Source organism: Magnetococcus sp. PR-3 (genome assembly GCF_036689865.1).
GTDB lineage: Bacteria > Pseudomonadota > Magnetococcia > Magnetococcales > Magnetococcaceae > Magnetococcus.
This window is the reverse complement of sequence record NZ_JBAHUQ010000018.1, coordinates 57,672-112,759: the sequence shown is the minus strand read 5'-3', so window position 1 is coordinate 112,759 and position 55,088 is coordinate 57,672. Positions and strand designations below refer to the sequence as shown.

30 protein-coding genes are annotated in these 55,088 nt (G+C 49.0%); 11 read left to right on the top strand and 19 right to left on the bottom strand.

Going from position 1 to position 55,088, the window contains the following annotated elements; translation table 11 throughout:
- Nucleotides 1-1,142: 1,142 nt before the first annotated feature.
- Nucleotides 1,143-1,802, bottom strand: coding sequence for a histidinol-phosphatase (locus tag V5T57_RS11855; RefSeq protein WP_332891434.1), 660 nt, complete (start codon nt 1,800-1,802; stop codon nt 1,143-1,145).
- A 797-nt stretch (nt 1,803-2,599) separates the two neighbouring features.
- On the opposite strand from V5T57_RS11855, the gene V5T57_RS11850 reads away from it, so the two are divergent.
- Complete coding sequence (locus V5T57_RS11850) at nt 2,600-4,876, top strand: methyl-accepting chemotaxis protein (RefSeq protein WP_332891433.1); 2,277 nt, start codon at nt 2,600-2,602, stop codon at nt 4,874-4,876.
- A gap of 79 nt (nt 4,877-4,955) precedes the next feature.
- Here the strand turns inward: V5T57_RS11850 and V5T57_RS11845 are convergent, their stop codons facing one another.
- Genes V5T57_RS11845 through V5T57_RS11835 form a run of 3 tightly spaced genes read right to left on the bottom strand, consistent with a single transcriptional unit; the run spans nt 4,956 to nt 7,534 of the window.
- Nucleotides 4,956-5,273: an HNH endonuclease gene (locus V5T57_RS11845; RefSeq protein WP_332891432.1), complete on the bottom strand. Its 318-nt coding sequence runs from the start codon at nt 5,271-5,273 to the stop codon at nt 4,956-4,958.
- Nucleotides 5,274-5,279: 6 nt separating this feature from the next.
- Nucleotides 5,280-6,380 carry a glycine oxidase ThiO gene (gene thiO, locus V5T57_RS11840; protein WP_332891431.1) on the bottom strand — a complete coding sequence of 367 codons (1,101 nt, stop codon included), beginning with the start codon at nt 6,378-6,380 and terminating at the stop codon, nt 5,280-5,282.
- Between the two features lie 50 nt (nt 6,381-6,430).
- Nucleotides 6,431-7,534: a GNAT family N-acetyltransferase gene (locus V5T57_RS11835; RefSeq protein WP_332891430.1), complete on the bottom strand. Its 1,104-nt coding sequence runs from the start codon at nt 7,532-7,534 to the stop codon at nt 6,431-6,433.
- 98 nt (nt 7,535-7,632) lie between these two features.
- Between V5T57_RS11835 and V5T57_RS11830 the strand changes: the two genes are divergently transcribed.
- Nucleotides 7,633-9,339, top strand: coding sequence for a P-loop domain-containing protein (locus tag V5T57_RS11830; RefSeq protein ID WP_332891429.1), 1,707 nt, complete (start codon nt 7,633-7,635; stop codon nt 9,337-9,339).
- A 461-nt stretch (nt 9,340-9,800) separates the two neighbouring features.
- Here the strand turns inward: V5T57_RS11830 and V5T57_RS11825 are convergent, their stop codons facing one another.
- The 3 genes from V5T57_RS11825 to V5T57_RS11815 all read right to left on the bottom strand — a co-directional run bounded on the left by V5T57_RS11825 (nt 9,801) and on the right by V5T57_RS11815 (nt 17,059).
- A complete protein-coding gene (locus V5T57_RS11825; protein WP_332891428.1) occupies nt 9,801-12,626 on the bottom strand; it encodes a bacteriohemerythrin in 2,826 nt (941 codons plus the stop codon).
- 149 nt (nt 12,627-12,775) lie between these two features.
- Nucleotides 12,776-15,679: an insulinase family protein gene (locus tag V5T57_RS11820; protein WP_332891427.1), complete on the bottom strand. Its 2,904-nt coding sequence runs from the start codon at nt 15,677-15,679 to the stop codon at nt 12,776-12,778.
- Nucleotides 15,680-15,772: 93 nt separating this feature from the next.
- A complete protein-coding gene (locus V5T57_RS11815; protein ID WP_332891426.1) occupies nt 15,773-17,059 on the bottom strand; it encodes an AmpG family muropeptide MFS transporter in 1,287 nt (428 codons plus the stop codon).
- Between the two features lie 125 nt (nt 17,060-17,184).
- Here V5T57_RS11815 and hisB point away from each other — a divergent pair, with 125 nt between their 5' ends.
- The 8 genes from hisB (at nt 17,185) to V5T57_RS11775 (ending at nt 27,216) form a co-directional block, all read left to right on the top strand.
- Nucleotides 17,185-17,781 carry an imidazoleglycerol-phosphate dehydratase HisB gene (hisB, locus tag V5T57_RS11810; RefSeq protein WP_332891425.1) on the top strand — a complete coding sequence of 199 codons (597 nt, stop codon included), beginning with the start codon at nt 17,185-17,187 and terminating at the stop codon, nt 17,779-17,781.
- A 19-nt stretch (nt 17,782-17,800) separates the two neighbouring features.
- Nucleotides 17,801-18,436, top strand: coding sequence for an imidazole glycerol phosphate synthase subunit HisH (gene hisH, locus V5T57_RS11805; protein ID WP_332891424.1), 636 nt, complete (start codon nt 17,801-17,803; stop codon nt 18,434-18,436).
- A gap of 56 nt (nt 18,437-18,492) precedes the next feature.
- The gene (locus tag V5T57_RS11800; protein WP_332891423.1) at nt 18,493-19,731 is read left to right on the top strand and encodes an AAA family ATPase; all 1,239 of its coding nucleotides are present in this window, start codon (nt 18,493-18,495) and stop codon (nt 19,729-19,731) included.
- The gene (locus V5T57_RS11795; RefSeq protein WP_332891422.1) at nt 19,728-20,510 is read left to right on the top strand and encodes a retron system putative HNH endonuclease; all 783 of its coding nucleotides are present in this window, start codon (nt 19,728-19,730) and stop codon (nt 20,508-20,510) included. The genes V5T57_RS11800 and V5T57_RS11795 overlap by 4 nt, the downstream gene beginning before the upstream one ends.
- Before the next feature lie 97 nt (nt 20,511-20,607).
- The gene (locus V5T57_RS11790; protein WP_332891421.1) at nt 20,608-22,080 is read left to right on the top strand and encodes an extracellular solute-binding protein; all 1,473 of its coding nucleotides are present in this window, start codon (nt 20,608-20,610) and stop codon (nt 22,078-22,080) included.
- Nucleotides 22,077-23,039, top strand: coding sequence for a substrate-binding domain-containing protein (locus tag V5T57_RS11785; RefSeq protein WP_332891420.1), 963 nt, complete (start codon nt 22,077-22,079; stop codon nt 23,037-23,039). Before V5T57_RS11790 ends, V5T57_RS11785 begins: the two co-directional genes overlap by 4 nt.
- Before the next feature lie 67 nt (nt 23,040-23,106).
- Nucleotides 23,107-25,899, top strand: a complete 2,793-nt coding sequence (locus V5T57_RS11780) for an ATP-binding protein (RefSeq protein ID WP_332891419.1) — start codon at nt 23,107-23,109, stop codon at nt 25,897-25,899.
- A 15-nt stretch (nt 25,900-25,914) separates the two neighbouring features.
- Nucleotides 25,915-27,216 carry a GGDEF domain-containing response regulator gene (locus V5T57_RS11775; protein ID WP_332891418.1) on the top strand — a complete coding sequence of 434 codons (1,302 nt, stop codon included), beginning with the start codon at nt 25,915-25,917 and terminating at the stop codon, nt 27,214-27,216.
- A gap of 17 nt (nt 27,217-27,233) precedes the next feature.
- Here the strand turns inward: V5T57_RS11775 and V5T57_RS11770 are convergent, their stop codons facing one another.
- The 5 genes from V5T57_RS11770 to V5T57_RS11750 form a co-directional block, all read right to left on the bottom strand.
- A complete protein-coding gene (locus tag V5T57_RS11770) occupies nt 27,234-27,809 on the bottom strand; it encodes a hypothetical protein (protein WP_332891417.1) in 576 nt (191 codons plus the stop codon).
- Nucleotides 27,810-27,954: 145 nt separating this feature from the next.
- A complete protein-coding gene (locus V5T57_RS11765; RefSeq protein WP_332891416.1) occupies nt 27,955-30,435 on the bottom strand; it encodes a PAS domain-containing protein in 2,481 nt (826 codons plus the stop codon).
- Between the two features lie 188 nt (nt 30,436-30,623).
- Nucleotides 30,624-31,706 carry an HD domain-containing phosphohydrolase gene (locus V5T57_RS11760; protein ID WP_332891415.1) on the bottom strand — a complete coding sequence of 361 codons (1,083 nt, stop codon included), beginning with the start codon at nt 31,704-31,706 and terminating at the stop codon, nt 30,624-30,626.
- Nucleotides 31,703-35,620, bottom strand: a complete 3,918-nt coding sequence (locus V5T57_RS11755; RefSeq protein ID WP_332891414.1) for a DAHL domain-containing protein — start codon at nt 35,618-35,620, stop codon at nt 31,703-31,705. The genes V5T57_RS11760 and V5T57_RS11755 overlap by 4 nt, the downstream gene beginning before the upstream one ends.
- A 3-nt stretch (nt 35,621-35,623) precedes the next feature.
- Nucleotides 35,624-36,583, bottom strand: a complete 960-nt coding sequence (locus V5T57_RS11750) for a cytochrome-c peroxidase (protein ID WP_332891413.1) — start codon at nt 36,581-36,583, stop codon at nt 35,624-35,626.
- Between the two features lie 818 nt (nt 36,584-37,401).
- On the opposite strand from V5T57_RS11750, the gene V5T57_RS11745 reads away from it, so the two are divergent.
- A complete protein-coding gene (locus tag V5T57_RS11745; RefSeq protein WP_332891412.1) occupies nt 37,402-39,165 on the top strand; it encodes a PhnD/SsuA/transferrin family substrate-binding protein in 1,764 nt (587 codons plus the stop codon).
- Between the two features lie 171 nt (nt 39,166-39,336).
- On the opposite strand, the gene V5T57_RS11740 is transcribed toward V5T57_RS11745, so the two are convergent.
- The 7 genes from V5T57_RS11740 to V5T57_RS11710 all read right to left on the bottom strand — a co-directional run bounded on the left by V5T57_RS11740 (nt 39,337) and on the right by V5T57_RS11710 (nt 54,413).
- Nucleotides 39,337-39,546, bottom strand: a complete 210-nt coding sequence (locus V5T57_RS11740; protein WP_332891411.1) for a cold-shock protein — start codon at nt 39,544-39,546, stop codon at nt 39,337-39,339.
- 438 nt (nt 39,547-39,984) lie between these two features.
- Nucleotides 39,985-40,377 (bottom strand): class II SORL domain-containing protein, encoded by a 393-nt coding sequence (locus V5T57_RS11735; RefSeq protein ID WP_332891410.1) that lies wholly within the window; start codon nt 40,375-40,377, stop codon nt 39,985-39,987.
- 247 nt (nt 40,378-40,624) lie between these two features.
- Complete coding sequence (locus V5T57_RS11730; protein WP_332891408.1) at nt 40,625-43,972, bottom strand: PAS domain S-box protein; 3,348 nt, start codon at nt 43,970-43,972, stop codon at nt 40,625-40,627.
- Between the two features lie 79 nt (nt 43,973-44,051).
- Complete coding sequence (locus V5T57_RS11725) at nt 44,052-46,895, bottom strand: MASE1 domain-containing protein (RefSeq protein ID WP_332891407.1); 2,844 nt, start codon at nt 46,893-46,895, stop codon at nt 44,052-44,054.
- Nucleotides 46,896-47,045: 150 nt separating this feature from the next.
- Nucleotides 47,046-49,376 (bottom strand): methyl-accepting chemotaxis protein, encoded by a 2,331-nt coding sequence (locus tag V5T57_RS11720; protein WP_332891406.1) that lies wholly within the window; start codon nt 49,374-49,376, stop codon nt 47,046-47,048.
- A 222-nt stretch (nt 49,377-49,598) separates the two neighbouring features.
- The gene (locus V5T57_RS11715; protein WP_332891405.1) at nt 49,599-53,231 is read right to left on the bottom strand and encodes a PAS domain S-box protein; all 3,633 of its coding nucleotides are present in this window, start codon (nt 53,229-53,231) and stop codon (nt 49,599-49,601) included.
- A gap of 36 nt (nt 53,232-53,267) precedes the next feature.
- Nucleotides 53,268-54,413, bottom strand: coding sequence for an FIST signal transduction protein (locus tag V5T57_RS11710; RefSeq protein WP_332891404.1), 1,146 nt, complete (start codon nt 54,411-54,413; stop codon nt 53,268-53,270).
- Nucleotides 54,414-55,088 lie beyond the last annotated feature (675 nt).

Here is a 55,088-nt window from a genome sequence, read left to right as displayed (position 1 = left end):
ATTTTTAACTTTTCTGCTATACCATTATATATCAATGCCTTACGAATGCAAATCTCATTGTCTCACTTCGTGATGCTCACATTTACATCACCGGTGATTAAAAATAGTCAGGTAACGAACCTTGAAGAGCCCCCCCTTACTATAAATCCTGAACCAACCTAAGAAGGTGTTCTCCTTAGCGGGTACCTCCTAACAGACTCAGAAGGCCTCTCTATATATGAGCACTCTCTAAATTTGAGCAACATACTAAGAAGCGCTTTTTGGGCGACATGCCATAATGAAGAACCAACATAACTATAATGGCCCCTCTAGGGATTCACCCTCTAGACAAGGGCGGGCACACGAACAGGCCAACCCTTAGAGCCCCCTTAATCATAAAATCAAACACTCTCAAGAAGCAGACTCTCTTGGTGCCCCCCCTATTATAAGACTGAACATACTAAGAAGAACTTTCCATGGAGGGGCTCTCTTCTGGTAAGCACACCCTAAAGAAGGCCTCTCCTTATGAAGGACACGCTCTATGGAAGACGGCAACACGAAGGAAGCCTTCCCTCTGGATTCACACCTTACATAAGATCGCAATAACGCCCCCCCTTAGACTCCCCCCCCTTATAATAGATTGAACAGACTCAAGAGGGCTTCTCTCTTGGCATGTACCCGAATATAGAAAGCGAAAAGTACGACTAAAAGGCCTTCCCTTGAGAGGTACCCCTCTAATAAATCGTGGGATACATTCACAACATAAGACCGAAGACACCATGCGGCTGCCCCCCCCCCCCTTGCTATCCCCTCCCCTCTTACGGATAGAGCCCAAAAAGTTTGAGGGACTGCTCCAAGAGGCCACCTTTAGATTAAGAATGAACGAACTCAGATACACAGCTCTAGGGGAGAACAGCGACATGGCGGTCAACGACAGAAAGAACGGCGACAAGTAGGACCCTTTAGATTATGAACGAAGAAAATCCACAAGGCCGCCCCAAGGGATGCGCCCTGATATAAGAGCGACGATATAAAGAGGATTCTCCCTGAGGGGTGCCTCACTTATATAGACCGGATCAAAACTAAAGGGGCAGCCCCGAGGGGCGCCCCTTTATATAAAACTGAACAGACTGAAGTAGGTTTGGCGCAACCGCGGGTCAGAGTTACTCTCTTAAAGAGATAACCGACCACTGTCGTTGCTGAGCCTCTTTATACAGTGTTGGGTCAGGATCTACGGCAACGGGATGATCCACCATCTCCAGTAGAGGGATATCATTAAGGGAATCGCTATAGAACCAGCTTCCTTTAAGATCCGCACCATTCTCTTCCAACCAACGCTGCAACCGAGTCACCTTGCCACTTTGAAAACAGGGGACATCAAAACTATGCCCTGTAAAGTTCCCTTGCTCATTCTGCTCAACTTCCGTTGCCAACAGATGAGGCACACCAAGTAGTGCGGCGATGGGGGTGGTAAGAAAACGGTTGGTTGCGGTGATAATCATTAAGGTATGACCCTGATCACGATGCTTATCAACCAGGGCTTGTGCCTTAGGCTGCATGATCGGTTTAATCTTCTGCTCGAGATACTCTTGATGCCATGCATCCAACTGGGCTTTGGGATATTGGCCAAGGAACTCCAACGCAAAATCCAGATAGGCCTGCATATCCAAGGTGCCTTGCTTGTACTGTTCATAGAAGTAGTCGTTCTTACGATCATACGCCTCTTGGCTGACCAGCCCCTTTTCAGCCAGAAAGGTACCCCAGAGATGATCGCTGTCTCCCCCAAGCAATGTATTATCTAGATCAAAAATGGCCAGTGTCATAACAAACTCCCACGTCACCGCTGTTCGATCAACGGCAATACGCCGCTGCATAGATGGCTGTTGTTACCATGACTGATATCAACGAGACAATGTCCTTTTGACCATTTATACCCCTTGCTACACGCTTTTTACCCTGTCGTCATTTTTATACTGTTCCCTCTTAAACAGAAAGCGCCTTGCAGGAAACCTCATGTTAGGGGATTCTTTTTAACAGATGGAACAAAGCATGCTAGCGGTACGGTCTAAGACAATAAGAACCCCTATTAACCTTTAGAGCTTGAAAAATCACATGGCTAATCCACATACACCGAAAGCGGTCAATTGCATGAAATGCCGTTTCTTCCGTATTACTTGGGATCCAACACACCCAAGGGCATGTTCGGCCATGGGGTTTAAAGGCAAGGAGATGCCTAGCGTCGAAGTACAACGCGCTTCGGGGCATCCGTGCCTACAATTCACCCCAAAAGAGCCAACCACAGCAGAGACTAACAGCCGCACCCAAGGCGGTTGGTACGTATAAATACGGATAAAACACCGACTCTTAAGTGTTACCTTCCTTTACAAGTTTTCTGGGAAAAGCTATCCATCCCATTCAAATTTGGTACTTTTTTCTTCACTATGACCTTATTGATATGCCATATTACTCGCTGATGGCATTCTACCGGTGTTGCCACAGCGCCACAGTTGGTTACTTTTAATTAACGGTTACCTGCATGCTTAAGCTCAACATATCCCAGAAGATTTTTCTCTTCCTTGGAATCATGGCTCTTGCCATTCTCCTAGGAACCACGCTCTCCATGACACGTATTCATAGCTTTACTGATATGTGGCAGACCTATCAGGACCAGGTCGCAGAAAGAGAATCTCTGCTTATGCGCCTAAAAAGCCATTTTGGCTATGGCAATGGCATCCACCACTTTAAAAACTACGTGCTTCGGGGCAAAGCCAAACATCATGATGGTGCGAAAAAGCATCTGGGCATTGTGTTGGATCTGGTTAAGCAGTATCGAACACTGGACAGCATGACCCCTCAAGAGAAAAAAGCTCTGAATGATATTCAATCGGTTGCACAACTGTACCTGCACGCGGTAGATACCGTCGCAGAGATGGTCAAAAAGGGTGCCAGCCCTAAACAGATCGACAGTACCGTCAAGATTAGTGACCGCCCTGCTGTTGATGGCTTTAAGATACTGGAACAAGCCTACATTAGCATGACCCGCTCAACGACAGAGCAGCTGAACAGTACGGTCGGTAGCGCCAGTTCCATTGTGGGCTTTACATTCCTGTTTATTGCCATTATAGCGCTGAGTTTTGGCTTGATTACACGTCACTTTGTGATCAACAAAATCAGCCATATGCATGATGCTCTGTCCAACATGGTCAATGGTAACATTACCCGTGACTTAGACATCCCTGACTATAAGGATGAGTTGGATGAGGTCTCTGTTTTAATCAATCAGCTTACAGACCAGCTAAGGGTCACGATCCGTGAAGTCAAGCTGCAGTCGGATACCCTACAGGCTGTTATTAAAGAGTCGATTGAAGTTAAGAATACACTGGAACGAGATGCCCAAGAATCCTACGACATGACGCAGGATGCGGTATGCCGTAACGCCAATGTAGATGATGACTTTGTAGCCTTGAAACTTCACATTGACCGGGTCAGTGAGAACTTTGTGCGTGTAACCGAAGCCTCAGATACCCTATCCCATAATATTGAGACCATCGCATCTTCTGCAGAAACCGCGAGCATGAACGTCTCTGCGGCCGCCCAAGCGACCAGCGAAATGAACATGAACCTAGGGGGCATTAACCAAGGGATGGAGCAGGTCAACGGCACCATTATGCGGGTAGCAACCTCTGTTGACGAGATGACCAACTCGATCAAACAGGTGGTTGGCCGTTGCGGTGATGCCCAGAAGGATTCTGAACAAGCCAATCAGGATGCGAAGGACACCATTCAGCTGATGGATCAATTGGACAAATCGGCCAATGCCATCGGCAAAGTGGTCGAGATGATCAACGATATTGCTGAGCAGACGAATATGCTGGCATTGAACGCCTCGATTGAAGCAGCTGGGGCTGGGGAAGCTGGTAAGGGCTTTGCCGTTGTGGCCAATGAGGTTAAGGATTTGGCCAGCCAGACAGCCGATGCAACCGATTTGATTTACCAGAGCATTCAAGAGATCCAAGACAACACCCGCCAAGCGATTGATGCAAACCGTCGGGTATCCGCCAGTATTGACCGCATTCACTCCGGCAACCGTGATATTACCGAGCTGGTTGGTGAGCAGGATCATACGGTGCAGGATATTGCCCACTCCATGGAGGAAGTGACGCGGGTTACCCACGATGTTTCGGCCAATACTCAAGAGCTTTCCAATGCGGCTTATAGCGTGGCAGAATCCAGCCAGGAAGCTGCCAGCAGCGCCCAGCAGATTGCAGACCTTGCCAGCGGTGCAACCGCAGAAGCTGGACAGTTGGTGAATTTGGGTAATGAGTCCAAAACATTGGCTGAAGAGGCTCAAGAGATGGGAACCAACATCTTCTCGGCCTCGACCCAAGTACAGAAAAACGGTATTAAGACCATGAATCTGGTTAACCTGATGAATGGCTCTATCCACCAGACTGGTATGTTGGTGGATGTTATTTTAGAAACCAGCCATGGCTTGGACCACTCCACCAAAGGATTGGATGTTGGTCCAACACCGTTTGATGTGGAGGCGATTAAACTTGCGCACTTGGGCTGGTTAGGGAAACTTGAAAATGTCATCCGCGGCCGTACAGCCATGAGCCCTGAACAGGTTGCCTCAGGTCGCGAATGTGCCTTTGGTAAGTGGTACTACTCAGAAGGTATTGAAAAGTTTGGTGCGCTACCCCTCTATCAAGAGTTGGGGGAAGTCCACTTAAAAGTACATGATCTTGCCCGTGAGGTGGTCGCCTTAATCCATGAAGTTCACGATCATGATGCGGCACTTCGTAAAATGGATGACTTCAACCTGGTGCGTCGCAAGCTCTTTGAACTGCTAGACCGTGTCTATCAGGACAAACAGGCCATTGCGCTGAGTCATTAAGGGATCATTCTTGATCACACGAAAAAGGCCGGATGCTGTTGTACAGCATCCGGCTTTTTTTTAACCTAAAATCATCCCATCAAGCTTTGGCTTGCATCTCCTCAACCCACGCTCGGAATGTTTCTGCAGGCCAGTTTTTCTTATTGTCATTACACTCACTGCAACACGGCACACAGTTACCTTTGGTACTACGCCCGCCCCGACTAATGGGCTGCATATGATCCATGGTTAACTCTTTTGGGTGAAAACGCCGGTGACAGTAGAGACAAAGACCTTTACCCAGCTGGTTTTTCCACCATTGACTACGCTTTAGCTCTTTGGCTTTACGCCGCTCCTGATCGACCTGGTCAGGATCTGCGGGAATAAACAAAGCATCATGTTCAGAGTTGTCCATCATTTTCTTTCATGAAACCAATGGTGGAGAAAAAGGGGCTAAATCCCATGGTGGTTTCTCTCCCATAATTAACTGAGTGGTCACTTCTGCAGTAATAGGTGTCATTAAAATACCGTTTCTGTAGTGACCTGTTGCAAAATAGAGTCCCTGCCAGGGTCCCTGCCCCAACAGTGGCTGACCATCACCTGTTGCCGGTCTTAAGCCTGCCCAGGCATCGGTCATGCGTGCTTGAGATAACCCGGGGACCATCTCCAGTGCCATATTGGTAATACGCTGCAGCCCTTCTGTGGTCACCGCCTTATCAAACCCACGGTCCTCTAGTGTTGACCCCATCACCACACGACCATCTGCCCGCGGTACAATATAGCCTTTGTAGCCATAGACCACATGACGGAAAGAGGGGGGGCGCATTTCCACCTGTAAGATCTGACCAGACATGGGTTTAACATGGGTTCGTAAGGGGGGTAGCCCCTTGATCAAGCTACTCCATGCGCCCCCAGCGATGATGACATGATCACCATGGATCACTTCATCAGCCGCACAGACACCAACCACCCGCTCCCCTTGTAACTGCAACCCCGTCACCTGAACGCCAGATCGGAATGTACCACCCAGACGGGAAACCGCGGCAGCCAAAGAGCGTGAGAGCGCGACGGGTTCAACCTGGTGATCATCTGGATAGTAGTTTGCACCGATGATCTGGTCACTCAGTGCGGGTTCCAGCTTGCGGGCATCATCCCGGTCTAGGATTTCAACCCTTAAATCCCGATCCATCATCCATTCGGCACGGCCTGCAGCCAACCGCCCTTCTGCAGGATCCATAGCGACTTCCAAGACCCCACTATCTTCATAGCCACAGTGAACACCCGAGACCTCTTCTAAACGCTGAACAAACTCGCGGAACATGCCACGGCTTGCAACACACAGCTCTAGAAAAGCCCCTGTACCTGAAACCTCCGATTGTGCACCAAGAATACCAGCTGCCGCTGCCGAAGATTCAGCACCGGGTAGTGCTTTTTCCAACAGAGTCACCTGATAACCCTGTTCCAACAAACGAAAGGCACACGCGGTGCCCATAACACCGGCACCCACAATGACCACTTTTTCCATGGTTGAAGCTCCTTAGTACTGCGCCGAACAGCCACGCAGCCCTACCGTGATTAGGTAGGATTAAGATCCAATCGCAAACCATAGGCAGAGGCCTTTCGGGAAGGGTCATAGCCCTCCCATTTAGCCATAGGAATTTCATCCAGCTCTACCATTCGGAAGCCGTTGCGTCGAAAAAAAGCAGCCACCCGCTCACTTTGGGTTGCCGCAAACAGATAGTTTAATGATCGCGCAATCGCATGTTCCGCTACAGTTTGCAGCAAACGTGCCCCAACACCATTACCTTTATAACGTGTTAGGGTATAAATAGAAATGACTTCCCCTGCAAAACTCTCCTGATAGGGTTCCGTCAGCAACCCCACCACCCCAGCCAAACGACTACTCCCCCCAACAAACGCCCCCCACCCTTCTGCCATTAAAGTAAAAAGGTGCTCCTCAGGGCGGTTCATGAGAAAGCCCTCCCCTTCCCCTCGGCGGATTAGAGACTCCACTTCAGAAAAATGATCCAACCTTAGCCGTTCAACCCCACAGTAGTGGTCGGTAGAGAAGTAGGTTCCCGCACCTTCATAGGTAAGCAGCTCGCGTTCAAGGTTTTCCGGTTTACAAAGGCTAACGGAGTGCACACCATTTTCTAGCAACAAACCAATGGCAGATAATACCGGATATTCATGGGCTGGGCGTTGGCTGCGGATTTCACTTAACTGCGCCAAGGACACAAAGTTAATCCACCCCCCTTGATGATCTTTCACGCCCCCTTCACGGCGAAGCAGTAAGACACGGTTGGGACGGAGAGGACAGAGAAAATCTGTCAATTGGTTCATGCCAAGCTGATCGGCATCCCCCAACATCACCGTAACCCGGCTTTTTTGTCCCTGCCAAAGCTGATGGAGTAGAGGCCAGGCACGATGTTGAGGAGCGTAGAGTGCTTGCTCACCCAGTTCAAGCTTTGCCCCTTTTTTTTCCAGCTCATGCGGAATCATCTGCTGAGCAGCAAGTACAAGCAGGCGCACCCCCCCTGACTGTAAATGCTGCATACTGGCATCCAGTTGCTGCCACGCGCTATCATCAAGGGGCTCCAGCAGCACCAAAACCACCACTTGCTGGTGCAGGCTTTTTAAAAAAAAGCCCTGTTCGGAGAAAGAGGAAAGCTGCGACATGGATGCCATGAACTCCATACGAAGAAAAATCTGACCAAATTAGGTTGGTCAAACAGGTTAGCACAGGCTCACCTTAGGGTTGAGGATAAAGAAACACCATGAAAAAACTGATCGCACACCTGCAACGCCTGGATGGACAGGGCTATGGTGCCTATAAAGCCATTAAGGGAAGCTACGAGCTGCCACAGATGAGGTTGGTTGTGGATCATGTACAAGGTGATCCTTTTGCGGAACCATCACACCTTCGTATTTTTTATTCTGCGCACTCAGCAGGGTGGCCATCCTTACAACAGGCGGATCAGGTTCGTGCCTTGGAAGATTATATTGGCCGCCGTCTGGCTGAGCACCAATCACACGCAGCGTTGGCCCATGCAGGGTCTGGTAAAAGTGGTCACATTCATTTTATGCACCATGGCCAACAGGTTCTTAAACGCACAGCGGTTAAAAGAGATGTCGATGGTGTCATTGAAATTAGACTTCAAGCAGGCTTGCCTGCAAATGGACGGCGTATTTTAGGTCAACAAGCTCAACAACTGTTACTCGAGCATATTCCCCATTGGGTCCGCACTTACGCCACGTATAAACCGACGTTACACAGCACCCTAACTCAACACCTTAATGCGGTGACCGATCAGGTCTACCTACGAAACTGGCTTGAACAGAATCAGCATGTCGCCTTTATTGCGCAGGGCTCACGCCTCCCCCGTGCCAGCGGTATTGATGATCACCCTTTACCCCATGGCACACCATTTAATGCCCCTGACCATTTAACCCTTTCAATTGATCTACCCCACAGGGGGGCAACGCAAGGTGTCTGCATTGAACAAGGGATTACACTTTTAGTGGGGGGAGGATTTCACGGTAAAAGCACACTGCTTTCTGCACTGGCCCAAGGTGTCTATGACCATATTCCTGGAGATGGTCGAGAGCTGGTCGTCACCCGTAGCGATGCCGCCAGCATCTGTGCTGAAGAGGGGCGAGCGGTCTCGGGTATTGATATACGCCCTTTTATTAACCATCTACCAACCAAGCGTTCCACACAAAATTTTGTCACCAGCAACGCCAGCGGTAGCACATCTCAGGCAGCCAATATCATGGAGGCTCTTCAAGGAGGAAGCCGTCTCCTACTGATGGATGAAGATCGCGCGGCAACCAACTTGATGATGCGTGATACCTGTATGCAGCAGCTGATTGCCCCACACCAAGAACCCATCACCCCCTTATGTGAACAGATCAGCACCCTACATGAACAACATGCCATCTCCATGGTGGTTGTCATGGGGGGGAGTAGTGCTTTTTTTCCAGCGGCACATCGGGTTTGGCAGTTTGATACTTTTCAGTTGGTGGACCGCACGGCTGATGCTCATCAATTGGTAGCTCCACAAACAACACGCCCAACTGAGGTCGCTAACCTGCAAGCCGCCCTTAAGCAACAGAGAGGGGCAAACCCACAGATACTCAGCCCCAAAAAGGGCAAAAGAGCCATTGCAGTTAAAGTACCTGAGCCTGATTTATTAAACTATGGAGAGGTGCGCATAGACTTACGCCACTTGGAACAGCGGGTTGATCGCGGACAAACCTTGGCCATGGGCTATATGCTGGCCCATTTTTCCCAACACCTGACCATGGATGATGAGCTGCTTACAGCGCTCAGGGCGTGTTATCAACAGATGGTGGAACAAGGGATGGACAAGCTGACACCATTTCCTTTGGGTAACTTGGCTTTACCTCGCTTCTTGGATCTACTGGCAGCACTCAATCGACATCGAGGTTTAATCAATCACCGTATGCCATCCAAACCTTAATACAGGGTCAACACGCGACCGTTTAGCTCTTTTTTGCATTAAACAAAGAATATGTGAAAAAACAGGCACGCCCAACGATGCACAATTTAACCCCGACCCGGTTATCGGCTCTGTTCTTAATGAAAATAAGATCGGCCCCCCATTCAGGCCTTACAATCATCGTTGGATATCGGCTATCTCCACCCTACATGTGACCGGTGATCCGACGGTTCAGCATAAGAGGTCTCTTCAAGCAACATGCATTAACAGCTAGCACCGTAACGGTTAGAAGAGGCCTATTGCCGTAGAACCGATCCATCACGGACAAAAGCATGCCCACCGACCAACCTGCTCCAAGCACGCCATGGAATGATCAGGTAGATCCTGCACGGTTAAACATCGCTTAAAACCTATAAAAAAAGCCCTCAAAACGAGGGCTTTAATTATTAATCATACGATCCATTAATCTTTTCTACAGGCAACTAGGAGACCTTTTTACCACCAAAGTGCTCCACATACTTCTGATCTGTTCCCATAATGTGATTAACCAGCCAGTCTCGCAGCAAACTGGTAAGATCCATATCAATATGAGCTTCGCCTTGGTCAACCTGCTCCACCAGCTCAACAACAGAATCGGTAAATTTCACATGTTCCGGGATATGCTCGGCTAAACCCGGATAGTTATTGCGACGCATGAACGCTTCTTCATCTTTAAAGTGGTTCACGGTGTACTTGACCAGCTCGTCGACCATACTACGCAGTTGCTGACGACCACCATGACCATTGGTAATCTCCTCATGCAGGACATTAACCAGTCGGACCAGCTCTTTGTGTTGAAGGTCAATCGCATCGATGTTGGTTAAAAGAATATCGTTCCAGGGGAAGAACTCTTCTCCACTCTCACATCCCTCTTTACCACAGCTTAAGTAGAGTTGATCCAACAATTTAAACAGATGTCGGCGAACCTTATCAAACCTCGGCATACTGGCTAATGCTTCATCCCGGTGGCCTGCCTCAACCAGGGCAATGACTTCACGGGCCATTTCATGTACCCGGTTATGTAGCTCACCAAGCTCAATAAAACGGGCCATTTCGCCAAAGGAGTCGATACCTTCACTGTAATACCACTTGCCCAGTTCACAATCACGAGAACTGCCGACCTCTGTAGATCGCAGCTGGCTACGCCCATGAATGACATCTTCCAATTTACCGATCCAAGCCAGATGTGCAGCTTTAATACGCTCAATACTAAAGAGAGGCTCACCCACATTAAAGCCACGCTCAGCCGCATCCAGCGATTTACTGGTATCCGCCACCACCTCTGTCAGGAACCCTGAGTACTCGATATCCCCATTCAAGTAGCTAAGCAGCTGCATGGTCTCCATCATTTTTTTCTGAACTTGTACCGATGAGGTCAGAATTTCTGCCGCACCAAAGCGGACGGCATCCGAACTCTCTGCCGCGGTACCAATTTGCTCATTCACAGTATCAGCATGCTGACTAAGGACAACGGCTGTCTCTGCAATTTGCGTCGTATCGTTTGCGGCTTCCAGAGCACTGCGCGCAACCTCCTGGGAAGCATCTGCCAACTCCTGTGCGTTCCGGGTCACTTCACCAGACGCATGGGTAACGGCATCCATAGAGTCCGCAATGTTGGCCACCGAACTGGCCTGATTATCCACCGCATCGGTAATTTGCCGGTTGGTTTCACCCAAGGAGCCAATAATATCGCTTACCCCCTGGGTTGCTTCACTGGCCATCTCTGTACGGTTTTGGATTTCACTCACCTGATCAGAGATCATCTTGGTCGCATCTGCCGTTTGACTGGCCAGCTCTTTGACCTCATTGGCAACAACAGCAAAACCTTTACCCGCTTCACCAGCACCAGCAGCCTCAATAGCCGCATTCAAGGCCAGCATATTGGTCTGCTCGGCAATGCTGTTGATCATTTTGATCACTTTGCCAATTTCACGAGCTGCGCCACCCAAGCTGTGCATCACCTCCAGGGTTTCTGAAATATGCTGCCCAGCCGCGGCTGACATCTGGTCGGCAGAGTCACAACTTTTTGAGACATCTTCCAGCGAACTGTTCAACTCCTCCACCGCACTGGCAACGGTACTGACGGAATCATTAACCCGATCCAAAGAGGCATTAACCTCTGAGATATTACTGTTCATCTCTTCCGCGGCAGAGGCCATGGTGTTGACATTACCACTGGCTTGCTCGGCTGAACCTGCAATCGCTCGTACATCCGTAGCCAACTGTTCCGCAGAGTCCGCAACCGAGGTAATCGACTCTTTAGCTTTATAGATATAATCGTTGAGTTTGTGAATCTCAGCATCCAGGCGGTCATTTTCCAGCACCACATCATTGGCCAGCTCACTGTTGGTATGTGCATCCTTCAACAAAGAGTCTTTAACCGGCACCATCTGGTTGACCACCCCTTTGATGGTTTGCGACTGAACCCCCACCGTACGCAACACCCAAAGGAGCTGGTTACTCATGGAGTTCAACCGATCCACAAAGGTTTGGAACTCTGCACAGAAGTTTCGACCCAAGCGACGGTTAAGATCCCCCACCGCCATCAGGTCTAAATGGCGACTGATCCGAAGAACCTGTTTATTCAGGGTTAGCTGACGCCACAGGGTAAATAACAAGACAAAACCACCAATCAACAGTGTGATAATGGTGGTCATGGTTAAACTGGAGATCACTTCATCGGTCTTAGTATTGGACTCACCGGCAACAATGACCACCGCTTTGTTCATGTTTTTAAGCAGTTCAATGCTCTCATCATGAAACACAGCCGCAATCTTATCCTGCTCACGCCCCGAGGGCGTGGCCAATACTTTTTTGACCGTAACTTGATATCGCTTCCAGATATTTTGAACTTTTTGTAGTTGAGCGAGATTTGCCTCGGACGGGCGCACCATCTGTACCAGTTTGGCAGGATCTTTGACATCCGGATTAAGCACTTTAACGGTTGTACCACCGTTAATTAAGGCATCCAGTGTTCGGTCAAACAGACGCAGGGTTTTATCTAAACCAGCCTCATACTTAGCACGTTGCGGTGCGCCTTTCTGCAGTGCTGCGATCAACATAACCTCTTTGGCTGCTTTCTGAGAAAGCATGCGCTGGCGCCCTGCCATATTGATGGTATTCGCGTATTCGGATCCTAGCTGTGTGGTTTTGTCATAGTTCAAGCCTGCCAAAACAACCAGTACCAGAATAAGAATGGAGAGTATCCGAAAGGAGGCTTTCAGGCTCAAATTGGTCCCAACTCCACCCAACATTTTATCAGCATTCATATCAGCGAATCCCCAAGAACATCGCAGACAACCGTTATTATCAAGCCCCCCCCACATACAACGGCGATATTTTAGCACATGTCTAAAAAAAATGGCCCGGACAATTAAGATCCAGGCCATTTTCCTGCAGAAGCAATCCTTGATAAAGATCAAAGAGATCGGCGTTCAAGCCCCAGATCTGGTTCTGCATCCAAATTTGCAGCATTGGTCACAACAGCCGTTTGTGCCATGGCAGGTTGCAAATAGGTTTCTGTCACATGCTTAAGATCTTTCCATGTCACACCCAGCACCTGCTGACGGAATGCCTTACGGACATCCCCTCCCCGTCCCCGTCGCTGATCGTGGTAGGCACGCTTGGCTTCACCGGAAGGAGAGCCCGGCTTATCCATACTACCAATCACATTGAGGATCGACTCTTCCAACAAACTGTCCGCATGATCATCTTTTAACAGCCAGTCAATGGCACGATCAAAATCGTCCAAGGTTCCACCTAAACGGGGATCCCGGAAAGATTGAAAGCGGAAAGCGGCAGCATCGGCATCAAAGCCAGCACCAGAACCATAGGCCCCACCTTTTTCACGAATGGCGGTATGTAAAAAGCCATTTCGCATTAGCGGCCCCAATACCGTTAGAGCGGGCGCATCTGCATGGGTATAGGGTACGGCGGCGTAACCACGGGCACAGTAGTTCACCTGAGTGGGGGTTACCCAAGCCATATTCACAGGGGCCTGATCAACCTCAATACCCACGGGATCCGATGAATGGCCGCTGGTACGCTGCCAAATACGCCCAAGGTCCTCTTGTAAGGCCTGCTGTTGGGCTGCCTCACCAACACCCAAAAAGGTCACGCCCCCCCCAGCAATACGGTCACGAATGGCGATGAGTTTTTCAGAGAGCCCCTTCAACGCGGCATCATCTTCCAAGGAACGATCCAACGCCTTTAACAGGCCAATAGAGGCCATGCCCCCCCAGCGCTCACTCATCGCTGCCGAAGGACTCATCCCCTTTAATGCAGAGGCAATAGCAAGTGCTGTACCTGCATTACTAATTTTCATCTCTGCACTGGCACGCATCTGCCCCACCAACTCTTTGAGGCGGGTCAGTTCATCAAACCGTGCAGAGGTCAGGGTATCTTGCAGCAGGGCAACCATTTTATCCCGGTTGCGCACCAACGCTTTGGAGGAGACGGTAAAGCGGCTGCCATACTGATTCACATCATCTGCCATGGCTGTAATGGAGCCTCTGGCCCCAACTCCACCCGTAAACTGGGAGATCAGAGCCTGGGTTTGAAGATAATCACGGCCACCACTACCAACCTCCACCGCACACGCCCCATAAAGCGGCATAAGATCCAACAGCTCAGGCTCAAGCTCAGGCATATCGGTAAACGCTTGGAGATAGATCAAGCCATTTGTGGGCTGGCTAAACCACTCCATCTGTTGCTCAACCTTTTGCCCTTCAGGAATCAGCAGATCTTTGGGCACATCCGCCAATGTAACCTTAGGCAGAACCTCAGGATCATCCTTAAACTCCTGACGCTCCTTCAGGGCAACCGCCTGGGCACGCAACTGCTCTTTTTCGGCATCACTGAGTCTGTTCTGCATCCCCTGCAGCCGCTCTTTTTCGGCCGACTCCATCCGTTTGTTTTGCGTGCCATCAGGTGTCAGGGTAAAACGCACACGGTGGGGGTTATCCAGCAACCATGTGCGAACCAGCGAGGGAATAAACTGAGGATCTGCAGCTGCTTCCCGCAAACGCGTTAAGGCGGCATCCATATTCAAAGCCGCAACGCCATCACCACCATGCAAGGTCGCAGGCAGTGCCGTTAGCATCAACTTCAAGCCATAGGGCAGGCCATCACCCGTAACTTCACGGCGTGAGAGCTCCAACTGGTGCAACACGGCCTCAACCTGCTCAGGGTCAACCCCCTTTTCAGCCACATCATTCAACACATCCAAAATGAGTTGTTCAACCGCCTCGGCCCGATCCGACTCCGACCCTTCAACACCACAGGAGAAGGTCATCTCTCGGCCAGAGTCATCCACCCCACAAACGGGGGAAGGGGCATTGCCCAAATCGGTGGTTTCCAGCGCTTTAAGTAGAGGAGAAGCACTGTTATCCAACAACACCCCAGAGAGCAGGTGTGCTTTGAGCAAATCATCCAGGTTGACACTCTTTGGCCATAACCACGCCAGCACTTGGTGGGTTTTGGCGGTGAGATCCTCTTCCCCATCGGCGGCATAGCTGTCCTGTGCCACCTTGGGTTCTGAAAAACGCTGCTCATCCGGCACTTGCAGATGGCTGACATCCAGATGTTCAAAACGGCTAAGCACCCGTGACTGAAAATGGGCTTGATGCTCAGCGGCAGGAATATCCCCATAGGTCATAAAGACGGCATTGGAAGGGTGGTAATGGGTGGCGTGAAAGGCCTTCAGCTCATCCCAGGTCAGATCAGGAATATGAACCGGATCTCCACCACTGTTATGATGGTAGGTAATGGTTGGGAACAGGTGGTGAGAGAGCTGGTCCCATAAGGTACGAATGGGGCTAGCCATCGCCCCTTTCATCTCATTAAAGACCACCCCTTTATAGACCAGATCACTCTGGGCATTATCCAGATCCTCAGGCTCAATCCGGTAACCTTCCTGGGCAAAGTCCAGTTCATGAAGGTTCGGGAAAAAAGCGGCATCCAAATAGACTTCCAACAAATTGTTGAAATCTTTTTTGGAGAGGGAGGCAAAGGGATAGGCGGTCCAATCACTGGCAGTAAAGGCGTTCATAAACGTTGCCAAAGAGCGCCGGATCATGGTGAAAAAAGGGTCTCGAACCGGAAAACGTTCCGAACCACTTAGAGCCGTATGCTCCAAAATATGGGCGACACCGGTGGAATCCTTAGGGACGGTTAAAAAAGCCACCAGGAAAGCATTTTGATTATCCTTGGTCGCCATATGTAGATGACGAGCCCCGGTCACCTGATGTTGGTAGGACTCCACGGTGATATTCAGGGCCGCAACTTCCTGGCGGTCCACCAATTTGAACAGCGAATCAGACATAGATACCTACAATGGTTGATCGATTTAAAAGCGCCGAAGTGCGCTATAAACTATAGGCCAAACAGGAACCACTAAAGTTCCCATTAACCAATGCTAACCGGTTTCTCCCCCTTTAGGCAGGGGAAAACGTCGCATCATCCAGGGGATCATCAAGAGACCTGGCAGTGCGGCGAGTGTTGTAATGCCATAAAAAAGACTCCAGCTGCTCAGTTCGGCCATCCAGCCAGCATTGGATGCCAGCATGGTACGCCCTACGGCTGCCAAAGAGGAGAGTAGTGCATACTGTGTTGCCGTATAGGCCCGGTTACAAAGGCCTGATAAGTAGGCGACAAATGCAGCTGTTCCCATTCCTCCCGCCAGATTTTCCACCCCAATGGTGACCGCTAACATCGAAACATTATGGCCAACCTCAGCCTGTATCACGAACATAAGGTTAGAGAGCATCTGCAGCACACCACACAACAGCAGTGCCCGCATCATACCCATGCGTGAAACCACCACCCCACCAATAAGCCCACCGATAATAGAGGCTGCTAGGCCAAATAATTTACTGATGTTGGCGATCTCAATTTTGGTAAAGGCCAACTCCAGGTAAAAAGGGTTACTCATGACCCCAGCCAGGGCATCACCCAATTTGTACAAAAGAATAAAGACCAATACCCATAACCAGCCGGGACGCGTCATAAAATTTTGAAAAGGAGCAAGGACAGCATCTTTAAACCAGGGCACGAACCCACCATGCCCCTGCATGAGCTCCTTGGGAGCGCCCTTGGGTTCTACATTCAACAGCACCGTCACCATGCCTACAGACATACAGAGGGCCATGATCCCATAGGTGGCCGCCCATGAGACACTACTGGCCAAGTAAAGCGCCCCTGCCCCGGACACCAACATACCCATACGGTACCCCAAAACAATCATCGCAGCACCGGCACCCTGCTGGTGATCCTCCAGCAGTTCAACCCGATAAGCATCAATCACAATATCCTGGCTGGCACTCATAAAAGAGACCGTCAATGCCAGGATGGCAGTCACAAATGGCGCCTCAAGCGGGTTACTTAACCCAAGAAGAAAGATGGTGACCGCTAAACCTACTTGAGTAAACAACGCCCAACTGCGGCGACGGCCAAATCGCCGAGTAAGCCAAGGAATGGCCAGAGAGTCCATCAATGGAGCCCAGGCAAACTTAAAGGTGTAGGGCACACCCACCAAAGCAAACAAACCAATGGTGGTTTTACTAATACCCTCCTCCGCCAACCAGAGGGTCAACGTGCCAAACGTCAGGGCCAGTGGTAGCCCACTTGAGAAGCCAAGAAACAGCACAGCCATAACACGACGTTGGCCGTATAGATTCCAAACATCTTGTAAGCTCTTGAACATACGAGGTCTGACCGCCATTTATGCGACAAAGGATGGTTTACACAGGAACGCGGTTCTATACATGCAATTTCTCATCCAAGGGACTATAATGGCGCTTTTTCCCATGTAAGCAGGAGTAGAACACCATGGCACGCATCGCCACGGAATCTCGAGAGACCGGCGAAACTTTTATCAACGTCACCATGAACCTGGATGGCACTGGCCAATCCAAAATCGAGACGGGTGTTGGCTTTTTGGACCATATGCTGGACCAAATTGCCCGTCACGGGCGCATGGATCTGGAGATCAAAGCCAATGGTGATCATCATATCGATGACCACCACACCGTTGAGGATGTGGGCATCACCATGGGTTACGCCTTTCGTAAAGCCATTGGTGACCGCCGCGGTATTGTTCGCTACGGCCACGCCTACGTTCCTCTGGATGAAGCTCTTTCCAGAGTGGTTATCGATCTATCTAACCGTCCGGCATTGACTTGGCGGGTTCAATTTCCCACAGAAAAAGTGGGCAACTTTGATACGGAACTGTTCAAAGAGTGGTTTGTTGCCTTTGCGCAAAACGGCGGGATCACCATGCATGTGGAAAATCTCTATGGAGAGAACACCCACCACATTGCCGAGAGCTGTTTTAAAGCCCTGGCCCGCGCACTGCGCATGGCTTGTGCGGAAGACCCCGGCCTGGCTGGTGGCGTTGCCAGCACCAAAGGCACCCTCTCGGATTAAGTTTTGAAGGAATATAGAGATGATTACCGTTGTTGATTATGGCTCAGGCAACCTGCGTTCTGTCTCCAAAGCGCTCGAGCAAGTGGGGGGATCCGTGGTGGTCAGTAGCAACCCCGCAGATATTGTCAAAGCTGATCGGGTGGTTCTTCCGGGTGTTGGCGCTTTCGCGGACTGCCGCCGCAATTTGGATGAAGCAGAACTAACGGACCCTGTGTTAGCACATATCCAGGGGGGCAAGCCTTTTTTGGGTATCTGTGTTGGCATGCAAATGCTGTTTGATGAAAGCCATGAGTTTGGTAACCACCCAGGCTTTGGCTTGGTACCGGGCAAGGTAGAAGCTTTTTCTAAGAAAATGCAGGATCCTGCAGATCTAAAACGCTACCTTAAGGTTCCTCACATGGGCTGGACCCCTGTACACCAGACGGTCAAGCATCCCATGTGGGAAGGTATTGAGGAGATGGCACATTTCTATTTTGTGCACTCCTTCCATGGTGTGGTTGACCACCAAGCCCACCAGCTCGGGCAAACCACCTATGGTATTCCTTTTACCTCTGCGGTGGGGCACGATAATATTTTTGCCACTCAGTTCCACCCAGAAAAAAGTCAAAACAACGGCCTAAAGCTGCTGGAAAACTTTGTTAATTGGCAGCTTTAAATGGTTAGAAGGGGGCCCTAAACGGCCCCCACGCCCATCCTCATTGGAGCCCAGATGTGCGTGTTAAACAAATTGAATTCAAACAGTTCCGTCAATTCCGCCATTTCACCCTAGCACTTGATCCACAGCTTACCTTGCTAACCGCAGCCAATGGTGGTGGCAAGAGCACCATTTTAGATGGCATAGCCTATCTACTCACCCCCTATATCCAGCAGATCACAGGCCGTGGCACGCTTAACCTTAAGCCACATGATCTTAGGGTCATACCTGGTGGGCACACCCCGCCCTACTTACAGTTGAGTATCGACACCAACAGCGGGCTTACATGGGACCATACCCTGCGTCGCGTCTCTAAAGCTGGGAAGACTAAAACCAAGCTAAAAAGCCATGGGCTCAAATCCCTTAGAACCTACTTGGAAAACCGGTTAGTCGATACCAGTCGCTCCCTCTCCATCTGTGCCTATTTTGGCCAAACCGCCGCGACATCGAAGAGAGTCAAAACTAAGCTTCGTCAACACGACCTCAGGCTACTTGCCCTGCAGGGTAGCATGGATGTCTCCATGGATGCCCCCTGGCCACTTAAACAGTATGTACAACAGATGTCACCCACCCAAAAAGCTTGGCTGGATGCGGCCATTCATAGGGTTCTTCCTCATCTGAGCCATCTCCGTTTTGATAAGCATGGCGCATGGATCTTGGATTGCCATCAGTCTCCAGAGTCCACCACCCCTTTAAGGTTTAAACAACTTTGTGAAAGTGATCGTTTTCTACTAACCCTGGTAAGCCACCTATCTACACGATTGATGTTGGCGAACCCTAACCGCCCACAGCCCTTAACAGGGGGGAAGGGGGTTATATTAATCGATGGGATCGAGCGCTATTTACACCCTAGACAACAGCAACTCATCCTGCCTCTATTGATGAATCTTTTCCCTAAGTTACAGTGGATTATCACCACCCACAGCCCACAAGTGATCACCTCAATCCCCCCTCATCACCTGCGCATGATCCATGGAGAAGGCGCCCACCCTTCCGTCGAACAGGCCAGCTTTACTGAAGGGGCCGAAGCGCAGCAGGTGTTAAAAGAGGTGCTGGAGACCAACCCACGGCCAGAACACCTCCCTATTGTGCAAAAATTACGTCGCTATCAAGCCATGGTTGCACAGGGCAGTTGGGATCGACCCGAAGCACTAGGGCTACGCCAGAGCCTCGATCAATGGGGCGCCGAGCATGAGCCTGAGCTAAAGCGCCTGGATATGGATATACGCTTGAAAGAACTGGATCGCCCCCAGTGAAACCTATTGTTAAACAAGCAGAACCTGCTGCGTTAACTCAGTTCAGACAGATCTACCCTGAAGCCAACTGGGAAGGGCTCCGCCAAGCCAACCCCCCTGTATACCCCCATTTAAAAGCACAACTGCGCCAAGACCAGGGGGGGCTATGTGCCTATTGTGAAATTGATTTAAAACCAAAAAAGTCACCGCAGGAGGTCGATGACTTCCGCATTGAACATTTTCACCCCAAATCCGATATACATGGTCACTGGACCCTCAATTGGTCCAATATGCTTGGGGTCTGCCATGGAGGATCCCAACGTCGCGTGACAGAGTCAGGCCAACGTTTTACCGAAAATAAGCGGGATCATAGTTGTGATGTTCCCAAAGGGGCCAAAGCGCTGGATGATATCATCCTAAATCCGTTGAATATTCCAAAAACACCCGCCCTTTTTCACTTTGACCGTGCCATGGGCAGCATGCGCGTTGATCAAAAAGCCTGTGCACAAACGGGTATTTCAGCCGAAAAAGCTCAGGCGACGATCGATCATCTTCACCTCAACAGCTCTCGCCTACTACGTATGCGTCAACAGGTGTTAGACCACCTTAACGAACAGCTAATGACACTGATGGATGATGGTTTGACCCTGCAACAGGCGCGGGATCGCCTCGCCTTAGCCTATCTGAGTAAAAACCATGAAGGACTCTGGCCTGTGGCGTTTTTTTCCGCCATTCGCCACTATCTGGGGCAAAGTGCAGAGTCCCAGTTAACAAAAGAAAACAGCGCCCCTTCTTCGTAACAAAACTTAACTATAGTTGGAACTTGTGGCAGCCTAACCTTACTAAAGTTAAGTACCGTTTTTTTTGCATCGGCACCACTGTAGGGGGAGGATTGCCATGCCATTCATCAAACGGGCCCTTTTGGGTGCGCTGATTTTTTTTACTTCATTGAACAGCCTTCTGGCTGAGCCCACCCCCAATTTTCAGGGGCAAACCATCCGTGTCGGGGTGATGGATGCCTCGGCCATTGGGGCACCCGCTACGGTTCATGCTCGCAGCTGGGAGCAACGAACAGGAGGGCGTGTAAACGTTGACAAATTTGCCTTCCAAGATCTCTTTAAGACCTTTAATCAGGCCATTCAGGATAAAACCCCAGCATTTGATGTCATTTTCTATGCACCAGCATGGGCAGGTGACTTTGCGGACCATCTACAACCCGTTCCTCTAGCGCTAAGAGACGCCGAACATTTTATTGATATCCACCCCACCTACCGTGATCGTTTGATGCACTGGGGGGACGAGATGATTGCCGTGACGGTAGATGGTGATCTCTTTTTGGGCTACTACCGCACCGATCTCTTTGCCAACCGAAAAAACCGCATTGATTTTAAAAGCCGTTACGGCTACCCCCTCGCCCCACCTGCCACTTGGCGCCATTACCGCGATATTGCAGAGTTTTTCACAGGTCGACAGAGACCAAATGGCCATCAACTCTATGGGGTCGCAGAAGCTTTTAAACGGGGCGGCCAACAGTTTTGGGATCTATTTAGTCGGGCGGCCGCCTATACCAACGCCCCCGAGCAACCGGGTGGTCAGTTTTTTGATCCTGAGACCATGCAAGCCCAGATCAATAATCCAGGTTGGGTACAAGCCACCACCGATTATAAGGAGGCCCTAAGCTTTGCACCGCCTCATGCCATTGACTTCGGCATTGTGGAGGCTAGAAAAGCATTTCTTAGTGGTCAAACAGCCATGATCCTGGACTGGGCAGATACCGCCACGTTGGCGCCAGATGAAAAAAACAGTCAGGTTGCTGGGCGTGTTGGGTATTTCACACTACCCGGTGCCGATCGTGTTTGGAATGGTCGCTGGAAAACCTACACCCCTCCTCATCAAACAACATTTTTGGCATTTGGGGGGTGGGTCGCCAGTGTCCCTAAAAACAGTCAAGCCAAGCAGGCTGCCTGGGACTACATCATGTGGTATGCCAGCCCTGAAAACAGCCTTGCAGATGTGGTCACCAGTGGAACAGGTATCAACCCTTATAGGGAATCTCACTTTATCGCCATTGATCGATGGCTTGGCACACTCTCTCTGCCCTCGGCCTCCAATTTTTTAGGGGTTATTCAACAGAGCCTGGATGCACCACATGTGGCTTTGGATCTGCGTTTACCGGGTTTTCACCAATATACGGAAGCACTGGAAACGGAGCTGGATACCATTCTTCGGGGTAAGCAACCAATCCAAGCAGGTTTGGATCGGGTGGCTCAGCAGTGGGAGATCATTACAGATAAACTGGGGCGAGACAAACAACGCCAACACTATCGCTCATCCATGGGGTTATCCAATTCAGAGGGAGAGGAACCATGAAAACCCGCTATACCTTAAACCTTTTCATCTTTCTACTGCTTCTTGGACTTTGGGTAACACCAACAGCCTCTGCTCAGTCACAACAATTTTTAGTCGGCTTTTCTCAGGCGACCACAACAGAGCCTTGGCGGTTGCTGTTTAATAAACTTCTTAGGGAAGAGGCTGAACGGCATCCCCAACTAAGACTACTGGTACGAAATGCCCAGGATGACATTCAAAAGCAGATTAAAGATGTGCAAGAGTTCATCAAACGAGATGTGGACATTATTTTAATCTCGCCAAAGGTTTCAACAGCTTTAACCCCTGTGGTTAACCAAGCGCACAAGCTGGGCATTCCCACCATTGTTCTAGACCGAGATCTTGATAACGACCACTACACCCAGTTTATCGGAGGGGATAATCTTGAAATTGGACGTGCCGCAGGACGTTTTGTAGTGAAACAATTGGGCGGCCCAGGAGAGGCACAAGGCCATATTGTAGAGATATGGGGTGGTATCAAATCAACCCCAGCTCATGACCGTCACAACGGCTTTTTTGAGATTATTTCCCAAGAGCCCGGCATTCGCATCCTCAACCCGATGCAAGATGGAGATTGGAAACAGGACCAAGGCTATGAAATTATGGTCGAAGCATTAGAAAAACATGCTAAGATCGATATTGTCTATGCCCATAATGACCCGATGGCCTTTGGCGCTTATCTCGCCGCAAAAGATATTGGACGAGAACGACAAATTGCTTTTATAGGTATTGACGGTATTCCGCAAGAAGGGGTGCGCTGGGTACACCAAGGCATTATGAAGGCCACCTTCCTTTATCAAACACCTGGCGAGGAAGCCATTCGGCAGGCGATCAAGCTACTCAATGGAAACGCCATACCCAAACGGGTCACCCTGCCAACCTATGCGATTACTAAACACAATGCAGAGGATATTTTAAAGAAGCATGGACTGTTAAAATAAGCCGATGATGGGGTTGAGCAACCCAACAGAAAATCCATCTTAAAGAATTGCTAGGAGTCTATAGGGTATGCCCCCATCCTTAACACAAAAGATGGTGCATCATTTCCCCAAATTATTGGGGCAACATACACCATGGCATATCCGACTTAATGTAGCTTTCGGCCTCATCGCATCCCTGGTCATCATCTCTGCGGTTCTTTCCAGTTATCAACTTATCCGTTATGGTCAACTGGTTGAGCGAACCATTGAACAGGCACTCCCCGCACTAGAAGCCGCTAAAGAGCTTTCAGAACACAGTGCCCTACTCTCTGCAGGCCTGCCGGCACTCAATCATGCCCGAACACTCGATGAGCTGGAGGGGGTCGATACAACCTTAAACACCCACCGACAGCAGATAAGTAGTCGCCTAGAACAGCTCAAACACTGGCTTCCATCGCAACAGTTGCTGCAAATTCAAGATCAAGTTGAGCAGATGGGGGACTCCTTTACCCAACTGATCAAACTCCATGCGTATCGATTAAAGCTTGAACATAAGCAAGATCAAAACCGTAAACATCTTCGGGATGTCCGAACCGCGATTTTGGATGCCACGGCCCCTTTGATTTATGGCACGGCCTCACTTAATCAGCTTTTTAGTCGCCGGGTCGCTCGACGCTTAAAGAGTGAACAGCTTAATCTTACCTTTAGCACGGCCAAGCTTCATGAAAGCCTGAATCATCTCGCAAGAGATCTTGCAGAACTGTGTTTTACCCCCCAAGCTGACTCGACACATGCCCTCAAAAGTGATCTCAGCCAAACACCCCGAAAAAAAATTGCACAACATATTCAGCAACTGCGTTTTTTTTCTGAGCAACTCCCTGAGCTTGTTGATCTTTTGAACATGGACCTGCAAGGGAGCTTACAAGATCCCAAATGGCCTTGCCATAATCAGGAACAGATGCCCGTTCTGGATGTTCTTAACCGTTTGCATCACGCCCAACAGAGCAGTGCCAAATTACTGATTGGACATAATAGAGCCATTGCACAGCAGCTCCCTAAAAAAATTCAAGCCTTGATGCAAACCACAACCAAACAATTGAAATTGGCTATGAATATCAAGGCTGACAGCAACCAACTCAATAACATGCTGGCGGCTGCTCTCTTTACACAAAACATGAATGAACTGTTGCCACTAAACACCACAACCCACCAGACTTATGCACACTTTCGTAATGCCGTCACACAGTTTAAAAAAGTGCCATTGGCGGAACGTAATCCAATTTTAAAAGCCAAGATCATTGAAATTCTGGATTATTTCCAGTTGATCATTGAGGGGGAAACCGCCATTTTTCCCATACAGCGTAAACAGTTGGCCAATCAGCAGGGTATTAAACAAAATATTGAGGTCAACCATCGGGTAGCCCGCCTACTGTCTACCCGTGTCGCCAAACTGGTCACAGATGTTAAACAAGGGGTTGAAGAGCGCCGTCATACCATTGGGCAGAGCCTACCGACACAATTATGGTTATTGGCACTAACGACAGCAGGGTCACTGGTAGTTGTGACGCTTATTGCCCTGGTGACAAGCCGCCTTCTGCGCCGCCATCAGCAACAACTGACAGAGAGTGAAAAACGCCTACGCATTGTGGTTGAAAACATGCCCGTTTTACTGCTGGCTTTAGATAAGCAGGGGCATATTGTTGTTTGGAATAGTGAATGTGAGCGGGTTACGGGTTTCTCTGAGTCTGAAGTCATTGGGCAACCTGATATCCTTTCTAAACTTTACCCAGACCCCCAACAACAGGAGTGGGTTGCCACAACCTTTACACAAAATTCCAATAATTTCAGAAATGTTGAAATCACCTTAACCAGTAAAGATGGACAGCAACACACCATTGCCTGGTCGAGTATTCACCGATCCTATCCTATACCTGGATGGGAAGCCTGGGCGGTTGGGGTCGATGTGACAGAGCGCAACACCCTGGAGCATGAACTTTTATTACACCGGGATCATCTGGATAGTCTGGTACACAGCAGAACACAAGCCCTTGAACAGGCCATGCGGGATTTGGCACAAAAAAGCTCTGAGAATGAACGCCTTAATGAGGATTTAGCTGAACGTGTTGAGGTTGAGGTTGAGAAAAACCGCACAAAGGATGCTCTTTTAATTCATCAATCGCGTCTTGCGGCGATGGGGGAAATGATTGGGAATATCGCCCACCAATGGCGTCAACCTTTAAGCGCGGTTAACCTTATGCTATTCAACATAAAAGACCTACATAGTTTTGGTGAACTATCACCCGAACGGCTCTATGAAAAGGTTGAACGTGCCAGCCATTTACTCCAAAGCATGTCCCACACCATTGATGATTTCCGCAACTTCTTTAAGCCTGACAAAGTTAAAGAGCGTTTTGACCTGAAACAGACGGTTGAGCATGCCCTCTCCTTGGTGCATTCTGCGATGGAAAACCACCAAATTGAGATGCGCTTTACACCACCAACGCAGCCAGTAGAGATTCTGGGTTACCCCAGGGAACTTTCACAGGTAATTTTATTGATTCTCAATAACGCTAAGGATGCTATTGTAGAAGCTGGACAAGAAAAAGGGGTTATATCTCTTAATCTTACACAATCTGACAGCGAGGCCATTCTTGAAGTTCAAGATAATGGCACAGGTATTCCTGATGAAATTTTGGATCGTATTTTTGATCCCTATTTCACCACCAAGGATGATAACAAGGGGACCGGCATTGGCTTATACATGGGCCGGATGATTGTCATGGAGCATATGCAAGGCCTGATTGAGGCTAAAAACCAAGCAGCGGGGGCTAGCTTTAGCATACGCATTCCATTGGCAGAGCCAAATAATGGGAACGAATAGACTAGGATGGGGAATATGGGGCACTATCAAAGCAATTTAGCCACCAGCAAACTACACATTCTTTATGTCGAAGATGAGGATATTATACGTGATGAGCTGGGGAGCTTTTTACGTAGACGTGTCGAAACCTTGGATACTGCGTGCAATGGTGAAGAGGGGCTGGAAAAATTCAAAGCCAATAAACCTGATATTATTGTTACCGATATCCGCATGCCTAAGATGGACGGTTTACAGTTAGCTGAAGCCATTAGAGCCATTGACCCTGAAGTCCCCATCGTTGTCACAACCGCCTATAATGACGAGACTTTTTTTCTTAAAGCCATCTCTATTGGTATTGATGAGTTTATTCTCAAGCCAACCAACCCTGATCAGCTGATTACGGCCATTAATAAACTGGCTAAACATATTGAAGCCAAAAAAGAGAGTGTCCGCCGCCAGCAGTTTATTGAGATGCTCTTAGAGAGCCTGCCAGCCTTTATTTTGGTGGTTAATGGAGACCAGATTGAGCACGCCAATGCGCCCCTACTCCATTTTTTGGGGTTAAGCCATATGGAGCAGCTTGATTCCAACGGAGACCTAATCACCCGCGCCATCTGTACAGAAGCTAACGATGGTTTGGCCCACCTGTTGGAAAGAGGGGATTGGCTGAGTTACCTGACCCAGCGCTGTAACACACTGCCCTCGGTCAAGCTACAAGAGCCAGGAGAGCCGGATAAAACCCCGATAACTTGTGCCATTTCCTGGAGTTTCGATGCGACAGCCGGGCGGCAGGTTTTTACCTTTACCGATCTTTATTTAATCCAGAAAAAGATCAATGATCTGGAAAAGCAGGTCTACCATGATCCTTTAACAGGTGCGGCCAACCGCTCACGGCTTTATGAGAAGTTTCATGAAGAGATGAAACGCAGTGAGCGCTATGGTTCCCCCGTTTCAATTCTGCTACTGGATATTGACCATTTTAAACAGGTTAACGACACCTATGGCCACAATGCGGGGGACCAAGTTTTGTTGGATGTGGTCAACCGTATACAAGCCCATATACGGGTTACCGACCTTCTGGGCCGCTGGGGGGGTGAAGAGTTTTTGATGATTGCCCCTGAAACCATTATGGGGTCTGCCCTGGAAGTTGCAGAGATCATTCGGGGTTTAATAGCCCAGGTACCCTTTGGTGATGTTGGACAGGTAACCTGTAGTATCGGCGTTGGCCAATTAGGCAAAGGGGAGTCTATGCACCAATGCCTGGAGCGTATTGATGCGGCCCTCTACCGTGCGAAGAAACAAGGGCGCAACCGGGTTGAAATGGCAGATGACAATTAATTTTTAAACCATTTTGCTCAGTCAACAAGGCGGCCTACCGACTGCCAACGGGAAGGGACAGGCTGCGTACGCCATGTTAAATCCATCCCCCCCTTCAACCTATGCCAACGCGGTTGCAGGTAATTGAGGGTGATGCCAGCATACCCTAAAGTAACCGCTATTGTACTCCAAATGGCTGCACCGGCCTGAAGGGTCATAAGAGCCATAAGGGCAACCCCCACAAGCTCTAGCCACCAGCCGATACGTTGCCGGTTCAAAATCCACACCCCCACCAAGCCACTTAGGAGCAAATAGAGCCCTGTGGCCAAAAAGGTGCTGTTCTCTAGCCAGTAAGGTAACCCCTGCACCCCAGTGACCTGAATGGTAACCCCCAGCCAGAGCACATAAAAAAGTAGGATAGAGCTACTCAGCACACGCAAAAGGCCTAAAAAATACCCCCAACGATAGCCAGACCGATCCATAGGCCCGTCTTGATCAAGGTTTCCACACACTTTGGTATACAAAAAATGGGTTAGCGCAAACAGGGAAACCGGCATGAGGGTAATAAGAAGAAAAAAGATGGGTTGGTAACTGCTTAAGTTGAAGGTGAGCATGATACGCTCCAATACGATGTTAAAAAAATCTATAAAATTCGATCTCTTTTTTAACATCTACTTACGAGCAAACCAAGGAAATCACCATTTATTGATGTAAATTTTTCATGACTTTTCTATTTTTCTCTCCTTATGCAAGAAAACTTTAGCCAACCGTATAGCTTTGCAGTGCTGCTAAAAGACTTTTTTTACGGATGGGTTTGGTAAGGTAATCATCAAACCCATTAGCCAGAGCCCGATCTCGGTCCTGACGCATGGCATTGGCGGTTAATGCAATAATGGGAATAGGCTTGCGGTTGGGTTGCCGGGCTTCCCAAGCGCGAATTTTTTCAACAGATCCATAGCCATCCAAACGGGGCATCTGAATATCCATAAGGATCAGATCATAATGATGACTGATCATCATTTCATACCCTTTCAAGCCATCTTCAGCACACTGCAACACATGCCCAGAATGTTTCAAAAAAGCCTCAATAAGCAAACGGTTATCTAGTGAGTCATCGACTAAAAGAATCCGTAGATGTTTGTTGGATGCTATCTTGGGTTGTACGTAGGCTTGGTTGTTCGTTGGCGCCAAGGAAGAGGGCTTATCTAAGTCAGCTTGAGGTAAGGCCAGCGAGAAGAAGAAGCGACTGCCCTGCCCCACTTTACTCTCTAATTGCATGGTACCCCCCATGGCTTCCACCAGGTTGGTACAGATGGTCAAACCCAGCCCAGAACCACTACGTGCGGCCCCTGCCCCCTCTAACACCTGAGCAAAGGGGGCAAAAATACGTTGCTGATCTGCGGGGGAAATACCCACACCACAATCACATACCTCAAACAAAACACATCCATCACTGGGCTGCGAGACCCCTAAACTTACAGAGCCTTTATCCGTAAATTTAACCGCATTACCCAGCAAGTTATGCAGGACCTGACTTAAACGCTGACCATCTACCAGTACATGTTTAGGAAGATGTTGATCCCAATTTAGTGAAATAGATACCCCCTTCGTACGAGCCTGCACCTCCACCATGGCCAAGGCTTCACGTGCTAATTGTTGAATATCAACCCGGGCTGGTTCCAACACCAGCTCACCAGCTTCGATCTTGGAAATATCTAAAATATCATTGACCAAATTAAGCAGCACTTCACCAGAACGAGAAAGCACCTGTAAGTAGGAGAGTTCATCTGTTGTCAGGTTGGCCAACTGTAACATCTCTGCCATGCCCAAAATGGCATTAATCGGGGTACGCAGATCGTGGCTCATATGGGCAAGAAACTCAGATTTAGCCAAATTGGCCTTTTCCGCTTGATGCATGGCATCCAAAATTTGCTGCTCTTGCTCTTTTTGTTCAGTAATATCCCAGTTCACACCCACCATACGTTCTGGTTGATTATGCTCATCGTAGACCACAACCGCAGAAGCTTTGATGGTACGGATAGAACCATCGGGCCAGCGCACACGAAACTGCGTATCAAAAGCTGCTCCGCCATCCACAGCCGCCTGCAACTCAGCTTCTGCACGCTCACGATCTTCTGGTAACACCGCTTGCTGCCACGCTTCATAAATACCTGAAAATTTTTCTTTGGGTATCTGATACATGGCAAACAATCGATCATCCCAGCTTAAGTCCTGGTTTTTTAAATTAAGCAACCAGACCCCAAGCCCACCAGCCCGAGCAGCAAGCTCCAAACGACGGGTATACTCTTGAAGGGTATCTTCATTCTGTTTTTGCTCGCTGATATCCCAGTTAACGCCAACCATTTGTAAGGGGTTATTCTCTTCATCTCTAACCACAACAGCCGCTGCCTGAATATAGCGGATATCACCATTTGGCCAACGTATTCTAAAGACCGTATTAAAGTCAACGCCACCGTTTATCGCCTGCTGCAACTCTGCCTCGACACGGGACAGATCTTCAATGAGAACACTTTTTTGCCATACCGTATATTCAGCCCCAAAAGATTCTTGAGCCACACGGTACAAGGAGAACATGCGTTCATCCCAGCTAAGAGTATTGGTTACAACATCCCACTGCCAAACACCAATACCACCCGCTTTGGCTGCTAACTTTAGGCGTCTAGAGTAGTCTGCCAATGCCCGTTCGGAGGCTCTACGTTTAGTTAAATCAATATGGGTTCCAACCATGCGCAGGGGTTGCCCTTCCTCATCCCTAAGCAGATGCCCGCACGAGAGGATATCCACATAGTGCCCCTGTTTATGACGCATTCGAAACTCACAGGTATAATCACTGCCCTCACCGGTCAATGTTTGACGAATAACCCTCTCGGCTTGGTACAGATCATCCGGGTGAACCCGTTCACTCCATGTCTCATAGGTATTTTCCAGCTCTTGGGTGTTATAGCCCAGCATGCCTTTCCATCTTCTGGAAAAAAAGAGCTTTTCATGAGCCACATCCCAGTCCCATAAGCCAAAGTCAGCACCCTTCATAGCCAGTGCTAAGCGCTCTTCGCTTACTTTGAGCTCTTCTTGTGCGGCGCGCACCTGAGCCAGCAACTGTTCATCCTGCTGCATTGACTTTAAAGATTGCTCACAACTACGGCAGGCTTCGGATATGGGGCGTAGGAAAAGCAGGTAAGTGATACCTGAAATAATACCACCACCAAGCAGTGCGGACACAATTGGCCATGCATGCACCCAAGGCCATAGCGCTTGAAAAACCAGCAGCAACAAAGCACTACAGAGAAATAAGGTACCCAGCCCTCTACCCAGAGACACCCTTGGTCGCATTAAAAAACTCCTCCCCCCAAATGGATCCACCATCCATCATTCCAACCCATACACGCTTTATGAAACAAAGAAGATGACTAAAAACCTTTGGGGGGGGCTTCCTCCCAATGGGCCATAATCTGCTCGACCTCTGCACGCACCCCTTGAAAGGCCGTAACCAGCTCTGGATCAAACTGACTCCCTGCTCGGGCATGCAGCGCATCAAACGCAACATCCAAAGAGAATCCTTCACGATAAGTTCGGCACAGGGTCATCACATCAAAACTATCTGCAATGGCCACAATGCGTCCTTCCAGCGGAATCTCTTTCCCCTGCAAACCTCGCGGATAACCGGTACCATCCCAATGCTCATGGTGGGTCAAAGCCAACGTACGCGCCAGTTGTAAGACCGGGGCACCATGATCACCCAGGATGGCCGCCCCCATTTCACAATGACTACGCATAATTTGCCATTCTGCCGGGGTTAAAGAGGTCGGTTTAAGCAAAATATGATCGGGGATACCGATTTTACCCACATCATGCATATGGGCCGCTTGAACCAACAACTCAACCCGGTGTTCGTCTAAACCCAGAGCGCGCCCCAAAAGACCACAGTAGTAGCTCATACGCACCACATGCAGCCCGGTTTCATTATCACGATATTCGGCTGCGCGGCCTAAGCGCCTAATTATTTCCAGCTGAGTTTTTTCCAGATTTTCTTTGGCCAACTGCAGATCTGCTGTTCGAGCCTCAACCACAGATTCCAAATCCTGATTACGCGCTTGCAACGCCCTTTGAGCCAAGTTCAACATCAGTTGGTTTTTAACGCGGGCTTGAACCACAATGGGATCAAACGGTTTGGCTATATAGTCCACAGCACCACATAAAAAACCTTCCCGTTCATCTTCAGCATCCAGACGGGCGGTAATAAAAATGACAGGAATATGGGCGGTATTATCCTGCTCTTTCAGTGCTCGACAGACGCTATAGCCATCCATCTCAGGCATCTGTACATCTAAAAGAATCAGATCAGGCTGGGTCGTTGGAATATCCTCCAGAGCACTGGCACCATCCAAGGCTACGGAGACATCGTAGAGTTCGCTTAATGTTTCCAGCAATAAATCAATGTTGGTTTCATGATCATCCACCACAAAAATTTTTGAACCTTGGTACTCTATCATGATGATTGGCCCTCTTTTAATCGTCCCATCAGACTGCGCAATATTTGATGGGCCTCTTTCAGTCGGTACCGCTTAATTTGGGCCAGCAACTGTGAGAGTTCTTTTTGATAGATTTGTGGCAACAACTCAACCGTCATCTGTTCGACTAAAGGTTTACAGGCTTTGGGTTGACGCATTTCTAGTGGAGATTCCAGTGCCTGCAACCATTGCTGGAGTTGCTCAAGTGTCTCAATTTTTGCATCCACACTTGTCTGCTGGTTATCTTCTTTGACAGCCTCTGTGGGTAAAGAGTCCAACCCAACCATCACTTCCTCAAGCGCTTGTGCCAGTGGGGCCAGACCCTGCGCTATAGCCAAGGCATCTTGACTCTTACACGACTCTTCTAACGCCCCTGCTCTTGCAGCCAAAACCATGGCCCCCAAGCTTCCAGCCAACCCTTTTAGGGTGTGCGCTTTTAGCATGCCTTGTTGGAAATCTTTTTTTGCGACGACATCTGTAATTTGCCCAATCACCTCTCGCTGATCATCACGGAAGCGCTGAAGCAAGCTCAAATAGAGCGCCTCATTACCCACCACACGCTGCACACCCAACTTAATATCTATTCCTGGCAACTGTTTTGGCATGTGTAAGGGTTGAGATATGTCGGTATGTTCAAGCGATGTTGTAGCCCGAATAACCTTTTCCTGTTTGGGCAACCAGCGAACCAACGTTTCATAAAGCACCATAGGCTCAACCGGTTTGGCCACATGATCGTTCATCCCAACAGCGAGCACCTGGGCACGATCTTCACTCATGGCATTGGCCGTCATTGCGAGAATAGGCAGACTTAACTTGAGACGCTGCCGGATCTCTTTGGTGGCTGTATATCCATCCATAACCGGCATTTGCACATCCATGAGAACAAGGTCGAAACTGGCTTCTTCAAGAAAACCCAAAGCCTGGGCACCATCATCAGCAATTGTGACCTCCAGCCCCACCATTTTCAGTAACTCCAACGCCACTTCCTGATTAACGGCATTATCTTCGACCAACAGAATGCGCCGACCAGCCAATAATGGGTAGAAGTGCGCAACAGGATCACTCTCCCCCTGACGTTTAACCAATGATGAACCTGTTCCATCTCGGCCAAAGAGGTCCATCACCCCATCGAGCAAGCGTGATGGGGTCAACGGTTTTTGGATATGGCCGAGCTGAGCATCATCCGCAAGTAGATCGGTCACCTGTATACGATCGACATTAGTATGCATAATAAGGAGCGGTTGATTATCCCCCCCTGGTAAAGCTCGTATGGCGCGATAGGCCGCAAAGCTCTCCTGCCCTGGCATGGTAGAATCTAACAATATCAGGCTAGGGGCTTGAATTTGAGCATCCTGCAAACGTACCAAGGCATCGCTGACGATGGTCGCCTCCTGGACTTTAAAACCCATGGTATCCAGCATCTCAGCGGCCACTTCACGAGCCTGGGGACAGTCCTCAATTAATAAGACATCACTATCCCAAATCTCTTTATCCAACGCCTCGACATGGGGTTCATCCACAATGGTAAAGGGTAAGGTAAAATAAAAGGTCGAACCTTGCTCAGGTTGACTTTCCACCCCAATGGTCCCACCCATAAGGTCAATTAAACGCTTACAAATGGCCAGCCCCAACCCTGTCCCCCCATACCGCCGAGTAATGGAGCTGTCGGCTTGACTGAAGGCTTGGAACAGACCCACTCTTTGACTCTCATCCATGCCAAGACCGGTATCCTGTACAGAAAAACGTAGATGAATCTGTTCCCCTTTTTGTGCGACCTTCTCCACCGCAACAATCACTTCCCCTTGGTCGGTAAACTTCACAGCATTGCCTGTCAAGTTTAACAGCACCTGGTTCAAGCGAAGGGCATCCCCTTTCACCTGGCTCGGAACATCTGGGTGACGCTTAAAGATCAACTCCAAGCCTTTTTCATCGGCTTTGAGCGAAACCAATGAGGCCAGGGTCTCTAGCACCTCATCTAAATTAAAGGGAATACGTTCAACCTCTAACTTGCCCGCTTCAATTTTAGAAAAATCCAGAATATCATTAATGATGCGTAATAAAGATTGCGCGCCACCATGAATTTTTTGCAAATACTCTCGCTGTTTAGGATCGCTAGCCGATCGGATCGCCAGATGACTCATCCCTAAAATGGCATTCATAGGGGTGCGAATTTCATGGCTCATATTGGCTAAAAAGTCACTTTTTGCTCGGTTGGCACTCTCAGCCACCTGAGCTGCGGTTTGCAAAGCTTGTTGCTGCTGTTTGCGGGTGGAAATATCCTGGAAAACAACCACTGAGCCGGTAATTTCACCACCTTCTTGCAATGGAACAGCGACCATAGAAACCGGGAACAGTTGCCCACTTCGGTTAACAAAAACCTCATCTTCCGAACGTTGAACTTCCCCAACTTCCATGCTGCGCAAGGCAGGACAATAGTGGTTATTTTGGTTAGGAGCCACATCATGCACCAAACCATGCATTTTTTTATACTGCACCTCTTCTGAACGCCACCCAAGCAGATCTTCTCCCTGTTTATTCAGGAAGATGCAATGCCCTTGACGGTCCACCGCAAAAACCCCTTCACCCATGGCATTGGTAATACCCTGAAGGAAGTTCTTCTGCTTTTCATGCTGCTCTTCCATTTGTTTTCGCTGGGTGATATCGGTCCTTATTGAGACATACTGGTAGGGATGTCCCTTCTCATCCATAAACGGGACAATGGTTGAAGCGACCCAGTAATAATCACCTTCTTTGGTGCAATTTTTAATTTCACCATGCCAAACATGACCCGAACTGATCTGCTGCCACATGCCTGTAAAAAAAGCTTTGGGGTGGTGCTCTGATCGTACCAGTCGGTGGTTCTTCCCCAGCAATTGCTCCTGGGGGTAACCACTAATGGCACAGAACTTTTTGTTGGCATACGTAATATTGCCAGCAGAGTCCGCAATGCTGACAATGGCATGTTGGTCCAAGGCATATTTTTGGAACTCTAACTGCCTAACAACGCCTTGTAAGTGAATACCATTTTGGCGTAACCGCACCATACTCCAGATCACCAACATAGCCAGTAAGGCAGCACCAACTAACAGAGCAAAGCGGTAGAGCCCAGCCTGCTTTTGGTGAACGGCATAGGTCGTCATATAGTGCTGTTCAATCTTCTGAATTTTTTGGTCTAACTGAGATTGAGCAATATGCGATATAAATTTATCCACTTCATCGTTATAGCTTAAAATAGCTTGGCCATAGCGAACCATGGGAATCATCTTCTGCCGTTGCTCAGCTTCTAGAGGCAACGTCGCTTGCATGAGCTGTTCAAGCAGCTGTCGAATAAGCTGTCGATCCCGTGTTGGTGTATCATGTGCCAGCTTCAACATTTCACTGAGCAAACGATCCATCAACGCATGTATGTCATGCATGCCCGTTTGGGTGCTGAGTTGTAACTGGCTTTTCTGCCATGCTGTAGGAAAGTAGTCTAGAAAGTTGTTGAGCACGGCACGATGGGATTTAAAATCCTCAATATATGCTAGTTTCAAATCCACCTGTTTGACAAATCTTTGCCATGCTTGCTGCAGTTGCAACGCATTCACATGCCCTAGAATTTTTCCCAACTCAACCGTTGTTTGCTCTAGCTCAGAGACATCAGCGACCAGCGGGTCAAAGTGCGGTAACATCCGTGCCTGCGTTCGTATGGTCGTCTCTTGAACCTGCGTGATGTTCTGTTTGATCTGGGAAAAGGCATTCAAAATGACGATATGCTTTTGTGCATCCATTCCCTGCCCTTTCAGGTAGAGCATGGGTAGTGCACAAGAAACACTTATAAACAGTAGAAGCCCCAACCGGCCTAAACGACTGCCAGGAATGAGAGCCCTTAGATATGCAACCATGGATTTGACCATGCTTTATTCCAACCTCTGTCCCGTCAAAGTGGTAAGAAAAGCAACAATTTTTTCGATATCTTCCAAGGGCAGAACCCGCCCCAGTTGATACCGCCCCATTGCTTCTACCGCCTCTTCCAGTCGAGGCACACTCCCGTCATGAAAATAGGGCGCTGTCAAAGCGACATTACGTAGGGATGGCACTTTAAATTCGTAGCGATGATCTTCCCGCTGGGTGTGGTTGAAACGACCATAATCTGCTCGGGAAATATCCCCTCTATCCCGAAAATAGTTTCCCATAATACCCATTTTTTCATACATATTTCCGCCAACGGCACGGCCCTGATGACACGCGGAACAACCATATGCTTTAAATAGAGCGTACCCCTCTTTTTCCTGCTCAGTTAGTATATTTTCCTCCCCTTTTAACCACCGGTCAAAACGCCCATTTGGTGTGAGTAATGTCCGCTCAAAATGAACAAGGGCATCACCAATGGTATCTGCCGTCATACCCTGGGGATAAAGTTTGGAAAAGCTACGTGTGTAGTCTGAATCTTTTTGCAGTTTTTTAATCACCTCAGGCCAAGAACTGGCCATTTCATGCGCAGCAGTCAGCGGAAAGGATATTTGATCAAAGAGTGTTTTAGCCCGACCATCCCAAAACTGTACAAAGTTTAAACTGCTATTAAAGATTGTTGGGGTGTTCACTTGACCGGTACGCCCTAAAACTCCAACCGAATGTTTTTCGTTATCCATCCCCCCTTGATCCAAAGGGTGACAATGGGCACAAGAGACGGTGTCATCAACTGAGAGCCTTGGATCATGAAAAATTTTATCGCCCAGCACCGCTTTGGCAGGATCCCAGTTTTGCAAATCGGGTATGGGTGCTAAAGGCTCTTGCGCGTGCACCAGGGGTGTAAACGACAGCCCACTGCCCAACACAACCATTCCCCCCCACAAAACCAACACAAAATAACGCAGCATCCTGCACTCTCCCCCACATGCTACTTGGTATATCATTGGGATAGCATGGCATCTTTAATTGAAAAACAACCTGCTATTCAGTATAGACTGCACATGCAAGAAGCTCTAGCTTGTTCACGGTCCATAAGTGTTATAAATAGTGAGAAGTCTCATCTCGGAGCGAGATAGGCAAAAAAACACACGCCAAGCCATAACCGCATCATTTTACAGCCCTTATCAAAGCCAATCTTTTCTACAGGCCAACCATCATACCCTGAGAGGAGAGCCCCCTTCACAAACACGCCTTTAAATCAGAACTATTCTCTTGTAAAGCAAACCACTCTTTTACAGATATGGGCTAATTTTTGTGTAAAAGACAGCCGCAACCTGCGCGACTTAACAAAGCTCTCAGCCCAACATGCAGCTGGATTGCAAGGTGTGAACGAACGCCTTCATTAAAAAAACAAGCCCTCTTACAACAACCATTACACTCCCTTTTAATACCACCATGATGATGGACAGCTAAGTTCTGCCCAAACCTAGCGAGAGCGGCTCTGTTTCGCTTTTTGCCATCTCTATGTAAAGAGCCACTCTCTTTTTTTACCCATCATCACACTATCTCTAGCGGGTTAACCGTTCAGCGCATTTTCCAATCAGCTACAGTTCCCTTTGACCTTGGTAACACTAAACATCCACAAGGTATTTTCATACACCTCCCCATATACTCCATTTATTGAATCCTTAAACAAAACTGTTTTAGGCTGGCTGATTTTTGGTTACCATCACAAGAAGAGAGTTACTCCCTGTCCATGTTCCCACACTTTCAGGGATCTGCCGTTATGAAGCCCCCACTTTTATCTCTTATCCTAACAGCCTTAAGCATGATGCTCTGTGCCCCTGCCATCTCTGCGACGCATGGGGACAACACACTGGTTATTGGCGTTCTCGCCAAAAGAGGCATCTCTAAAGCCCAACAACGATGGATCACCACAGCAACATACCTGACACAACAGATCCCCAATTACCAATTTGAGATACGCCCTTTAGATTTCAATCAGGTTTTTGCACAGACCAAGGATGCTAATATTGATTTTGTCCTAACCAACTCAGCCATCTATGTCCAGCTGGAATACCGCTACCATATTTCACGTATTGCGACCTTACGTAATCGGTTAGGGGACGCGGTTTATGACAGTTTTGGGGGGGTTATTTTCACACGCCGAGATCATGCCACCATCCAAAAGGTTGAAGATCTGAAAGCAAGCCGCTTTATGGCGGTGAATAAAGAGTCTCTGGGGGGATATTTAATGGCCCGCCGAGCTTTGCTGGATCATGGAATAGATCCTCATAAAGAGTTTGCAGCCATCAATTTTGTTGGAACCCATGATGCCGTCGTCCATGGTGTCAAAGAGGGACTGGCGGATGCTGGAACGGTTCGGACCGATACCCTTGAACGTATGGCGGAAGAAGGGGAAATCACTCTAGATGCCTTCCGCATACTGGCCACCAAAGAACGGGTCAGTCAGAGCCATTTTCCTTTTGCGCACTCTACGCGGCTGTATCCTGAGTGGCCGATGGCCGCTTTACCCCACATTGACCAACAACTGGCTAAACAGGTTGCCATCGCCCTTTTAAAAATGCCACAAGACCATCCGGCAGCCCAACAAGCAGCCATAGCAGGGTGGACCATTCCCCATAACTACCAATCTGTACACTCACTCTTTAGGCAGCTCCAACATGCACCCTATGAAAAACGCCCCATCACCTTCACGGAGGTTGTCTCTCATTACAGCCATTGGTTGGCTATTATTATACTGATCTTAACGGCCGCCTTATTAACCCTTTGGCATGTTCGGCGCTTGAACATACAGCTTTTAAACACACAGCAAAATCTTAGCGACTCCCGAGACATGCTTGAACAAAGTGCCAAATTAAGGGAAGAGGTCGAGCAAATTGCCCGACACGATATTAAAGGACCATTAGCTGCCATGACTGGCTTGAGTGAATCCCTGCTTGAACAGAAGGATATCCCCTCTACACACCACCCCATGCTCAACGCCATCAACAAATCGGCCTATCGGGCGCTGACCTTAGTTAACCGTTCTCTTATTTTGGTTCAAATGGAACAGGGGATGTACGCCCCCCAAGTGGAGCAGGTTGATCTGGCACGTATTGTTCGAAGTGTTTGGCGGGATAGCCGCCCCATGACAGAGGCGAAGAAGCAAACACTCATCCAGTGGATTAATGACTATCGGGCCGATGAAAAAACCTCTTTTCTGGTACAGATGGAAGAGGCTCTATGCTACACCATGCTAGGCAACCTTATGGTCAACGCTGTGGAAGCCGCACCGATACAGAGCGCCATTACCATACGGCTTTGGCGAGAACCCCAAAGTATTGTTATTGAGTTACATAACTTGGGCACAGTCCCCACAAGCATCCACACTATTTTTTTTGATAAGTTTGCCACAGCCGGTAAAAAAAATGGACTGGGGTTAGGCACCTACTCAGCACGCCTGATGGCCAGGGTGCATCGTGGGGATATCAGCATGCAAAGCGATAATGAGAGCGGAACAACCCTAACCATTACCATTCCACAATAGCCTGCACCCTGGTAAGCCAGCAGTTATCGTTAAGCGGGTACAAGGGGTTTAAAAGGCCCGACACAGATACCGTGCATAAAAAAAAGGGGCCATGGTAATCCAGGCACCCTTTTTAATGATGGCAGGCTAAAACCCACCATGCATGACACACCTCTCAATACAGAGGCAAGATCAGACAGCCGTGACGTTTTCTGCTTGTAGACCTTTTTTGCCTTGCACAGTATCAAACTCCACCTTCTGACCTTGGGTCAGTGTGCGGAACCCTGAGCCTTGAATGGCACTGAAATGGACGAAGACATCCGATTCATCTTCCCGGGAAATAAACCCGTACCCTTTTTGCTCGTTGAAAAACTTGACGGTACCAACTTCACGCTTCGACATGAGAAAAACCCACTATACCATTTTGTGATTCCCGGCCCCGGTAACTGGCCTGACATCCCATCCAGATGGCGACCAAAAACGCAGGACCACCGCCTTAGTTGTGGACGCTATAAACGACCAACAACCCCCATAAGGCACCGTAATCATCTATAGCACATTCACGAGAAGAATCACCAGATATAATTCTTAATTATAGGATTTCTTTTTTCGATAGTTGCACGCCATTTCAGGCCATATTCACCCCTTGTTTATGGGACACAACATTCCTATTCACAACAAGTAGGCTGAACACCACCCCCGAAGCAGCCCACTACACCCCATCTACAGTTGTGTTTCTGTGAAGCTGAATGTGAACCTAAAATGGCGAAAAAACATAAAAAAACGGCTTTCCAGAAAACTGGAAAGCCGTTTTTATAAACAGCAGAATGAACGAGCGAATTATTCGCTTACGGCCACGTCCACAGGATCACACTCCCACAAACCATGCTTGGTGCAGTAGGACATTGCGGTCAGACGCAACTTTGCCCCTGAAGGAACCACATTAAAGGTCACTTCAGCCTGACCTTTGGCACCAGTACCACCCAGAGCACCAGAAACAAAGTTGGCTTCAGCCATCAGGGTTGTGCCATTGAACAGCTGAATGGACTTAATGTAGTGGTCGGTATCGTCAGGGTGGCTATACTCATTACCCATACGTACAGTCACGGGAAACTTTTCACCCGCTTTGGCCGAGTCAGCACACTCGATAAAAGGTGAGTGGCGGTCGATATAGTCTTTTTTAGCTTCTTTATCGACTTCGGAAATGTCCACGTAGCGGTTGATATTCGGCATGTCTCGCTCCTTGTTAGGGATCGTATGGTTAAAAAACAGCAGATCGGTAATAAGTATATTACCGAGAATTATTGAACCTACGTCTGTAGAACCGAATCGGTTCCATTTAACTGGTCGCCTATTCAGATAGCATCGATTGATAAAAGTTGCACATGTTTTTTTGTTTTTTCGCTATTCATCCAAAAAATCTTCATTTAAAAGGCCCATACTAAGAACCATTCCCAACAACAACCCTCCATAGAGCCAATCACGATGTGGCATAGTGTGTAATGGCATCCAGCAACGCTTGTTTTTTAATGGGCTTGGTTAAGTGTGCCACACATCCAGCCTCCAAGCTCCGAGCCTGATCACCATCCAGAGCATGGGCAGTTAAGGCGACAATAGGGCAAAGGGGCCGGTTATGCTGTACCAGCTCTGCTAAAATAGCACGGGTCGCCGTATAGCCATCCATAACAGGCATTTGCACATCCATTAAGATCAAATCAAAAGCCCCGCCCTCTTGAACAATGGCCAGGGCCTCCTGTCCATTGGTTACCATCTCTAGCTGATGGCTGCTACCACGCAGGTAAGCACGTACCAGCATACGGTTATCGACCGAATCCTCCGCCAGCAGTAAACGCAACCCCTCCTGCGGCTTCACCCTATGGGCATGATCCTCTGTCACATTAAGCTCATCAGCCTCATGTAATGGCAGGCGAATGGTAAAGTGCGTGCCCTGGCCTTCTGTGCTATGGACCTGAATATTGCCTTTCATAAGAATGACCAACTGCTTAGAGATTGCCAACCCTAGACCACTACCCCCATAGCGACGGGTCATACTGCTATCGGCTTGCCGAAAACGCTCAAAGACCTTTTCAAGATGGTCCTCCGCGATCCCCATTCCGCTATCACTGACTTGATAACAGAGTTGAAGGATACCATCTTGCCGTACAAGGGAAAGCGTCAGGCCTATCTGCCCTTCATGGGTAAACTTCAGTGCATTGGAAAGCAAATTCAGCAGAACCTGCTTTAAACGCGCAGGGTCACCCAACACCTGCTGCGGCACAGAAGAGTCGGTCTCACAGGTCAGGGCCAACCCTTTACCCTCCGCAGCCAAAGAGATAATGCTGGCGACTTCAGCCATGAGAACACGCGGGGTATAGGGCTCTTCCAACAACTGAACCTGCCCCTCATCCAGCTTAGTCAGATCCAGGATATTATTAATTAAACTCAGTAGTGTATCGCCAGCTTGCTGCAGCTTTTCCAAATACCTTTTCTGCTCATTATCCACTTCCGTTTCCAGCAGCAGCTCAGCCATGCCCACAACCAGATTCATGGGGGTACGAATTTCATGGCTCATCACCGCTAAAAAGTCACCTTTTGCCTGCGAAGCCTGGTCAGCCTCTTCCACCGCCTGTCGTAACTTCAGTTCTGTTTGCTTTAAATCTGTAATATTTTCATGAATAAGCAGCGCACCCTGCAGGTCCCCCCTGCCATCACTTCGGCGGGTAACAAAAGGGACACCCCGTACATTAAAGTGACTACCAGGACCATCTTGCAAGGTTTGATAACTGGCTTGTTGCAGTGGCATAGGCTCGCCCATAGCAACATTAAGAAAACGCTCAGCTAAAGATGTTCCCGTAACACCGGGGTGCTCCCGTACATGGGTTCCTAACAGGGAGCGTTGCATATATTGACCAAATATCTTTTGGTGGGCTGGGTTGACATCCACCACAACACCGTCGGTATTTAAAATCAGTAAGGGCGTGGGGACCGATTCAAAAATGGTTCTGTATTTTAGTTCCGACGCTTTGAGGGCAGCCTGATGACGCAACCTCTGAGTAATATCAACAAACGTCACCACAGCCCCAACCAGCATTCCCCCTTCTTGAATAGGGTGAGACCAAAACTCAACGGCAAAAGAGGAGCCATCCTTCCGCGTAAACAGCTCACCCTCGCCATGGTTTGGCAGGCTGGTTTCAAGAATATCCACAATGGGGCAGTTTTTATCTTGAGAGGAAAAGCCGTTTGCTTGGCTACAACCAACCAGTCCAAGCATTTCACGCCCCAAAAGATCTGCGGCACGATCATACCCCAACATACGCAAACAGGCTGGATTAACAAATGTAAAGTTGCCTCGGACATCCAACCCAAAAATGCCTTCTCCAGTTGAAGCCAAGATAAGCCGCATGCGGCTTTCACTCTCTTGAAGGGCCCTAGCCTGACGCTGTTGCTCACTAATATCTGTTAAGACACAGTGGGTATAGAGTGGATGACCATCCCGATCACGACTGACCTGCCCATCAACAGAAACCGTCAAAGGCAGGCCATCCTTACGTTGCAGGTCAAACTCCAACCCCTGCACATAGCCATCTTTCATAAATTGACTAAACCGACTGGCCAGCAGATCTTCCTGCCCAGGGATCAAAAATGAGCCGATCTCATGGCCAACTACTTGAGAAAGTTCATAACCTGTTTTATGCAACCAAGCTTGATTAACACTTTTAATTCGACCTGTTGCATCCAAAGATTGATAGGCGATGGGAGCATTTTCATATAACTGCCTAAAACGTGCTTCACTGGCACTTAATTTTTCGTGCGTCTCCCGTGTTTCAGAGACATCAATGACCACCCCTTGCAGCATAATCGGCAAGCCCTTGCTGTCACAAACCAGTTTGGCAACATCTCGAACCCAAATCTGTTCACCGTCCGCACGTATCATGCGGTACTCGATCTGCATATCCCGTTTCTGTTTCAATAACAGCTCTCGAGCATGCTTTAACCGCTCAATATCCTCCACCACCACATGATTGTTCCACCAACCCTCCTGCCCCTGATCGGGTACCTGTTCAACCCCCAACAGTACGGCGGCCTGTGGACTAAGGTAGCGGGGTGTCTGGTACAGGAGATCTTCTGAGTAGGTTACCGCAGGCATGGTCTCCACCAATGAGGCAAAACGACGATGCTGCCGCTCCAAACGCCCCAATAAGCGCTGCCCTACCCTTAAATAAACCAAACTGCCTAACCCAATAAGCAGCACAGCCATCCCTAGCCCCAACTTTAGAGCTTGTATAAAAGGAGCCCGGATCTCCCTGAGATCCATTTTGGCCACCACCCCCATATGTAACTTAGTGACCGGTGCATAGGCAGCCATAACCCACTCACCACGATAATCTTTAAGCTGCTCAACACCTTGCTTTCCAGCAAGCGCTGCGGCCATGACAGGACTGATATGGTTAGGATTGTTTTTGAACATTTTGGCGGATGCCAAAAAAAAGCGGTGGGCAACCACAAAATTCAGAGTTCCTTGCCCACCTATTTTATGGGCAATAATAAACTCTCCACTCTGGCCAAAACCGATACTTTTTCCGTGAGCATCACGTATTTGGCTAAGGGTTGCTTCAATGGCACCAGAAGGAAAATTATGACTATACATGTCATCAAACTGAGCAACCGCTTCGATCAGGCTTGCCTGGTTAATTGCCAGATCCTGTAAGTGGGCTTGTTTGGATGCCAGAGCATCTTTATAAAGCAGAAACAACAATCCCATCACCACACAGAGTACGGTGAGCGCCATGATCAAAAACAGTGAAATCAACCCCTTCTGATTATCCATACAAACGCCTATTTTTTTAAAGAAGCCTCACTCTATGAAAACAGAAAACCTGACAAAAAAGGTTAAAAAAAGAGTTTGCCTAGCTTTTCTGTCCCAACTGAACAGCATAAGCCTGTAAGACACCTAACAAAACCTGTTTTTTTATCGGCTTGGTCAGGTGCTCGTCACACCCGGCATCCAAACTTTTTTGGGCATCCCCCTGCAGGGCATGGGCGGTTAATGCCACGATGGTACTGGGGGCCACTTGCTGCTCTTTTTCATAAGCCCGTATGGCCCTAACGGCACTATAGCCATCCATAATGGGCATTTGCATATCCATAAGAATTAAGTCAAATGGCTGTTGTTTGACCAAAGCCAAGGCCTCTTGCCCATTAACCGCCATCTTTAGTTGGTGTGGCGAACCCTTCAGGTAGTGGTCTATTAATAGGCGGTTATCTTCTGAATCCTCAGCAAGGAGTACCCGCATAGGGCGTGAGCTACTTGGTACAACAGCGGGTAGAACAGGTGTTTGTGGGGCCTTTTCCCTCAAAGAGACCTCCGCACAGCGTGGTAGCTGCACGGTAAAGAGAGAACCATGCTCTGGTTCACTATTCACCCATAGCGAACCGTGCATCTTTTTAATCAGTCGTCGTGTAATGGCCAACCCTAAGCCGGTGCCACCATAACGACGGGTGATACTGGAATCAGCCTGAGTGAACGCATCAAAAATACGTGCGATCTGCGTTTGATCCATGCCGATACCACTATCATGCACCTCAAAAACCAACCATTCACCTTCCGGCCTGGTATCAAGCCCTGCCATCAACACCACCTCTCCCTGATCGGTAAACTTAAGCGCATTACCCAGAAGGTTGATTAAAATTTGGCGTAACCGAACTTCATCTCCCACCCACTGTTCCGGAAGCTTAGCAAGCATAGCCCCCCACTCCAGCCTGACACCTTTTGCCTGAGCCTCTACACTAAACAGCTCGCCAACAGAGGCGAGCAAATATTGGGGAGAAAAGGGCTTACACTCCAGCTCTAATGAACCGGACTCAATTTTGGAGAGATCCAGAATATCATTAATCAAATCCAGCAGGGTTCCACCCGCCCGCTGTAGACGTTCTACATAGTGTTGCTGGTGCTCATCTAATGCACTCTCCATCAGCAGGTCACCCATACCGATGACAACATTCATGGGGGTGCGTATTTCATGGCTCATTGTCGCCAGAAACTCGCTTTTAGCCCGGTTGGCAATCTCAGCGGTCTCTTTGGCGGCCCGCAACTGAACCTGATGCTTTTTATCTGCACTGATATCAAACATAAACCCCTGTAACTCTTTGGGCCCATCGCTCCCCATCAAGACACTCACAACATCTCGCACCCAAACGGTATGTCCGTCTGCATGAACTGCGCGATATTCGAACTCTTGGCTGTCCCCTCGTAAACCACTCTCTAAAAAAGAACGGGTTGCCTCATCCCGATCATCCGAGTGTAGGCGTTGTTTCCAAGCCTCTAAGTCCCGCCAACTATCCACAGGGTAGCCCAACATTTTTTCAATCTGTTGGCCCATATAGGTAAATTCCAAGCTTTTTAGATCCAACTTCCAAGGCACCGCCAAGGTAGACTCCACCAGCGAGCGATAAAAAGCCTCATTTTGACGTAGGGCATCCTCCGCACGTTTGGTCTCCGTCACATCTGTCATGAACAGCGTTAAACTGAGCAAGCAGCCTTCATCATCGTACAGAGGAATACGGTCGTTACGGTACCAGTGCGTCCCCTCCTCCCCAGGCCCCAACTCCACCACACCCCGTGCAGGAGAACGACGCTCTAGTACTTCTAGATTTTCCCGATGGTAGGTTCGTGCATGGCTGTCAGGAAAGAAGTCAAACAAGGTCTTGCCCATGATCTCATTGGCCTTCAGGTTTAATACCTGCAAAGCCCTGTCGTTGGCCTGGGTTACCCTTAACTGATCATCCATATGCCAGATCAGTGCAGGGCTAGCATGCATGACCAAGGCATAGTCCCGGTTAACGGTTTGCAACTGCGCGGCATGTATTCGTTGCTGATGCTGGGCAATAGAGGACAACAACCCCACCAAGAAAAGCAGGGTAATAAAACTGTGGAGAAGGATGAGCCTCTGATGATCATCGCCGGCAGGCAGCAAGGTATGGCCCATCGCGCTACCAATTAAAGCGGCCAGGGCAAAGATCAAAGCCATGGTAACGGCACCGCGTCGGCCAAAGCGCCAACCACTCCAGATCACCACAGGAAAAGGCAAAAAAGCCAACAGTGACATCATAGGGTGATTCTGAATTGGCCAGGCAAAAACCAATAGCAACAAGATCGTCCAGGAGAGACAGACAAACAGAAACTCTCGGCGCTGGCCCGGTGACGTAAAGGATAGGCCAGCATGCCACCAGACCAAAAAGACCGGTACCACCACCACAATCCCCAGGGCATCCCCCAACCACCAATCCAACCAAATAACCGGTGCCGATGCGCTCCCAACCCCCTGTAAAAGAACCAAGGTGAGCACACCTATAGATGCACTACACAGGGTGGCGACCAGCGCTGCAAAAAATAGCAACCGGATGGCATCCCGAATACGCCTTAAACCTGTATCAAAAGGTTCTTTTTGATTAAGTAGCCACCAAGCAATCCCTGCCTCTAACATATTACCTGTGGCAATACCCAAGGCAGAGAATAGTGAAATATCTGTCGTGATATTAACCAGAAAGGCCCCCAGCCAAACAGCAGGGATCACACGTGGCCCATACAAAAGCAGAGCCACTAGCGCAACACCACTCGGTGGCCAGATGAGGGTAACGTTGTCATGCTCTGTTGCAAACAAAAGACCTACTTTGCCACTGGCAAAGTAGAGCCCAGCGACCAGAGCCATCACCGCCACACGAGAGTGGGATTGGAGCAAACCTAAAGCCATGCAGGGAATCTCATAAGATTTTGGAAGAGACCTTTACTTTAGCATAGATCCACCTGCACCAATAACCTTGAAAAGAGATCAAAAAAAACCGTCTACGCATAACGTAAACGGTTTTTTGTTAACTAAACGCTTTAAGAAAGCACCATTCCCTTAATGGGAGACCTCTAAGAACAATCGATCCATCAGCTCAAAAAGCTCATCTTTAATACCCCGTAAACGCTCCATACTATGAATGGCCGCTTCCTCATCACCATTCTCTGCAAGCGCCCAGGTTTCACGGCCTACTTGGTGAACTTTTTGATGGACCGCGCCCATTTGCTGGAAAAGGGAGATATTGCCATATCTCTGGATTCCTTCACTGTAATACCACCGCCCCAAATCACATTTTTCATGGTTGCTCAGCTTATCCATGCTCATCACTTCGGTATTACCACCGATCATCTGCTCCAAGCTCCGTAACCATTTCAAATGTGCCTCTTTTACTTTACGGATATCAAACGGCAGGTCTCCAACATCCAAACTGGCACTGGCGTTACGTAGCTTATCTCCAGCACCAGCGGTTGTCTCAATCAGCAACCCCAAGTGACGAATGGACCCCATAACTGTACCATGATTTTCAAAAATCTCTTTGACCTGTCCGTCGGCTGTTTCAGTAGCCAGACCAACCTCTTCGGTGGTAGATACCGTCGCGGCAAAGCTCTCTTTGAGCTCCTGATTACGTTGGCTCACCCGTCTTGCACTATTGGAGGCTTCTGAAGTGTTATCAGCAATCTGTGCCGTCTGTTGAGCCGCATGACTGGAGGCATCCACCACCATATCTGCAGAATCTGAGAGCTGTTCCATACGTTGGTTCAGTAACTGCCCCCCTTGGACCACCGTATCCATGGCATGATCAACCTGACCCAGCACTTCATTTTGCTCGGTCATGCCTAGGTTAATCTCTTTATTCACTTCATTTAGAGAGGTAATCACCTCACTAATTTGAATGGTTGCACCGGTTGCGGCTTCGGTACCAGAACGAATTTCATCCACATAGTTGGTGATCATTTTCGTCGCATCGGCTGTTTGCGATGCCAACTCTTTAACCTCATTGGCCACCACAGCAAAACCTTTACCCGCTTCACCTGCCCCTGCGGCTTCAATAGACGCGTTCAGCGCCAACATGCTGGTCTCTTCCGCAATACGGTGAATCATTTTCACCACTTTGCCGATCTCCGTGGCCGAAGCGGTCAGACGCCCCATCACCTCGTTGGTCTGTTCCGTCAGGGCATGTGCTTGATCCGACTGCTCGGATGCTGTGGATGAAAGTTCACTGACCGCCTCTAGCGCACCTCGCATTCGGGTAACCAGATCACTCAGAATTTGTGTGGCATCCGCAACAGAGTTGACATCCTCAGCAACCCCGATGACCGACTCACTAATTTGATGCGCCGATTGACTGGTACGGTTCATATAGCCATTGACCTCTTCCGTACCATTGGCAACCCCTTGCACGGCTTGAGATAAGGTCTCTGTCTCACCAAAAATAGCGGCTACCTCTTTATTCACCCCTTGGGTAGCAGACTGGATACGTGCCATGCCTTGATGCACACGGCTATGTTCATCCACAACCCCCTTGGTCAGGACATGGTTATCTTCAGACTCATGCAACAATTGGTTTTTTGCTTCAAGCAGTTCAGAGATTGAGGCATCCAGAGAGGCACTTTGCAGATGAATAAGGCGGATCATCTGGGTCAGGCGGTTGGCCATTTCATTAACCCCGTGGGTGATCATCCCCACTTCATCCTGGTTCTCGCCTTCATCCAGTCGGGTTGTCAAACGTCCTTCACTGAGGGAGACAACAGCATTCTTAAGATCTGTCAGAGGGGATTTTAGATGACGTCCTAAAATGACCCACAACGCCGCGATAAAGAGCACAATACAGAGGAAAGTCACGACAAAGGCCATGAAACGGGCATCTGCAACACGGGTTAAAACAGGGGTGAGATCACGGGTCAAATAAAAGACCCCACGGATATTACCCTCCCCCTCATGACAGGTATGGCAGGATGCCCGGTTCAGCATGGGGATTAAAAAGCCTAAATGGCGTTTGCCATTAACAAGCGACTCATACTCCACCGCCTTTTCAGACTTAAAGGCTTGCGCCAACGCAACGGCACCTTGCTCACCTAAATCTACTTTATCGTTGCCAGCCACAAACGCTTCACTGCCATCTCTACGCAAAACAATAAAGCCACTCTCTTTTTTGAGTGTATCGGTAAATTTATGGGTATTTTTCCGTGCCCCAGCCACCATCAAATTCTCTAAACCCAACTTGGCATTATTGGCCAATTGTGCCAGGGAACTCCGGTTTTGGTCTACAAGCTCGGCTTCCATACGTTGCAGCAGAAAAAACCCCATAATGGCTAAACTCAACGTACCTAAGACACCGACAAGCACCATGACTCGAAAAGAGATGGAGCGTTTGCCCAATAAACTCATATTAAAACATCCCCCAAAACATCATGGATAGCACCCAGGTCTCAGCCATTCTAAAACCAGCATAGACCTTTGCATTATCTCCACAGACCACTATATATCAATAGAGACTTATGCAGGCCGATATCAATAGATCGGATACATTGAGAAAAAAGGCAAGCTTCTTATGCTCTTTTGTCAGGAAAAGTCACACTTCCTCACGGAATACATCATGGAAAGGTGGAATTATAGACGTTGTTTTTCCAGTTCCAACTGTTTGCTGACCTGCATATAGAGCGCCTTGGCTTTTTGTAAGAGAGCAGAGAGATCATCAAGCTTGCCCTCTTTGCCGCAAAGCTCGATCTCTTTAGCCACCTCGCCCAGTGCATGTGCACCCAAGCTTAAACTGGTGGACTTGAGATTATGTGCCGCACCACGAACACGTACGGCATCACCATCTAAAACACCTGCCTCAATACTCTCTAATGCCTGAGGGGTACTTTCTAAATAAGCATCTAAAATCTGTTCAAACCCACCCTCAATAACCGACATGGAGCTTTTTAATGTTTTTAAAGTGCGCTGGTCCACCCACTCTGACGCAGCCAACGCCGAGGCTTGCTCAGATGCCCCAGCCGAAGGATCTTCAGTTCCTGCGGGGTTTTGCGCCACCTCGGCCTGGACCTCACCACTCCCCTGTGAGACCTCAGCCCCCTCCTGCAACACCTGAAGCCAACGTGATAAGGAGGTTTTTAAACGGTCTAGATTAATAGGCTTACTTAAATAATCATCCATATCCGCCGCCAGGCAGCGATCCCGATCTTGTTCCATCGCATTGGCCGTTAGCGCCACAATGGGTGTCCGCTTCCAACGTTCACTGCGCTCCATTTGACGGATGGCATTGGTGGTTTCATACCCATCCATTCCGGGCATTTGAATATCCATGAGCACCAGGTCATATCGGTTACGGGCAAACAACCGCACCCCTTCGTGACCATCGCTGGCAATCTCCACCCGACAGCCAAGCCCCGTGAGCATACCCCGCGCCACCTGCTGATTAATGGGGTGATCTTCTACCAGCAACACATGGGCATCAAAAACACTCTCCATGTTTCCGTTACCTTGACGCCCCTCATGCCCCTCTACCGTACGTTCACCCCGCACAACCTGCCCCAGCAGAGCTAAAAGCTGAGCCTGACGGATCGGTTTTGAAAGCGCCGCCACCACACCGGCTTTTTCCAGCTCCTCTCGCCTTGCGTGGGCAGAGGTCAGCAATACCATATGTAGGGGTTTAATCTGCTTACGGCTAACCATGTGCGTAATACGCTCAGCCAGCTCCAAACCGTCCATACCGGGCATAAGCAGATCCAGAATTGCCAGGTCAAAAGAGAGCCCAAACTTGGCGGCATCTTCAATTTTTTCCAATGCCTGTTCCGCACTGGAACACTCCAGGTGGGTAACATCCCACCCCCCCAAATAGCGTCCCAGCAAATTACGGTTGGTGGCATTATCATCCACCACCAAGGCACGTAAACCTTTTAGGGACTCCACACCTTGTGTTGGCTTAGAAGCCCCTTCGACCACAGGGTAGGTAACCCGGAACCAGAAAGTAGACCCTTGCCCGACCTGACTGGAAAAACCAACACGCCCTCCCATCAACTCAACCAACTGCTTACTAATGGCCAGCCCCAAACCTGTTCCACCAAAGCGCCGCGTGGTAGAACCATCAGCCTGGGTGAACATACGAAACAACCGGGGGCGCATGGCATCATCAATCCCAATCCCGGTATCTCTGACTTCTGTATTGATGGTGATACTCTGCTCTTGATGATGCTCAATGGTCATGCGGACCTCTACCTCCCCTTCGGGGGTAAATTTCACCGCATTTCCAACCAAATTCACCAACACCTGACGTACCCGAGTAGGGTCACCACGTAACTGGCTGGGCATTTTTGGCGGGGTGTTGTGCAGCAGTTCCAGCTTTTCACTATCCACCCGCTGGGCCAGAAGGGAGGTAACATCTTCCACTAATTCGGCCAAATCAAAGGGGATCTCTTCGAGCTCTAGCTTGCCCGCTTCAATTTTTGAAAAATCAAGAATGTCATTAATGATGGTAAGCAAACTCTCTGCTGAGTTCCGAGCTGTGCGCATATGGCTGTGCTGCTCTTCGGTCAATTCCGTATTGGCCAGCAGCTCTAACATCCCGACCACACCATTCATAGGGGTGCGGATTTCATGACTCATATTGGCTAAAAACTCTGACTTGGAACGGTTGGCACTCTCCGCATCCAACATGGCCTGTTTTAGTTCATCCTCAACCCGTTTACGGTCACTAATATCTTTGTGGATACCCGCCATACGCAAAGGGCGTTTATCTTCATCCCGTTCGATCACCCGTCCAGCACTAAGGATCCAGACCCAATGCCCCTGTTTATGGCGCATACGGAACTCTACTTCATAATCCTTGCGTTGCCCTTGCAAATGAGCCTGCAGCTCCCGCTCCACATGAGGAAGATCCTCCTCATGCATCAACCCCAGCCAACCGGTACTGTTATTGAGCAATTCACCTTGCGCCAACCCCACCATTGAGAGCCACTGGTCACTAAAGAAAGCGCGGTCCTGCTGTGGATCCCAATCCCAAAAACCGGTATTGGAAGCATCCAATGCAATCTGTAATCGTTCTTCACTCTGTTTGAGCTGGCTCTGGATCTGCTTACTTTCCGTAATATCTTGGAACACCCCAACTGCACCGGTAATGGTACCCCCTTCACGAATAGGGACCACGGCGATATTCACAGGAAAAGTACTACCATCTCGGCGGGTAAAGATATCCTCATCCGAGCGATAGGCCTCCCCAGCAAGCACAGATTGATTGGCCGGACACTCGGATTCTGAAACAGGTAATCCTTCGGAGTTTTGAAAATGAACCGCATCATGGAATGAGCGACTGGCGAGCTCCTGCTGGTTCCAGCCCAACAACCACTCAGCCTCAGGATTTAGGAATGTACAACACCCTTGAGTATCCAGGGCAAACACACCTTCGCCCATGTTATCACTGATATTTTGCAAGAAGCGGCGACTCTCATCAATCTCCGTTTCCAACTCTTTCTGCTGGGTAATATCTGTTCGAATTGCAATATACTGAACGGGTTCACCCTGATCATTTAAAAAGGGAACAATGGTCGCTGACACCCAATAGCGGTCACCATTTTTGGCTTTATTGCAAACCTCACCATTCCACACCTCACCTTGGCCAATGGTTTGCCACATCTGTTCAAAAAAGCGTTTATCATGGAGGCCTGAGTTAACCAAACGGTGATTTTTGCCAAGAATCTCATCCCGCTCATAGCCACTTATTTGACAAAAACGATCATTGGCATAGAGGATGGTTCCTTGAGTATCGGTAATGCTTACAATGGCGTGTTCATCCAGAGCGAACTTTTGCCGCTCCAGATGACGTTGAAATTCTGAACGCTCCACAGCCAACCGAGACATTAACTCAGAGAGCTGCTCAAGGCTGGCTTCATCCTCCCCCAACATAGGCTGCTGATCGGCCTCCAACAGATGGTTGGCGGTCTCTCGCAAAGCGGCCAACACCGTATCCTGCCGAACCTTTTCATGACGCAACTGTTCATTGGCATGGGAGAGTTCATCTGAACTTAAATGCAAAGAGCGGTTTCTTAAGTTTAAATCCCGCTCATTTTGCTCATAGGTCTGCTCAACACGATTTAGCAGCGTTTTAAGCCCATGAAGTGCCTGAACACTTTCAGCAGAAAGGGTTTGATCTGGTAATTGATCAACCTCAGCGAGAAGGCTCTCCACGGCCTCCTCGCTGGTCAAACCCATAGAACGCCGAAGCTGTCGCAGCAGTAAACGGTGCATAATCAGGCTTCCCTACCCAAATTGGTCATTAATGGCTCAAACTTCATGGATAAAGGTTACCGTCATGGTCTGATTGTGTAGCTTACAGTCTGTTGTGGTTGAAAAAGGGCTGATTTCACCATAGGAGTAAAAACCGGTCAAAACCACATCACCTCCAAGGGTTTCTGCCACAACTTCGACCTCTTCATCCACTTGATCCCCCATGACGAGCTTGCGCCCCACACAGCTCACCAAAATGGCCAAGCCATCACGAATGCCCCCCCCGACCCGCTCACGTGTTGCTTGAGCGGCTTGTTCTGCACCATCAACCAAACCATCGGTACTGGCATGCATCAGACGGAGATACCCTTCTGCATCAATATCCCCTGCGAGCACCAGAGAACCAGCCTCTTCATCAACCCCCAGGATGGTACGGATCAAACCGACCTGTTCATGGTCCGCATTGAGCATTTCAAATGGAAACAGCAAGCCAGAGGCCGGTAGATCTTTGGCATATTCACCCAAATATTTTTTATAAATATTCAAGGCAGGTTCATTATCTAACTCAAAGAGTACATTACCTTCACAGCGGGTCACTTTACGTGGAGGACCAAAAGGAGACCACCCACCGAAGGAACCATGGCCGATACGGACAGCCTCTCCACACAAACCCACGGCAACGACTTGATCATCAGAAATACCTTGAGGGGTTAAAACCAGGGTGCGTTCAAACTTCCCACCATCTCCGGCTAAACCTCCAGTAATGGGAATATCTTGCCCAAGGTTCTCGATCAGCCCTTCAATAACACCACTGCCATTAATGGCCAATCCCTTACCAAACAACAGCACTGCAGAAGGTTGGTGGGGTTTGAGAGTTTCCCCCAGTTGCACGCCAGCCTGTTTGGATGCTTCCATCGCCCCCACTTCATTATGTGCGATATGAATTTGCACCCCATCAAACTGTACCGCGGTCACCACGCAGTGATCATCAAACACCCCATCGGCTGTAATCTCACCAGCGGTTGTACAGCCAACCAATTGTGCTGCAGGAAAACAGTGATTTAAACGTGTAACAAAGTCGGCCTTGTCAAAAAAAGCGACCGAACCAAAAACCAGAACCAATTGAGGATTAATCTTTGAAAGATCAACCAGTTCATCAGATTTCCAATCAACATTAGTCAGAACGTGTTGCGCACTCTTCACAATTAGAACTCCCCAATAAAGAACCCCCTCAACACAGGTTATTATCCTGCGCCATTATGCCTCACTCTGCCAGTTTAGCTGCTACGGCCCATCATCGCCAACTATATATCACAGCCGAGTAAAGCTAGGTCTGCATGTAGGGAACCCATGGTCCAGGTCACGCAGATAAAAGGCAAATAGGCATAAGGTACCGCCGACCTCACCACACCTGGAGCTACCTGTACGCCCCCAAAAGATATGAAGAGATAAAGATTGCCCAAAGGCCTCTTACAGGGTCACATGAGACTCACCATAGAACGGTCATGGTCATCGTGCTCAAAACAACCTGAAACCCTAGTGTTTATACCCGTGCGATCAGCCTCTATCCATTCGACGCCATCGATAGAATAGAACATCACTGCAACTACAGGCGCAGTTGTCCTTTTAAGGTTAGAGGGAGCCCCCATGAGCATGTGACGGCCCCACTCTTTTGGGATACCTCGGCTAGGAGAACGGTAAACCGCTGAAAGATTTCACGCTCAGACGGCATATATGCTTGGGATTTAGGAGTAGATGCGCACGTTCGAGCCGGCGTAAGAAGCTTTAGTATCGTCAAGGTGTGTCGATAACGGCCCTCAACCATAAGGTGATGAAGGCCACCCTCCTAGAGCTAGACTTCATTAGCTGGGCTGGCGC

Coding starts and splice junctions, on each gene's coding strand:
- V5T57_RS11855 (WP_332891434.1), bottom strand. CDS start 1,802: ATGACACTGGCCATTTTTGATCTAGATAATACATTGCTTGGGGGAGAC.
- V5T57_RS11850 (WP_332891433.1), top strand. CDS start 2,600: ATGACACGTATTCATAGCTTTACTGATATGTGGCAGACCTATCAGGAC.
- V5T57_RS11845 (WP_332891432.1), bottom strand. CDS start 5,273: ATGATGGACAACTCTGAACATGATGCTTTGTTTATTCCCGCAGATCCT.
- thiO (WP_332891431.1), bottom strand. CDS start 6,380: ATGGAAAAAGTGGTCATTGTGGGTGCCGGTGTTATGGGCACCGCGTGT.
- V5T57_RS11835 (WP_332891430.1), bottom strand. CDS start 7,534: ATGTCGCAGCTTTCCTCTTTCTCCGAACAGGGCTTTTTTTTAAAAAGC.
- V5T57_RS11830 (WP_332891429.1), top strand. CDS start 7,633: ATGAAAAAACTGATCGCACACCTGCAACGCCTGGATGGACAGGGCTAT.
- V5T57_RS11825 (WP_332891428.1), bottom strand. CDS start 12,626: ATGAATGCTGATAAAATGTTGGGTGGAGTTGGGACCAATTTGAGCCTG.
- V5T57_RS11820 (WP_332891427.1), bottom strand. CDS start 15,679: ATGTCTGATTCGCTGTTCAAATTGGTGGACCGCCAGGAAGTTGCGGCC.
- V5T57_RS11815 (WP_332891426.1), bottom strand. CDS start 17,059: ATGTTCAAGAGCTTACAAGATGTTTGGAATCTATACGGCCAACGTCGT.
- hisB (WP_332891425.1), top strand. CDS start 17,185: ATGGCACGCATCGCCACGGAATCTCGAGAGACCGGCGAAACTTTTATC.
- hisH (WP_332891424.1), top strand. CDS start 17,801: ATGATTACCGTTGTTGATTATGGCTCAGGCAACCTGCGTTCTGTCTCC.
- V5T57_RS11790 (WP_332891421.1), top strand. CDS start 20,608: ATGCCATTCATCAAACGGGCCCTTTTGGGTGCGCTGATTTTTTTTACT.
- V5T57_RS11785 (WP_332891420.1), top strand. CDS start 22,077: ATGAAAACCCGCTATACCTTAAACCTTTTCATCTTTCTACTGCTTCTT.
- V5T57_RS11780 (WP_332891419.1), top strand. CDS start 23,107: ATGCCCCCATCCTTAACACAAAAGATGGTGCATCATTTCCCCAAATTA.
- V5T57_RS11775 (WP_332891418.1), top strand. CDS start 25,915: ATGGGGCACTATCAAAGCAATTTAGCCACCAGCAAACTACACATTCTT.
- V5T57_RS11770 (WP_332891417.1), bottom strand. CDS start 27,809: ATGCTCACCTTCAACTTAAGCAGTTACCAACCCATCTTTTTTCTTCTT.
- V5T57_RS11760 (WP_332891415.1), bottom strand. CDS start 31,706: ATGATAGAGTACCAAGGTTCAAAAATTTTTGTGGTGGATGATCATGAA.
- V5T57_RS11755 (WP_332891414.1), bottom strand. CDS start 35,620: ATGGTCAAATCCATGGTTGCATATCTAAGGGCTCTCATTCCTGGCAGT.
- V5T57_RS11750 (WP_332891413.1), bottom strand. CDS start 36,583: ATGCTGCGTTATTTTGTGTTGGTTTTGTGGGGGGGAATGGTTGTGTTG.
- V5T57_RS11745 (WP_332891412.1), top strand. CDS start 37,402: ATGAAGCCCCCACTTTTATCTCTTATCCTAACAGCCTTAAGCATGATG.
- V5T57_RS11740 (WP_332891411.1), bottom strand. CDS start 39,546: ATGTCGAAGCGTGAAGTTGGTACCGTCAAGTTTTTCAACGAGCAAAAA.
- V5T57_RS11735 (WP_332891410.1), bottom strand. CDS start 40,377: ATGCCGAATATCAACCGCTACGTGGACATTTCCGAAGTCGATAAAGAA.
- V5T57_RS11730 (WP_332891408.1), bottom strand. CDS start 43,972: ATGGATAATCAGAAGGGGTTGATTTCACTGTTTTTGATCATGGCGCTC.
- V5T57_RS11725 (WP_332891407.1), bottom strand. CDS start 46,895: ATGGCTTTAGGTTTGCTCCAATCCCACTCTCGTGTGGCGGTGATGGCT.
- V5T57_RS11720 (WP_332891406.1), bottom strand. CDS start 49,376: ATGAGTTTATTGGGCAAACGCTCCATCTCTTTTCGAGTCATGGTGCTT.
- V5T57_RS11715 (WP_332891405.1), bottom strand. CDS start 53,231: ATGCACCGTTTACTGCTGCGACAGCTTCGGCGTTCTATGGGTTTGACC.